The sequence below is a fragment of the Nonomuraea sp. NPDC050202 genome (genome assembly GCF_040656115.1).
GTDB lineage: Bacteria > Actinomycetota > Actinomycetes > Streptosporangiales > Streptosporangiaceae > Nonomuraea.
In genome coordinates, this window is record NZ_JBFALF010000050.1 from 1 (window position 1) to 56879 (window position 56879).

50 protein-coding genes and 1 pseudogene (1 of these 51 running past the window's edge) are annotated in these 56879 nt (G+C 71.9%); 18 read left to right on the top strand and 33 right to left on the bottom strand.

Annotated elements, in window-relative coordinates:
- Positions 1–557 precede the first annotated feature (557 nt).
- The 10 genes from AB0I79_RS56580 to AB0I79_RS56625 all read right to left on the bottom strand — a co-directional run bounded on the left by AB0I79_RS56580 (position 558) and on the right by AB0I79_RS56625 (position 13698).
- Complete coding sequence (locus tag AB0I79_RS56580) at positions 558–974, bottom strand: hypothetical protein (RefSeq protein WP_357893163.1); 417 nt, start codon at positions 972–974, stop codon at positions 558–560.
- 252 nt (positions 975–1226) lie between these two features.
- Complete coding sequence (locus AB0I79_RS56585) at positions 1227–4082, bottom strand: lantibiotic dehydratase (protein WP_357893165.1); 2856 nt, start codon at positions 4080–4082, stop codon at positions 1227–1229.
- A 104-nt stretch (positions 4083–4186) separates the two neighbouring features.
- Positions 4187–4384, bottom strand: coding sequence for a thiomuracin/GE37468 family thiazolyl RiPP peptide (locus AB0I79_RS56590; protein WP_357893167.1), 198 nt, complete (start codon positions 4382–4384; stop codon positions 4187–4189).
- Between the two features lie 51 nt (positions 4385–4435).
- Positions 4436–6208, bottom strand: a complete 1773-nt coding sequence (locus AB0I79_RS56595; protein WP_357893169.1) for an ABC transporter ATP-binding protein — start codon at positions 6206–6208, stop codon at positions 4436–4438.
- Positions 6209–6238: 30 nt separating this feature from the next.
- Entirely contained in the window at positions 6239–8176 is a 1938-nt protein-coding gene (locus AB0I79_RS56600; protein ID WP_357893171.1) for a TOMM precursor leader peptide-binding protein, read from the bottom strand.
- Between the two features lie 18 nt (positions 8177–8194).
- Positions 8195–10132: a hypothetical protein gene (locus AB0I79_RS56605; RefSeq protein WP_357893173.1), complete on the bottom strand. Its 1938-nt coding sequence runs from the start codon at positions 10130–10132 to the stop codon at positions 8195–8197.
- Positions 10129–11484, bottom strand: coding sequence for a SagB family peptide dehydrogenase (locus tag AB0I79_RS56610; protein WP_357893175.1), 1356 nt, complete (start codon positions 11482–11484; stop codon positions 10129–10131). Before AB0I79_RS56610 ends, AB0I79_RS56605 begins: the two co-directional genes overlap by 4 nt.
- Positions 11481–12575 (bottom strand): thiopeptide maturation pyridine synthase, encoded by a 1095-nt coding sequence (locus tag AB0I79_RS56615; protein WP_357893177.1) that lies wholly within the window; start codon positions 12573–12575, stop codon positions 11481–11483. The genes AB0I79_RS56610 and AB0I79_RS56615 overlap by 4 nt, the downstream gene beginning before the upstream one ends.
- The gene (locus tag AB0I79_RS56620) at positions 12572–13462 is read right to left on the bottom strand and encodes a lantibiotic dehydratase C-terminal domain-containing protein (protein ID WP_357893179.1); all 891 of its coding nucleotides are present in this window, start codon (positions 13460–13462) and stop codon (positions 12572–12574) included. The genes AB0I79_RS56615 and AB0I79_RS56620 overlap by 4 nt, the downstream gene beginning before the upstream one ends.
- Positions 13459–13698: a hypothetical protein gene (locus AB0I79_RS56625; RefSeq protein WP_357893181.1), complete on the bottom strand. Its 240-nt coding sequence runs from the start codon at positions 13696–13698 to the stop codon at positions 13459–13461. The genes AB0I79_RS56620 and AB0I79_RS56625 overlap by 4 nt, the downstream gene beginning before the upstream one ends.
- 192 nt (positions 13699–13890) lie before the next feature.
- Between AB0I79_RS56625 and AB0I79_RS56630 the strand changes: the two genes are divergently transcribed.
- On the top strand, positions 13891–15279 hold the full coding sequence (locus AB0I79_RS56630; RefSeq protein WP_357893183.1) for a serine hydrolase domain-containing protein: 1389 nt from the start codon (positions 13891–13893) through the stop codon (positions 15277–15279).
- 92 nt (positions 15280–15371) lie between these two features.
- On the opposite strand, the gene AB0I79_RS56635 is transcribed toward AB0I79_RS56630, so the two are convergent.
- Positions 15372–16844, bottom strand: coding sequence for an MFS transporter (locus AB0I79_RS56635; protein WP_357893185.1), 1473 nt, complete (start codon positions 16842–16844; stop codon positions 15372–15374).
- A gap of 103 nt (positions 16845–16947) precedes the next feature.
- On the opposite strand from AB0I79_RS56635, the gene AB0I79_RS56640 reads away from it, so the two are divergent.
- Positions 16948–17535, top strand: coding sequence for a helix-turn-helix domain-containing protein (locus tag AB0I79_RS56640; protein WP_357893187.1), 588 nt, complete (start codon positions 16948–16950; stop codon positions 17533–17535).
- Between the two features lie 244 nt (positions 17536–17779).
- On the opposite strand, the gene AB0I79_RS56645 is transcribed toward AB0I79_RS56640, so the two are convergent.
- Positions 17780–18748, bottom strand: a complete 969-nt coding sequence (locus tag AB0I79_RS56645) for a PrsW family glutamic-type intramembrane protease (RefSeq protein ID WP_357893189.1) — start codon at positions 18746–18748, stop codon at positions 17780–17782.
- Positions 18749–18868: 120 nt separating this feature from the next.
- Positions 18869–20236 (bottom strand): CHASE3 domain-containing protein, encoded by a 1368-nt coding sequence (locus tag AB0I79_RS56650; RefSeq protein WP_357893191.1) that lies wholly within the window; start codon positions 20234–20236, stop codon positions 18869–18871.
- 106 nt (positions 20237–20342) lie between these two features.
- Here AB0I79_RS56650 and AB0I79_RS56655 point away from each other — a divergent pair, with 106 nt between their 5' ends.
- Positions 20343–20996, top strand: coding sequence for a response regulator transcription factor (locus tag AB0I79_RS56655; RefSeq protein ID WP_357893193.1), 654 nt, complete (start codon positions 20343–20345; stop codon positions 20994–20996).
- Here the strand turns inward: AB0I79_RS56655 and AB0I79_RS56660 are convergent.
- The gene (locus tag AB0I79_RS56660; RefSeq protein WP_357893195.1) at positions 20974–21330 is read right to left on the bottom strand and encodes a response regulator transcription factor; all 357 of its coding nucleotides are present in this window, start codon (positions 21328–21330) and stop codon (positions 20974–20976) included. The two genes, AB0I79_RS56655 and AB0I79_RS56660, sit on opposite strands and share 23 nt — an antisense overlap.
- A 77-nt stretch (positions 21331–21407) precedes the next feature.
- Positions 21408–22058 (bottom strand): DUF1345 domain-containing protein, encoded by a 651-nt coding sequence (locus AB0I79_RS56665; RefSeq protein ID WP_357893197.1) that lies wholly within the window; start codon positions 22056–22058, stop codon positions 21408–21410.
- Between the two features lie 577 nt (positions 22059–22635).
- On the opposite strand from AB0I79_RS56665, the gene AB0I79_RS56670 reads away from it, so the two are divergent.
- Positions 22636–23448, top strand: coding sequence for an AfsR/SARP family transcriptional regulator (locus AB0I79_RS56670; protein WP_357893199.1), 813 nt, complete (start codon positions 22636–22638; stop codon positions 23446–23448).
- A 195-nt stretch (positions 23449–23643) separates the two neighbouring features.
- Here AB0I79_RS56670 and AB0I79_RS56675 read toward each other — a convergent pair whose 3' ends face one another.
- Positions 23644–24270 (bottom strand): TetR family transcriptional regulator, encoded by a 627-nt coding sequence (locus AB0I79_RS56675; RefSeq protein ID WP_357893201.1) that lies wholly within the window; start codon positions 24268–24270, stop codon positions 23644–23646.
- Positions 24271–24361: 91 nt separating this feature from the next.
- Between AB0I79_RS56675 and AB0I79_RS56680 the strand changes: the two genes are divergently transcribed.
- On the top strand, positions 24362–25783 hold the full coding sequence (locus tag AB0I79_RS56680; protein ID WP_357893203.1) for an MFS transporter: 1422 nt from the start codon (positions 24362–24364) through the stop codon (positions 25781–25783).
- A 29-nt stretch (positions 25784–25812) separates the two neighbouring features.
- On the top strand, positions 25813–26493 hold the full coding sequence (locus AB0I79_RS56685) for an SDR family NAD(P)-dependent oxidoreductase (protein ID WP_357893205.1): 681 nt from the start codon (positions 25813–25815) through the stop codon (positions 26491–26493).
- Positions 26494–26662: 169 nt separating this feature from the next.
- On the opposite strand, the gene AB0I79_RS56690 is transcribed toward AB0I79_RS56685, so the two are convergent.
- Both AB0I79_RS56690 and AB0I79_RS56695 read right to left on the bottom strand, forming a co-directional pair.
- On the bottom strand, positions 26663–27643 hold the full coding sequence (locus AB0I79_RS56690; protein WP_357893207.1) for an NAD-dependent epimerase/dehydratase family protein: 981 nt from the start codon (positions 27641–27643) through the stop codon (positions 26663–26665).
- Between the two features lie 198 nt (positions 27644–27841).
- Complete coding sequence (locus tag AB0I79_RS56695) at positions 27842–28411, bottom strand: TetR/AcrR family transcriptional regulator (protein WP_357893209.1); 570 nt, start codon at positions 28409–28411, stop codon at positions 27842–27844.
- A gap of 90 nt (positions 28412–28501) precedes the next feature.
- On the opposite strand from AB0I79_RS56695, the gene AB0I79_RS56700 reads away from it, so the two are divergent.
- Positions 28502–29935, top strand: coding sequence for an MFS transporter (locus AB0I79_RS56700; protein WP_357893211.1), 1434 nt, complete (start codon positions 28502–28504; stop codon positions 29933–29935).
- Positions 29936–29986: 51 nt separating this feature from the next.
- On the opposite strand, the gene AB0I79_RS56705 is transcribed toward AB0I79_RS56700, so the two are convergent.
- A complete protein-coding gene (locus tag AB0I79_RS56705) occupies positions 29987–30484 on the bottom strand; it encodes an SDR family NAD(P)-dependent oxidoreductase (protein ID WP_357893213.1) in 498 nt (165 codons plus the stop codon).
- Between the two features lie 14 nt (positions 30485–30498).
- Complete coding sequence (locus AB0I79_RS56710; RefSeq protein ID WP_357893215.1) at positions 30499–31347, bottom strand: protein kinase family protein; 849 nt, start codon at positions 31345–31347, stop codon at positions 30499–30501.
- 449 nt (positions 31348–31796) lie between these two features.
- Here AB0I79_RS56710 and AB0I79_RS56715 point away from each other — a divergent pair, with 449 nt between their 5' ends.
- Complete coding sequence (locus tag AB0I79_RS56715) at positions 31797–32582, top strand: hypothetical protein (RefSeq protein WP_357893217.1); 786 nt, start codon at positions 31797–31799, stop codon at positions 32580–32582.
- 162 nt (positions 32583–32744) lie between these two features.
- Positions 32745–33146 (top strand): hypothetical protein, encoded by a 402-nt coding sequence (locus AB0I79_RS56720; RefSeq protein WP_357893218.1) that lies wholly within the window; start codon positions 32745–32747, stop codon positions 33144–33146.
- Positions 33147–33238: 92 nt separating this feature from the next.
- Here AB0I79_RS56720 and AB0I79_RS56725 read toward each other — a convergent pair whose 3' ends face one another.
- From AB0I79_RS56725 to AB0I79_RS56760, 8 genes are all read right to left on the bottom strand, one after another.
- Entirely contained in the window at positions 33239–34018 is a 780-nt protein-coding gene (locus AB0I79_RS56725; protein ID WP_357893220.1) for a class I SAM-dependent methyltransferase, read from the bottom strand.
- On the bottom strand, positions 34008–35921 hold the full coding sequence (locus AB0I79_RS56730; RefSeq protein ID WP_357893222.1) for an ABC transporter ATP-binding protein: 1914 nt from the start codon (positions 35919–35921) through the stop codon (positions 34008–34010). The genes AB0I79_RS56725 and AB0I79_RS56730 overlap by 11 nt, the downstream gene beginning before the upstream one ends.
- A complete protein-coding gene (locus AB0I79_RS56735) occupies positions 35918–39166 on the bottom strand; it encodes a lantibiotic dehydratase (RefSeq protein WP_357893224.1) in 3249 nt (1082 codons plus the stop codon). The genes AB0I79_RS56730 and AB0I79_RS56735 overlap by 4 nt, the downstream gene beginning before the upstream one ends.
- An 80-nt stretch (positions 39167–39246) precedes the next feature.
- Entirely contained in the window at positions 39247–40629 is a 1383-nt protein-coding gene (locus AB0I79_RS56740; protein ID WP_357893226.1) for a lanthionine synthetase C family protein, read from the bottom strand.
- Positions 40622–41518, bottom strand: coding sequence for a hypothetical protein (locus AB0I79_RS56745; RefSeq protein WP_357893228.1), 897 nt, complete (start codon positions 41516–41518; stop codon positions 40622–40624). The genes AB0I79_RS56740 and AB0I79_RS56745 overlap by 8 nt, the downstream gene beginning before the upstream one ends.
- 156 nt (positions 41519–41674) lie before the next feature.
- On the bottom strand, positions 41675–41842 hold the full coding sequence (locus tag AB0I79_RS56750; protein WP_357893230.1) for a hypothetical protein: 168 nt from the start codon (positions 41840–41842) through the stop codon (positions 41675–41677).
- Positions 41843–41924: 82 nt separating this feature from the next.
- Positions 41925–43343, bottom strand: a complete 1419-nt coding sequence (locus tag AB0I79_RS56755) for a PqqD family protein (protein WP_357893232.1) — start codon at positions 43341–43343, stop codon at positions 41925–41927.
- Positions 43344–43672: 329 nt separating this feature from the next.
- On the bottom strand, positions 43673–44515 hold the full coding sequence (locus AB0I79_RS56760; protein ID WP_357893234.1) for a fused MFS/spermidine synthase: 843 nt from the start codon (positions 44513–44515) through the stop codon (positions 43673–43675).
- A 787-nt stretch (positions 44516–45302) separates the two neighbouring features.
- Between AB0I79_RS56760 and AB0I79_RS56765 the strand changes: the two genes are divergently transcribed.
- From AB0I79_RS56765 to AB0I79_RS56780, 4 genes are all read left to right on the top strand, one after another.
- Positions 45303–45827 (top strand): MauE/DoxX family redox-associated membrane protein, encoded by a 525-nt coding sequence (locus tag AB0I79_RS56765; RefSeq protein WP_357893236.1) that lies wholly within the window; start codon positions 45303–45305, stop codon positions 45825–45827.
- Between the two features lie 61 nt (positions 45828–45888).
- Positions 45889–46467: a TlpA disulfide reductase family protein gene (locus AB0I79_RS56770; RefSeq protein WP_357893238.1), complete on the top strand. Its 579-nt coding sequence runs from the start codon at positions 45889–45891 to the stop codon at positions 46465–46467.
- Complete coding sequence (locus AB0I79_RS56775) at positions 46467–48347, top strand: ABC transporter ATP-binding protein (protein ID WP_357893240.1); 1881 nt, start codon at positions 46467–46469, stop codon at positions 48345–48347. The genes AB0I79_RS56770 and AB0I79_RS56775 overlap by 1 nt, the downstream gene beginning before the upstream one ends.
- Entirely contained in the window at positions 48344–48832 is a 489-nt protein-coding gene (locus AB0I79_RS56780; protein WP_357893242.1) for a S26 family signal peptidase, read from the top strand. Before AB0I79_RS56775 ends, AB0I79_RS56780 begins: the two co-directional genes overlap by 4 nt.
- A gap of 141 nt (positions 48833–48973) precedes the next feature.
- Here AB0I79_RS56780 and AB0I79_RS56785 read toward each other — a convergent pair whose 3' ends face one another.
- Positions 48974–49669 (bottom strand): TetR/AcrR family transcriptional regulator, encoded by a 696-nt coding sequence (locus AB0I79_RS56785; RefSeq protein ID WP_357893244.1) that lies wholly within the window; start codon positions 49667–49669, stop codon positions 48974–48976.
- Between the two features lie 247 nt (positions 49670–49916).
- Here AB0I79_RS56785 and AB0I79_RS56790 point away from each other — a divergent pair, with 247 nt between their 5' ends.
- Positions 49917–50288, top strand: a complete 372-nt coding sequence (locus AB0I79_RS56790) for a beta/gamma crystallin domain-containing protein (protein WP_357893246.1) — start codon at positions 49917–49919, stop codon at positions 50286–50288.
- A gap of 278 nt (positions 50289–50566) precedes the next feature.
- Here the strand turns inward: AB0I79_RS56790 and AB0I79_RS56795 are convergent.
- Both AB0I79_RS56795 and wrbA read right to left on the bottom strand, forming a co-directional pair.
- Positions 50567–52077, bottom strand: a pseudogene (locus tag AB0I79_RS56795) (MFS transporter).
- Positions 52013–52693 carry an NAD(P)H:quinone oxidoreductase gene (gene wrbA, locus AB0I79_RS56800; RefSeq protein WP_357893248.1) on the bottom strand — a complete coding sequence of 227 codons (681 nt, stop codon included), beginning with the start codon at positions 52691–52693 and terminating at the stop codon, positions 52013–52015. The pseudogene AB0I79_RS56795 and the gene wrbA overlap by 65 nt, the downstream one beginning before the upstream one ends.
- A gap of 78 nt (positions 52694–52771) precedes the next feature.
- On the opposite strand from wrbA, the gene AB0I79_RS56805 reads away from it, so the two are divergent.
- Positions 52772–53236, top strand: a complete 465-nt coding sequence (locus tag AB0I79_RS56805) for a MarR family winged helix-turn-helix transcriptional regulator (RefSeq protein WP_357893250.1) — start codon at positions 52772–52774, stop codon at positions 53234–53236.
- A 348-nt stretch (positions 53237–53584) separates the two neighbouring features.
- Here AB0I79_RS56805 and AB0I79_RS56810 read toward each other — a convergent pair whose 3' ends face one another.
- Positions 53585–53962, bottom strand: a complete 378-nt coding sequence (locus AB0I79_RS56810; RefSeq protein ID WP_357893252.1) for a VOC family protein — start codon at positions 53960–53962, stop codon at positions 53585–53587.
- Here AB0I79_RS56810 and AB0I79_RS56815 point away from each other — a divergent pair.
- The 3 genes from AB0I79_RS56815 (at position 53961) to AB0I79_RS56825 (ending at position 56410) form a co-directional block, all read left to right on the top strand.
- Positions 53961–54152, top strand: a complete 192-nt coding sequence (locus AB0I79_RS56815; protein ID WP_357893254.1) for a hypothetical protein — start codon at positions 53961–53963, stop codon at positions 54150–54152. The genes AB0I79_RS56810 and AB0I79_RS56815 overlap by 2 nt on opposite strands.
- A gap of 172 nt (positions 54153–54324) precedes the next feature.
- Positions 54325–55890: a Gfo/Idh/MocA family oxidoreductase gene (locus AB0I79_RS56820; RefSeq protein ID WP_357893256.1), complete on the top strand. Its 1566-nt coding sequence runs from the start codon at positions 54325–54327 to the stop codon at positions 55888–55890.
- Positions 55891–56011: 121 nt separating this feature from the next.
- Positions 56012–56410: a hypothetical protein gene (locus tag AB0I79_RS56825; RefSeq protein ID WP_357893258.1), complete on the top strand. Its 399-nt coding sequence runs from the start codon at positions 56012–56014 to the stop codon at positions 56408–56410.
- Positions 56411–56645: 235 nt separating this feature from the next.
- Here AB0I79_RS56825 and AB0I79_RS56830 read toward each other — a convergent pair whose 3' ends face one another.
- On the bottom strand, positions 56646–56879 hold the 3' end of the coding sequence (locus AB0I79_RS56830; RefSeq protein WP_357893260.1) for an amidase. The gene runs 1215 nt beyond the window's last position; the window shows 234 of its 1449 coding nt (coding positions 1216–1449); the start codon falls outside the window, past its right edge — the gene reads right to left on this strand; it ends in the stop codon at positions 56646–56648.

Consider the following 56879-nt stretch of genomic DNA (forward strand, 5'->3'; position numbering starts at 1 on the left):
CCCGTCTACCAGGAGCTTCTTGCTGTCACCGGCCGAACCACGGCGTTGCGATCATCCTGTGACCAGGACCTCGCCGCGGAGCCTGGAAAAGGTTCCGTCATTAGAGTTGGCAGCCCTATGAGTGCGATGCACCAATAGTCATACAGGACGCTTGGCCTATGGTTTATTTCTGCTTTTGTGTGCCATGTTTGATCTCCTTTTGGGTTTGCCGGCTCGGCGGCGTTGTCGGCTCACAGCGATGCCTCCGAGGAAGCGGAGATTCTGCACTTCGGCACGAGGTGTCGGTACTGCGCCCTCAGGTCGCTCACCCCAGCCTCCAGGGATGTAATGAGCTGGCTCACCCTCTTGTCATGGGGTGATCGGGGCGAAAGTCCAGGTGCCGCTGGCGCGGGTGAGTCCGAGTGATGAGGCGGCGGAGGTTGAGGGCGGCGGCGCGGTGGTGAAGTCACGGCTGGCAGCGCATGCACGAACAGGCGCCCGCGCTCTGCCGTGAGACCGGCGACAAGCGCGGCAAGGCCGTGCTGATGCGCGGCCTCCTGGAGGTCACCACCTGGAACTCACCGCCGGGCCCCGGACCGGCGATGATCCGGATGCGGGCCGGCGCCTCGCAGCTCCTCGACCTGTTCACCACGCTGAACGACCCGGTCGGCATGGCCGACGCCCTGGCCACCCTGGCCTGGAGCCTGACGGCCGACGGGAACGGCGGCGAGCAGGCGCTCGCCCTGGCGGAGCAGGCTCTGCGGACGACCGCCGACGCGGGCTACCTCGGCGGCCAGGCGCGGGCCTACCACGTGATGGCGATCATCCACGGCGAGGACGACCCGCAAGCGGCGCACGAGGTCCTGGAGCAGGCGACGAAGGTCGCCGAGGCGCTGCTCTACCTGTCGAAGGTGTTCGCCATGGTCGGGGACGAACGCGCCAGGGCGACCGCCGAGCTGACGCTGGCCCACAGCGAGGCCGGCAACTTCGGCCACTACCTCGCCGACTCGCTCAGCGTGCTCGGGCAGCTGGACCTGGCCGAAGGCAACCTGCCCGCCGCCATCGCCACCCTCGAACCCTCGGTCCGGGTGTGGCGCACGCGGGGCTCGATCCCCTACCTGGCGCGGACGCTGCACGCCCTCCGCGACGCCGGCGGCCACCGCACGGCCACGACCGTCTGGGAAGAGGCCCGGGAGTTGTGCCGTGGGATCTCGCACGAACACGGCGTGCGAACGCTGGACGCCGGCTCACGCGTGCAGAGACGGAACCCACGGCTTCGAACCGGCGGTGACGTCCAGGACCAGCTCGGCCACCTGGTGATCGCCGCCCGGCGAGGCGAGCGGGTCGGGCAGTGCCTCCTCGAAGGTCACCAGCGCGGTGCCGGGCCGGCGCAGCGCCGCGACGAACCCCTGCACCAGCAACCAGCTGTCGAAATCGAGGTACATCGGCTTGTGCCACTTCTCGCGGGTCTGGGTCCACGGCGTCGCGGACCTGGCAAGGCGCTCGTCCACGGTCTCCGGGGCGGGGCGGGTGCGGAAGAAGCACCGGCGGGGGATCCTCTCGGCGTGCCGCCATTCCGCGAGCCGCAGGAGGAACCGGGCCTCCTTCTCCCCCGGCCGGGGCAGCGGGACGCCCTGCGCGGGAAACCTGGTCTGTGCCCGTCCCGCGACGAGCGAGCCGATGGTCAGGCGAGGCCAGTCGCAGCGCCGGTCAAGCGGGGCCGTACGGGAGGGGTGCGGTGGAGGGAGGACCGAGATGGGTGGCGTCTCGCCGGACAACACCGTCAGCAGGAGCGAGAACGGGGGCAGGAACTCCCGCGCGGCCGCGCCCGTGTGCACGACGCGCACCTCGCGCCCGTGCGTCGTTGCCAGCGCGAGGAGGCCGGTCTCCTCGTCGAGACGGACGACGAGGTCGTCGATCCGTAGCCGGGCGCCGTCCGCGCGGTCGGCCAGGCCCGGGGTGCCGCCGAGGTGGAAGGGGAGGCACCGCAGGTGGTCGTTGAGTGAGATGCCGAACCGGCTTGCGAACGCCGCGTAGATCGGGCCGGTTCCCTGGTCCGCCACCTCGGTGCCGCGCCGCCCGCCGGTCAGGTGGTCGAGGCGGGCGCGTACCGACCCGAATCCGGTGCCCATCGCGTTGAGCACCGCGCGGAAGCCGCCGGCGGTGGCGGCGGTGGCGGCGGTGGCGGCGGTGGCGGCGGTGGCGGCGGTGGCGGCGGTGGCGGCGGGCTGGACGAAGGCGCTGATGGACCGCACTTCGGGCACCCAGGGCGGATAGCTCGCGATGGCCGTGCGCAGGGCGCCGGGATACACGACCACCTCGCCGGCGGGCCCCTCGGCGACGGGTCCCTCGGTGGCAGGGCTCTCGGTGGCAGGGCTCTCGGTGGCAGGGCTCTCGGTGGCAGGGCTCTCGGTGGTGGGGCTCTCGGTGGTGGCGGGGAGCGGGTAGGGCGACAGTGCCGCGAGTGCGGAGGCCATCACGTCGCTCAGCCGGCTCACCGAGGCCAGCACGCTGTCCTCGGGATGTTGCGCCGCCGGTCCGAGAACGCTGCCTCGCAGCTCGGCGCCGACCTCGTCCGCGGCCGTCATGGCCTGCTGGTACTCGCGGTAGAACGCGATCGCGGAGACGGGGCCGCGCCGGCGCAGCCGCTCGCCGAAGAGCTCCGTCAGCGCCAGCCTGGCCGGCAGGTGAGGCGCGAAGGGCGCGATCCACCGGCGGATCAGGTCCAGGTCCTCGGCGACCGGCCGCCACGCGCGGGCCGAGCAGACGGCGGGCGGCTCCGGGCTGACCGCCGTTTCGCGCACGTTGACGGTCGTGAGCGAGGCGAACATCGCGTGGTGCGGGCCGCCCGGTACGGCGAACCCGGCCAGCTCGCGCAGCCTGCTCGCCACCGTCTCGCGGCGGGACCGGTAGGAGCCTGCGTCGTCGATCGCGGGACGCGCCGCCAGCGCGGCGGCCGCCCGCTCCAGTGCGTCCGGCAACGCGCCGGCCTCCCCCAGGTCCCGCAACCACGCCGCGGATCCGGCGAGGACCTCGTCGAGGTGCGGAACCGGCAGCCCGCTCACGATGAGCCCCGCGTCGAGCAGGTGATCGAGGAAGGCGTCGACCTCTCCGTCCAGGGAGGCATCGCCGCCGGTGAGGCGTTCGCGGAGTACGTGGCGGGGCAGTCCCCCCGGCTCCGCGCCGAGCTGATCGATCAGGGCGAGAACGGAGGGCCGCGCGGGGACGGCACAGTATCGTTCGCCACCCAGCAGCCCGAGAACCCCCAGCCCTCTGAGGTAGACGACCTGGTCCCCCAGGCGCTGTGCCGACGCGTTGAGCGCGAGCAGCGCCCGGCCGTGCCCGGCCTCGTGCTCCGCCACGAAGCCGGCGATGCTCTCGCGGACGTGGTAGTAGGAGAGCTCGAAGACGCCGGACCGATCCACCGGGCGTACCTCGACGGCGGGACCGCCGGCTCGCCACACCACGGGGCCGCTGGTGGTGAACGTGCTGAGCGGGCTGGTCTTGGTCGCGGCGCGGGCCAGGTAGCGCGCCACCGTCGTCAGGGTTCCCGCTCGGGGTTTCCTGGCCGGGTCGCTGATCCATTTCTCCAGCTCGGCCGCGAGTACGGGGCTCGTGCCGCCGAGCGCGATCCGGAACCCGGGGTCCGTCGCGGCCTTCAGCAGCGCGTTCAGGCCCGACTCCCGCGCGGCCGCGAGGACGTCCGGAAGGGAGTTCTCGGCGGTGGCGAGGGCGGCGGTCCCGTCCAGCCAGCCCGTGATCCTGCGCGTCACCTCCTCCGGTAGCCGCCCGGCGATCTCCGGCGTCCATTCCCCGGTGCCCGGCCGCCGCCCGGCGTGCAGGGCTCGGCGGAGGCCGATGACGCGGGGGCGTACGTCGTCGCGGGGCAGGTCGCCGATCACGGCGTGGAGGGCGTCGGCGATCGCGCGTCCCTCCGCGCGGAGCCCGTCGCGGCGGGACAGCACGTCGTCGATGGTCGCGGCGAGCCTCGGGGAACGGAGCCCGTCGAGGGCCGCGGGAGCCAGTCCGGCGACGCGGACCACCGCGTTTCCCGTGCCGCCCGGGATGGGGCCGATCCGGGCGGGCGCCTCCGCTGTGCTCACCGTTCTCCCTTCACGATCCGGATGGAGAGCCCGGTCCGGCGCGTGCGCCGGACCGGGCTGGGCCGGCCCTTCACAGGGCCGGCGTCATCGGCCGTCCGGCCGTGTTACCGCGGTTCCTTCGGCGACCCGCTGCAGCAGCTGCAGCCGACCAGCTGGCAGGAGCAGCTGCAGTTCCTGGAAGCGCCGTACTCCAGCATCCCGTGACCGCCGGTCAGCGACTCGAGCTCGAGGTCGCCGGTCTCCAGCTCGAAGACGTCGACCGGGAGGTCGGCGACCGAGAACTTCGACTTCGCAGGGCTCATCGCGTTCCTTTCTCTTCTTCACCCGGGTCCCCCAGCGGGAGCCGGACGTTCTCAGGCCTCACTCAGCTCATCCGCGTGCGCGGGAGTCAGCAGCTGGCTGGAGATGAGTTCGGCGTACAGTTCGTCGGTCCTCATGAGCTCGTCGTGCGTGCCGACGGCGCGGGCGGCTCCCTGGTCGAGGACGACGATGCGGTCCGCGTCCATGACCGTCGAGAGGCGGTGCGCCACGACGATGACGGTGACCGTCTGCGCGATGGTGCGGACGGTGTCACGGAAGGCCGCCTCGTTGACGGCGTCGAGGTGCGAGGTGGCCTCGTCCAGGAGGAGCAGGCGCGGGCGGCGGAGCAGGGCGCGGGCGATGGCGAGGCGCTGCCGTTCCCCGCCGGAGAGCGTGCCGCCGCGGTGCCCGACGGGTGTGTCGAGCCCGTCGGGGAGGCCTTCCACGAACTCGTCGAGCCGGGCCAGCCTGAGCACGTGGGCCAGCTCCGCGTCGGTGGCGCCGGGGACGGCGAAGGTCAGGTTGTCGCGGATGGTACCGGCGAGGACGGGGGCGTCCTGTTCGACATAGCCGATTCCCTGGCGGAGCCGCGCGACCGGCCAGTCGCGGACGTCGCGGTCGCCGACCAGGACGCGGCCGTCCTCGTGCTCGTAGAACCTCTCGATCAGGCCGAACACCGTGGACTTTCCCGCTCCCGAGGTTCCGGCCAGCGCGGTCACGGATCCCGCCGCGGCGGTGAAGGTGAGTCCCCGCAGGACCGGGCCGGCGTCGCCGTACCGGAAGTGGACGGAGTCGAAACGCACGCTCAGGGGTGAGTGCTCCGCCTGCGGCGCCGGGGGCTCGTACGGGGCCTCCGCGGGGTAGTCCAGCGCCTCGGCGATGCGGGCGACGCCGGCGGTGGCCGACTGGTAGGAGGCGAGCGCCTGGATCACGCTCTGCATCGGCCCGATCAGGTAGAACACGTAGAGCAGGAAGGCCACCAGCACACCGACGTCGATGGTCCCGGTCGCGACCCGCGCCCCGCCGGCCACCAGAACGGTCAGGAGCGCGAGCTGATAGGTCAGGCCGGTGACGTTCGCGGACACCACACCCCACAACGACGCCCGGGTCCTGGCCCGGCGTACGGCGTCCGCCGCGGCGTGGAGGCGGGCCTCCTCCGCCTGTTCCGCGCCGAACGCCCGGATGGTGCGCAGGGCGCCCAGAGCACGTTCCAGGTCGGCGGTCAGGGTGCCCACGGCCTCGGCCGTAGCCGTGCTCGCGCTCCGGATCCTGGGCGCGAGCAGGCGGAAGACCAGGAACGCGAGGACGACGACCGCCAGCGTCAGCCCCAGCAGAGCGGCGTCCAGGTATGCCATGAAGCCGATCACGGTGATGATCACGGGGACGTAGATGCCCAGCCCGACGAGCGCGTCGGTGGTGAGAATGTCCACGCTCGCCGCGTCGGCGGTCGCCCGGGCGAGCAGGTCGCCCGGGCGGAGCCGGTCGAAGAACGGAACGCTCAGGCGCACCAGGCGCGAGGCGAGCCGCCGGCGGACGTCCCTGGTCAGGATGACGCCCGTACGGTCGAGCAGGAACCAGCTACCCGCGTTGAGCAGCACGTTGGCCACGATGAGCGCCCCGATGAGCAGCATCGCCCCGCCCGGCCAGGTCCCCGCGGAGATCTGGCCGATGAGCCGCTGCGTGACCAGGGGCAGCACCAGGACGCTCGTCGCGGAGAGCAACGACAGCACCACTCCCCCGGCCAGCCTGGCACGGTACGGCCGCGCCCAGCGCAGGAAGATCCGCCACACGGACACCGGCCGGGCGGCCGCCGCCTGATGGGTCATGGGTCCTTCTCTCAGTAGGGGGGAACGGCCTCAGGGGAAGGGGTGCGGTTCGGTGTTGAGCTCGTCCTCGGTGAGGGAGCGCCGGGTGTACCCGAGCCGGCGGGGCGCCTCCAGCAGCCGGGGCAGCCCGCTCATCCGGCGGTGGCGGTGCCCGAAGGTCATCGGCAGCGTGCCGGGGATCAGTACCTTGACCGCGTGGAGGTCCATGGCGCGCAGTTCGTCCGGCGTCTGGTCGACGACCACGACGTCCAGCCCGGAGTCGGTGTACCGGCCGACGACCGCGCGCATCAGCTCCCCCAGGTCGCCGGCCGCGAACTCCTCCGTACGGGCGCCGACCTCGGAGGCGGGGCGGCCGGGCGTGCTCGCGGTGAGGAAGTTCAGCCGCTCCGCGGCGCGCGGGTCGGTGTAGAGGAGCGGATGGTCCTCCATGTCCGCGACGGCGGAGGAGTCCTCCGCCATGGCCGCCGCCCGGGCCCGCACCTCGGGGCTCGTGAAGGACTGGATGCCGTTGGTCAGCATGTCGCCCAGCTCGGCCACCGCGTTCATGACCGCCCGGCGCCCGGACAGGTGGGCGCCCGCGGTGCAGAACGCCGCGGGCAGGTCCGCGCCCGGGGCGGCCGTGGCCAGGGCCCACACCGCGGGGATGCCGTGTTCTGCCGTGATGTCGAAGAGACGGAGGTCGTAGCCTGTCTCCGCGCGCAGGGCCGCGAGGTGGAGGGCGTTGCGCTCGTCGAGGGTCGCCTGGTCGATCTCCGGTACGGGCAGCCGGGCGTACCACGTCAGCAGGAACCCGTCGCGTTCGGCGATCTCCAGCATGCCGTAGAGGACCGCCTCCTCCAGGCTGGAGCCGAGCGCGCACCCGTTGGAGATCTCGTAGACGAAGGGGCGGTTGTCCGGGTCGAGAGCGTGGGCGCCGTAGTAGGCGAGGGTCTCGGGCACCAGGATCGGCTCGCCGCGCAGGAACGACCAGCCCCACACCCAGCGGTAGGCGCGATCCGGGTCGAACGGGTCGAACCCGAAGCCGGGTTCGTCGTACGCCTCCGGCGGGTGCAGGCCGAGGGTGCGCGGATCCAGGGCCCGGCCGGCAAGGTCGTGGTACGACCCCACTTCCGGGCTGCGCAGCCGCCCCGGCGCCGCGGAGAACCGTTCCAGCGCCTCGAGCAGCGCGATCGTCCGGCTGACGCGGCGCTGGGGGGCCCGGCCGTAGCCGCCGGACCCTCTCCCCCACCGGTGCGACACCTCCGCCGAGCTGAGGATCGCCCCGCCGGAGGTGCGGTCGTGCAGCAGCCACACCACGCCGGTGCGCTCGTCGACATAGGTCTCGGTCAGCGCGTCCAGCTCCGCGGCGAGGTCGCGCCCGCGCGCCGCCCCTTCGGCATGGCTCGGCACCGGCCGGGGCGTCCCCAGTACGGCCGGGGGCTCGTCGATCACGCGCGGGGCGCAGACCTCGCAGAGGGGGTCCGGCAGAATCCGGTGGGGGGTGACCGACAGGTCGTGGAGATCCACGGTGAGCACGGTCGCGCGGGTCCGTGGCCGCTCGCCGCCGGCGAAGGAGCGGATGTCGTCGGCGATCAGGGCCGCCGCCAGGCGGACGGCGTCCGCGGTCAGCAGCGGCGAGGGCGCGGCGAGCTGCTCGGCGTGGCGTTCGCGGACGGCCTCGCCGCGTTCGTACCTCGGGGCGGCCCAGGTCTGCCGACGGACGGCGCACAGGGCACAGCCCGGCTCTCCCGGCGTCTCCCAGGGGCCGATGACGATCGTGTCCGGCTCGGCGCGGGCCGGGAGCACGGGGCCGGTGAGCCTGGCCCGCAGCTCGGCCGTGACGGCCTCGGACCAGCCGTCCGTGGCGGCGACGGTCGGCGCGGCGGGGAGGTGTTCCTCGGGGAGCGGGACGGGCCGTACTCCGAGCCGGTCCGCCACGGCATCGGCGATGCGCCCTGCCGCCAGCACGGTCACGGCGTGCTCGGACATCCTGCCTTCTTTCTGGGTTCAGGCCTGACAGAGGTCGTGAGAGTCGGCGATCGCCACCCTCAGGCTCAGCGGGGCGGTCGCCGCCACGGCTGGGTCGTGGTCGAGGGGCAGGACGACGGCGCGGCGGCCGGTGGCGGCCAGAGCCGCCGCCACCCCGTCCGGGTCGATGACGTGGCCCGGGTCGAGCCGCATCGTGGCCCGCGCGGGCTGCGCGGCCGCCCATGGGCGGGGCCGTCCCGCGTGAATCCGCCGCTGGACGCTGAAGAGCGTTTCGAGGAGTCCCTGCGTCCAGGCCGAGGACGCGGTTCCCGCGGTCCTGGCCACCTCCGTCCCGCCGCGGTGGAACGACAGGCTGGTGACCCCGAACCGGCCGCCGTGGTCGTGGACCTCGGGCAGCTCGCCGAGCTCGGCCAGCAGGGTGAAGCAGCGCCGTCCCACCGCGTCCAGCCCCGCCGGATCGGTCGTGACGGGGCGGCCCGCGGGGTCGTCGATGAGGTCGGCGTCACATGTCCAGTGGGTGCAGAGCCCTCTCGCCACGGCCTCCTCCCAGGTGGCGCCGAAGCCCTCTCCGGGGGCGGCCCGCTGCCCGGCCAGCCGCGGGAAGGCCCGTGCCGCGGCCAGCCGTACGGGTGCCGCCGCCGCCAGGTCGTAGGCGATGGCGAACCCGCCTGGGGCGCCGGCGGTCACGGCCGCGTACAGGGCCGCGGGCTCGGCGTCCTCGGCGGCCAGCGCGGTGCCGCCGGAGTCCACCAGGCGCCGCGGATCCACCGTCAGCGCGGCGTAGCGGGCCAGCGCCCGGCGGGCCGCCTCGATTCGGGTGCCGGCGTAGGCGAAACCCACCGCACGCACGGTCACGCCCGGCCCGGGTGCGAGCACGTCGCCGGCCTCGGCCTCGGACACGTGCAGCGGGCTCTGCGCGGCGGAGTCGTCGGGGAGGAACCGGAACGGGCCGAACAGCTCGTCGGCGGCCCGGACCGCCGCGTCGGAGAACTCCTGCGCGTCCTCGGCGGGCCGGGACCGCAGGTGGTCCACCCGGGTCAGCACCGCGTCCGGGGTGGGCGGCGCCGCCGGCAGCTCGTACGGGTGCGGCTGGCAGTGGTGCCTGGAGGTGATCAGGTCCGGCCCGAGCCGCGTCGGCCTGCTCGCGTGCCGCGGGTCCGCGGTGCCGGTGGCCCATCGGAACACCGCGCGTCCCACCTGCGCGGCGGCCACCTCCACGTGCACGCCGGTGATCGCCTCAGGGGCGCGTGGTGCTCTCCTCAGGCGTGCGCGCAGCGACTCCGGCCGTACCGTGACGAGGGCGTCGTCCTTGGCCGCCCGCACGGGGACGTACCAGATGTCCGTCCCGTCCCGCAGGATGTGGCCGACGGCGAGGCCGTCGCGTGCGGCCCGGTCCACGAACCGCGCCCTCTTGGCGGCGGGGCCGAGCGCCGAGGTCAGGAGGAGGACGTCCAGGCTCCACAGGTCCTCCTCGCCGAGCCCGTCCGCGTCGCACACCCGGACCCGCGCGGCTCCGGAGGCGCGCAGGGAGGCGGCGATCGCCTCCGGCAGCGGATCGGCCGCCAGGCCGTCGTTCGCGACGGCGACGCTGAGGTCACGGAACCGCGCGAACGCGGCCCGCGCCCCGTCGATGTGGGCCTCGATGAAGGCGACCTCCGCCGCGAAGCCGCCCGGTTGGTCGTCGCCGGCACCCTGCGCGGGCTCGGCGGCGATCTCGCGGACGACGCCGGCGTCGCGCAACTGGATCAGGATCGACCTGGCCAGGTCCGCGTGCGCGGGCGGCAGGCCCGCCGTGATCTCGGCGAGGCTCGACCGTCCGTCCAGGTGCGGGGCGAGGGCCTCGACCCATCGGGCGATGGACGTCCCGGTGAGGGTGAGCGGCCCGGCCGGGGTGATGAGGTGCACCCCGTTCCTGATCGGGGCCAGGTACGTGTGGTCGACCAGGCGCAGCTTCATGCGTCTCCTTCCGTCGGGTGCTCCGCGGCGACGGTGCCGAGCATGAACTCCCCGACCACGTCCTCGCTGAGGGGATCGGCTCCGGTGATGCGCTGGAAGGCGCGCGGCGCGCTGCTCCCCAGGGCGCAGCCGCCGAGCCCCATGGCGGTGGCGACGAGGTACATGGTCTGCATCAGGACGCCGAGGTTCTTGAGGATCAGCGCGTACGCCAAGCCCTCGTACACCCACATGAGCTGTTCGAAGCGCGCGGTCACCAGCACCAGCACCTGCGGCCGCGCCCCGGCGCCGGACATCGACCGCGCCGCGTCCAGCAGGATCCCTTCGGCGCCGGCCTGCCTGTCCACCCGCTCCAGGCGGTGGCCGTACCCGTCGTAGTGGTAGGTTCCGGGCGCCAGCCCGGCCACCTGGTGGGCCACCACGTACAGTTCGAGCTCGTGTACGCCGCCACCGCCCGGATAGGCACGGCGCGGCCGGTCGCCGTACGGAGTCGGGTGGTCGGAGGTTCTGGCGCAGCGGTGGAGGAACTCGGCGAGCTGCACGATCGTGATCGGCCTGTCCGCGTCGTGGTCACGTACGGACCTGCGCGCTTCCAGCACCTCGGTCAGGCTCGGGTCCGTGGCCAGGACACGTTCGCGGTCGGGGCGGGGCAGGTCCGTGGCGGGCCCGGCGGCCGGTGGCCGTGGGGCCGGCGCGGCCGTGTGCTCCCGGCCCCAGTACGTGGCGCCGAATCCGCCGGCCACCCCGCCCCCGCCGTCGATGCCCCGGCTGCTCCGGTGGAACGCCAGGTCGATCGCGGACCACTGCCGGACGCGGAACTCCTCGTCCTCGTCCCCGGTCACGGCCAGACCGGACCAGAGCAGGTCGCGCCTGAGCAGGAACGCCGCCTGCGCGCTGATGCCCGGGGGCGGCGCGGCTGAGCCGGGATCGGCGAGCGTGGCCAGCGCTTCCGGGGCGTGGACCGTGATGGAGGCCCAGGCGCGAGGCGACGTGGCACGCAGGCCGCCGCCGGGCGCCGCCGCGATGGTGGTGAAACGTGACAGCCGCGCGGTGGCGGGCGCGTCCGCGGGGGCGCCTGCCGGTGGACGGAGCCGGGGTTCCAGGGTGTGGACGGGTGTGTCCCCGTCGTGGACGGTGACCACGAGCCAGCCGTCCTCACGCAGCCGGGACAGGAGCGTACGGGCTTGCGGGGGGAACTGCTCGGCCCGGTGTTCCCCCGCGGCGAGCGCCCGCACGACGGCGAGGTCACCACCGTCGATCGGGGTCGTGTCGGGGTAACCCACCAGGTGGACACCGTTGCGCTCGCGGCCGATCGCAACCCCCGCGCGAAGCCTCAGGGTCTCGCCCGCGGTCACCCGGCACCTCCGCTCGCCGCGGCGAAGTCGCGCAGGACCTGGGTGGCCTGCCTGCCGGTACGCCGTTCCACCACCGCGGCGACCAGGTAGCAGAGGAAATAGCGCTGCAACGGGGTCAGCCCCAACCGGGTGAACTGCAGGTACATCAGATTCAGCACGAGCCGGAAGAGCGCGAACCAGGTGGACGGGAGCACCTCGCCGAACCACCGCTCGTTCTCGGCGAGGGCCCGGTGGAACGGGCTCAGCTCCCGGTAGGCGTCGCGCACCAGGGCCAGGTCGTCCCCGCCTTCTCCCAGCGGCAGCAGCCCGCGCCCGCGCAGGTCGAGCCCGCGTACCCGGCTCGCCAGCAGGGCGGCCACCAGGCTCTCGGTCGCGTCGTCCACGGCCCCTGAGCCCGGGTCGAGCAGGGCGTCCAGGCGGGCCCCGAGCACGCCGGCCCTGTCCTGGAAGTGCGCCTCCCACGCACGCCCCCGCGCGGCGCCGCCGGCCTGCTGGGCGAGGTAGGCGTCGGCGTGCGACCGGTAGCTGAGGTAGCCGGCCTCGATCCCGTCCGAGTGGAACTCGTCGGCCACGACGACCATGGCGTCGAACACCGCCGCGAGCACGCCCTGCCCCTGGATCGCCCTGCCGAGGACGGCGAAGGCGTGATCGTTGGCGGCGCACATGAAGTCCGCGTACAGCGCGGCCGCCTCGGGTGTGCCGTGCACCGCCACCCGGGCGTCGTACGCCTCCACGTGCCAGGAGTTGTCGTCGTACCAGGGGGTCAGCGGGCCGGGCTCCGCCTCGGCCTCGGCCAGCCGGCGGTGGAGCGGCAGGACCGCGTCCGGATCGGCCCCGGCGGCGGGCAGCCCCGCCAGGTACGGGCCGATCCGCGCCTCGACCGCCGGGAGCACGTCCGTTCTGAAGGCGCCGTCGGTGGCTTCGACGTGCAGCCGCACGTGCGGGCCCTGGCGCCAGTGCCGGGCGAACCAGCAGCGGTGGCCGCGGGCCGCCAGCTCGGTCATGACCGGGCGTACGGCCTCCACCAGCAGGCGGTCGGTCGCGTCGCCGTAGTGGTGGATGTGCACGCTGTGCCAGCCGGGCGTCGTCATGCGGCAGCCTCGTCCCTGGCGAGCTCGGCGAAGGCCCGATCGGCCAGATCGCGGAGCCAGGACTCTTCGGTCAGGCTCACGCCGAGGCGGTTGCAGGTCAGGTGGGCGCACCTGTCGAGGACCTCCCGCACGGCCCCGGGCTCCCCGAGCCTGACGGCCAGGGTGGTGGCGGAGGCCGCGAGGACGCCGGCGAAACCGGACGGTTCCTCCGGCGGGTCCGCGGCCAGCGCCCGCGTCCGTTCCGCGATGGCGAGCAGGGTGCGGCGGCGGCGCTCGTACCGGGCCTCGGCCTGCCCGCCGGGCGGCCATGAGGGCGTTCCCGGCTCCGGCCGCCCGGTGGAGCGCGCGGCGATCCACCGGTTCAGGGCGAGCGCGGCGAACGCCGCCGTGGTGCGCCGGTCGCGGGAGGGCCGCGTCGCCAGTAACCGCCGTACCGCTCCGCTGCATCGGACGAAGTGGTCCTCGGTGGCGTGCAGGCAGGCACCCGTGCCGTACGTGCCGGTCTCCGGCCGGTACGGGATGAACGCGAAGGAGTTGTTGGGCCGGAGATCGCGTTCGTACGACGGCAGCTCCTCCAGTGCCGCCATCGCGGGCGCGTAGAGGTCGTAGTCCGCCTGCGTTCCCCGGGTGGGCGAGGGGAGGCGGCTCAGGAAGTCCCCGGTGGCGCCGGACAGGACCCGCCGTACGTCGTCCGCGCGTCCCGGAGCGGGCAGGGCACGGATCCGCAGGTGCGGGCCCCCTTCCCAGTACCGCAGGAAGAACAGGCCCTCACCGGCGGCGGCATCATCGAGCCGGTCCTGCACCGTGGCCAGCAGGTCCGTGATGACGAGATCGAGGTCGCCGTCGTAGAAGACGTGGACGCTGATCCACGACCGCGTGCCGGTCACCCGCACACCACCCGCTCCCTGACTCGTCCCTGCCGCCGCGGCCGGCCGGCCCGGATGATCGAGGAACGTAGCGAGCGCTGGTATAACTCCAGAACACGCCCCGTATACGCGCCTGGTGAGCCGCCCTGCCGGCCGGCCGGGGGCACGTCCGCGGAGCCGTCCACGAGCTTCCGCTCGCGCAGGACGGCGCCCGCCGCGTGGACCACGACGGGGGCGGCGTCCGCGGTGACAGGCACCTCGGAGACCGTGTCCCGCTCGAAAAGACGGTTTCGTGCTGTGAGCTCGGGTTTCACATGGCGGTTTCCCGGAACAAACGCGGCGGTTTCTCGCAATGGTGCAGGAAAGAGGGCCTCAGTAGCTTTCGGCAGGTGCTCAAAACCGCCCTCGCTGCAATCTGTTTCGTCCTGGCTCCCGACGTTCCCGCGTCGATGCCCGCGTCGATCCCTGCGCCGATCCCTGCGCCGATCCCTGCGCCGATCCCTGCGTCGGTCGACGCCTACGTCGAGGAGTACCGCGCGGCCACGGGCCTGCCTGGCGTCACGGTGGCGATCACGAAACAGGGCAGAGTCATCCACACCGGCGGATACGGCAAGACCGCCACCGGCGAGCCCGTCACAGCCGACACTCCCATGGCGGTGGCCTCGGTCAGCAAGTCCTTCACCGCCTTGGCCGTCATGCAGCTGGCCGAGAGGGGCAAGGTCGCCCTCGATCAGCCGGTGCGCCGCTACCTGCCCGAGTTCACGCTGGCCGACCCCCGGGCCGCGAAGATCACCGTACGGCAGCTGCTCGACCAGACCTCCGGCATGGCCGACTCGGCCTTCCACGAGAAGAGCCTGACTCAGCCTCGAACGCTCCAAGGTGCCGTGGCCCGGCTCAGGACGGCCAGGCTCGCGGCGGATCCCGGGACCGCCTTCAGCTACCACAACACCAACTACCAAGTCGCCGCCCGGCTCGTCGAAGTGGTCAGCGGCCGGCCGTTCGCGGCCTACCTCGACGCAAACGTGTTCGAACCCCTCGGCATGCGCAACAGCACGACGATCGACACCGACCGCGACATGCCCGACAGCGCCCGCGGCCACCTGTACGTACTCGGCCAGGCCCTCGCCGTGCCGGAGCCCTCCGCGTTCGGTAACGGCTCCGGCGGGGTCATCAGCACCGCCAACGACCTGGCCAGGTGGCTGATCGCGCAGAACACCGGTCTCCAGGGTCTCCTGTCCCCGCGGAGCGTCGAGGAGATGCGCACCGCCTCCGAGCAGAACCAGGACTACGCCCTCGGCTGGATGATCGACAAGACCGAACGCGGCACCCTCGTGCTCGAGCACGGGGGCGACCTGTTCACCTCCACCGCCCACCAACTGCTGATGCCCGGCTCGGGATACGGCATCGCCGTCATGGCCAACACCGGCATGGCCTTCTCCGACGCGCACACCCTCATGACGGGCCTGGTCGCCATCATCGAGGGCGGCACTCCGCAGTCGCCCTCCGGGCAGCAATCGCTCCCCACCGACGCGCTCTTCGTACTGCTGACCCTGGTGACCATCGGGCTCGCGGTGCGGGGCACGGCGCGTGCCCGGCGATGGGCCGCACGCCGCACGGGATGGCAGCGATGGCGGCTGGCGCCGTACCTGCTCCCGATCGGGTTGTGCGCGACGATCGCCCCGATCCATCGCATACTGGCACGCGGCCGCGACGCCGGCTGGGTCCAACTGGCCTACCTCTACCCGACGTTCATGCTCTGGCTGGTGACGGCCGCGGCCGCGGGCCTCACGGTGGTCGCCGCGCGCCTCTGGGGCGCGGCGCGGCTACGACGGCGATGAAGCGTGCGCGGCGGGTGGCGAGAACCGGAGTGGCTTCGGAGCCTGTGGACCTCTGATCCGGGCGTGGCCATCCTTGCCGATGTGCGCCTGCGTCATCGGGTGAGCTCCTCCGCGGCTGGGGATTCGGCGGTGGGAGCCTGCCGGTTCTTCATGGTCAGAGCCAGGAGGATAGTGCAGGCGGTGAACGCCGCCGCGAGGGTGAAGGCCGCGGTGACTCCCTCGGTGAGGACCTGGTGGGCCGGTCCGCGCGCGACGCGGGTGGCGGCGCCGAACACCGTGACGAGGATGGCCAGCCCCAGCGCACCGCCGATCTGCTGCATGACGTTGAGCAGGCCGGAGGCGGCGCCGGCATCCTCGGGTCGGATCCCGGAGGACAACACGGTGGTGGCTCCCACCAGCAAGACGCCCATGCCGAGGCCGGCGATCATCATGGGGCCGAGCAGGGCCGTGGCGTAGTCGGCCTGGGGCGTCAGCCGCGTCATCCACAGCAGGGCCACGGTGATCGCTGCGGCGCCGACGGCGATCAGCGTCTTGGCGCCCAGGCGTGGCAGCAGCCGGGCCGCCGCGCCGGAAGAGACCAGGATCGCGAGGGCCAGCGGCACGAAGGCGAATCCCGCCTGCAGAGGGCTGTAGCCGCGGGCCTGCTGCAGGAACTGGGTGAGGAAGAAGAACATGCCGTTGCCCGCGGCCAGGACGAACAGCAGCACGAGGTAGCCGCCGGCGCGGTTGCGGTCGGCGAACAGCCGCAGCGGGACGATCGGCTGCCGGGCACGGGACTCGACGGCCACGAACAGTGCCAGCAGGACGGCGGCCGCGCTGAGCGCGCCGAGGGTGACCGCGTCGCCGAAGTCCTGCTCGGCGGCGCGGATGAAGCCGTAGACGAGCGCGGTCATGCCGAGCGTCGAGGTCAGCGAACCCGCCAGATCGAAGCGGCCCGGGTGGCGCTCGGTCTCGGTGATGAACAGCGGGGCCAGGATCAGCAGGACGAGGCCGATCGGCACGTTGATGAACAGCACCCACCGCCAGGAGATCCAGTCGGTGAGCATGCCGCCGGCGATGAGGCCGATCGCGGCGCCGGAGCCGGAGACTGCCGCGTAAGCCCCCAGCGCCCGCGCCCTGCGTGCGGGGTCCGGGAAGCCTACGGTGATGAGGGCGAGCACGGTCGGGGCGGCCATGGCGGCGCCGATTCCCTGACCTGCACGGGCCGCCAGCAGCATCTCGGCCGAGGTGGCCAGCCCTCCGGCCAGTGAAGCGGCCGTGAAGATGACGACCCCGCCGATGAGCGCCCGCCGCTGGCCGAGGATGTCGCCCGCGCGACCGCCGAGCAGCAGCAGACCGCCGAAGGCCAGCATGTAGGCATTGAGCACCCAGGACAGGCCGGCCGCGGAGAAGCCGAGGTCGTGCTGGATGTCGGGGAGGGCGATGTTCACCACGTTTGTGTCCAGGATGAACATCGTCTGGCAGATCAGCACGATGGTGAGCACCGGGCCGGGGTGGCGCTGGGGGCGGGAAGCGCCGGCGGGCCCGGATCCCGCTGTCGCCGTGTGCGTGCGCTGTTCGGTCATGGCACTCCTCAGGATGGAAGGCAGCAAAACGAGGAAGCTCCTCGGTTTCGGTGAGCTAAGATATGAGGAGGTTCCTCGTTTTGGCAAACGTGTGGAGGGTCCCATGGCGGATCGATCGACGCAGACCCGGCCCGCAGGGCGCAAGGATGCGCGACGCAACTACGAGCGTCTGCTGACGGCCGCCCGGACGGCTTTCACCGAGCACGGCGTCGGCGCCTCCTTGAACGACATCGCGCGCACCGCCGGCGTTGGCAACGTGACCCTCTACCGGCACTTCCCGACCCGCCAGGCACTGCTGGAGGCATTGCTGGGCGAGAGCCTGCGCGGCCTGCGCGCACGCTCGGACGAGCTGCTCGCCTCCCCGTCCCCGCACCAGGCCCTGACCACCTGGCTCACAGCCGCGGTCGAGCACGCCATGGCCTACCGCGGCCTGGTCGACGCCCTCGTCGACAGCCTCGCCGACCCCGCGTCCGAACTCCACGCCACCTGCCAAGCCGTCAAGGCCGCCGGGGCACAACTCCTGGCCAGAGCCCAGCACGCAGGAACGATCCGGCAGGATATTGACGCTTCCGCGCTCTTCTCCCTCATCGCTTCGGTCGCCTGGGCTGCGGAGCGGACCCCTGTACACCGTGACCAGCTTCTGGCCGTCATGCTCGACGGGCTCCGCCTCCGGGTGGATGAACCGGGCTGAACCGGAGGGCCACGGAGGCAAGCCGTGACGTCACCGCCGGACGGCCACGTCCACAGCGAGTGGTCCTGGGACGCGCCGCTCGGCGCGATGGCTGGTCGAGGACCCGGCGTCTGCCGTGGGCGGTCCGGCGAGCCTCACGGCCGGGCCCGAAGGCCTCCGCATAGGGTCGATCTCAGGTATCTCTTCGTCATGGCCCGGGCCCGATCGACCGGGCCCGGGCCGTCCGCGGCGGGGTGAACAACGGTCACCGCAGGCTGCCGGTCAGCGGGACGAACGCGGTCGCGCGTCCCCTGCCGAGCCGGACCCAGCGCACGAGGAGCAGGGCCATCCCGATCAGCCCGTCGACCGTCAGCAGCCCCCAGTTCAGCATCGTGAACAGGTGGACCTGGGTCTGGGTGACGCCGGGCAGTTGCCCGAGCCGGATGATCGCCACCCACTGGGCCGGGGTGCCGGTCACGAGCAGGGTCAGCCACACCGCGATGGTCTGCGCGGCGTCCCACAGGGCGTGCAGCAGGACCACGACGGCGTACCAGCCGAGGAGCGGGAGGTCCGGCCGGGGCCGGCCGCTGCGGCTGCGCGCCGCGGCCGCGAACAGCACGCCGCCGAGCAGCGCGGTCCACAACCCGTGCCCGACCGGGGCGAGCACCGCACGCAGGGCCTCGGTCTCGACGAGATTGAGCAGCGACAGGCCGCTGGAGGTGAACAGCGCGTTGAAGGCGTACCCGGCGCTCTCGAACGCGGCGAAGCCGAAGCCCACGGCCGCGCCGAGCACCATGCCGTCGCGCGGGGTGCAGAAGGGCAGCCGGCGGGCGAGCAGCCAGAGCGCGGCCAGCTTGACGCCTTCCTCGATCGCCCCGATCGCCAGGTAGCCCCAGCTCGACATGTTCGTCAGCAGCGCCGACTCCAGGATCGAGGCGCCCAGGACGCCGAGCACGCCGCCGTAGACGAACGCGGAGAAGATGCGCTGGGTGGTGATCACCGCGTCGGCGCGCCGGAACGCGAACGCGACGAACGTGACGGGGACCAGAAAACTGCCCACCAGGATGATCGTCGGCACCAGGTTGACGTTGCCGGTGACGAACGTGACCACCACGGTCGCCACCCACAGCGCCAGCCCTCCGAGGAGGATCCGGACCCAGCTCGGGCCGGAGCGCCGCACTCCGGGCTCGTTGACGAATGCGACATCAGGGAAAACTGCCGGGTGTGACTTCACCGCGGGCTCCTTCCGGGGAGTGCTCAAGGCTTCCCCTTCAGGATCCGCGGGCCCCGCCGCGGTGTCGTCCCGGCCAGCGGCCATCCCGGCTACCGGCTGGCTGGAATCCCGGGATCCCGGTCAGCCTCCGGTGACCGGCAGATCGGCGTGCAGGGTGGTGCCCCGGGCGGGCGGGCTGTCGACGGTGACCGTGCCGCCCAGCGCCTCGACGCGGTCGGCCAGCCCGAGCAGTCCCGAGCCCGTGCCGGACGTGGCGCCGCCGACGCCGTCGTCGCTCACCCGCAGCCGCAACGTCCCCTCCTCCAGGCACGCCCGCACGGTCACGACCGTGGCCTGGGCGTGTTTGGCGGTGTTGGTGAGCGCTTCGGAGACCACGTAGTAGGCGGCCACCTCGACGGGTTCCGGCAGCCGGCCCGGCACGTTCACGTCCAGTTCGACCGGCACCGGGCTGCGGCGCGCGAGGGTCTTCAACGCCGGGCCGAGCCCGGCCTCGCTCAGGATCGCCGGGTGGATGCCGCGGGAGATCTCGCGCAGCTCGTCCACGGCCTCACCGAGCCCGTCGGCGAGCCGGTCGAGGGGTTCGGCTAGGTCGGGGCGGTCCGGCGGCAGCGTCGCCTGGGTCGTGCGCACGTCCAGCACGAGCGAGACCAGCCGCTGCTGGATGCCGTCGTGCAGGTCGCGTTCGATGCGGCGGCGGGCCTGGTCGGCGGAGGTGACGATGCGCGAGCGGGAGGCGGCCAGCTCTTCCCGCTGCCCGTCCAGCGTGGCCGCCATCGTGTTGAAGCCGCGCTCCAGGACACGGATCTCGCCGATCCCGCGCTCGGGCACCCGGGCCCGCAGGTCGCCGCCGGCCAGCTGCCGCGTGGCCCCGGCGAGCCGCCGTACCGGGGTGACCACTGCGCGGGCCAGGTAGAGGGAGTAGGCGCCGATCAGGGCGACCGACGCGATCAGCCCGGCCACGCCGACGGTGATCGCGCGCAGGGCCGCCGTGTCGGACTGGCGCTGCTCGGTCCTGGCCGCGGAAAGGGCGCCCGCCACCAGCGCGTCGAACTCCCCGCGCATCGTGTCCACGCGGCGCTTGCCCTCCGCGGTCTCGGCCGCCCGCGCCACGGCCCGGTCAGTGCGCATGGCCCGCACCAGCGGGACGGAGTAGGCGTCGATGTACGACGTGCCCTCCGCCTCGATCCTCCGGGCGAGCACGTGCTGGGCGGGGTCGTCGGCCACCAGCCGCTCCAGTTCGCCCGCCTGCCCGGGGAAGGCCGCGACGGCCGCCTGCCACGGCTGCAGGAAGCTCTCCTGCCCGGTGAGGGCGAACCCGCGCTGGCTCGTCTCCATGTCGATGATCAGACGTTCCAGCCGGTTGGCCATCGTCAGGACCTGTGCGGAGCGCTGCTCGCGACGCCAGGCCTCACGCAGGTCGCCGATCGAGACCAGCAGGACCGCGAAGGCCGCGCCCACGATCAGCGCCAGCACGGCGCCGGCCGTCACGGTGCGGAGGGTGAGACCGCGGCCTGGATCGTTCCTGGTTGCGCCTGACCGGCCATCGTGCATGCCCGGAGTGTACCGATCGGGGACAAGGTCCCATAATGCCGACATGGCCGATACGCAGGTGGTTCTCGCTGACGACGACGTGCTGCTGCGCGAAGGGCTCGCCAGCCTCCTCGCGCGCTCCGGCCTGGACGTGGTCGGGCAGGCCGGCGACGCCGTCCAGCTGCTGGACCTGGTCCGCGAACGGCGGCCGGAGCTGGCCATCGTGGACATCCGGATGCCGCCCACCAACACGGTCGAGGGGCTGCGGGCCGCCGCGCAGATCCGCGAACGGCACCCCGAGGTGGGCATCCTGGTGCTGTCGGCCCACGCCGAGGCCGAGCACGCCATGCAGCTGCTGGCCAGCGGCGGCGGGATCGGCTACCTGCTCAAGAGCCGGGTGACCGACGTGGAGGACTTCGTCGACACGGCGCTGCGCATCGCCAGGGGCGGCTCGGTCGTCGACCCCGCACTGGTCCAGGAGCTGGTGTCGGCGCGGCGCCGCAACGACCCGCTGGACGCGCTCAGCACGCGCGAGCGCGAGGTGTTGTCGCTGATGGCCGAGGGCCGCTCGAACGCCGGCATCGCCCGCCGGTTGTGGGTGACCGAGGGCACGGTGGAGAAGCACGTGCGCAGCATTCTCACCAAGCTGGGCCTGTCCGAGGCCGACGACGACCACCGCCGGGTGCTGGCCGTGCTCACCTTCCTCGATGCCCGCTGAGCAGCTCGCGGATCGCGGGCCCCGACAGCCGCGCCTTCGGCAGGAACCCGACCGCCCGGCTCGCCTCCACGAGCTGGGCGAAGTCGTCGGCGTCCTGGGTCGAGATCATGATGACCGGGACGGCTTCCAGGCGGCCGGCCACGTCGAAGCCGCTCTCCTCGCCCAGCCCGACGTCGACCAGCGCGACGTCGGGCCGCAGCGCCGAGGCCAGCTCCAACGCCCGGCCTCCGGTCGCGGCCGTGCCGACGACCTGGACGCCCTGCAGCTCCAGCAGCCGGCTCGCGGCCTCCACGAACCGCCGGCTGTCATCGACGATCAGGCAGCGCAACTCCACCTCCCCAGGCTCCCACCCCGGCAGGGCGCGGGGCATTCCCGCTAGCTGGAACCCTCTCGTGCCTACCGCCGGCGCGCTCATCGGCCCAGGCCCGCGACGAGGTTGATGGTCAGGGCGACGATGACCGTCCCGAACAGGTACGACAGCAGGGCCTGGCGCAGCACCGTCGAGCGGAACGCGGAGGTGCGCAACTCGGTGTCGGAGACCTGGAACGTCATCCCGACGGTGAAGGCCAGATAGGCGAAGTCGGTGAAACGCGGCTGGGCCCCGCCGGGGTCGCCGGTGTGGAAGTCGATGCCCTCGCCGCCCGAGGAGTAGTACATCAGCGCGTACCGCAGCGTGAAGATCGTGTGCACGACCGCCCACGACGCCACGACGCTGGCGACGCCGAGCCCCACGACCAAGGATGCTCCGGTTCCGGCAGTCATGATCATGTAGCCCACCGCCGCCAGGCTGGCCACCGCCGCGACGACCACGGCCACGTCCGCGCCCGCGCGCGTGGGATCCTCCCGGTCCACGTCGGCGGCTGTCTGCGGGCCGTCGAGCCGGGCGATCCGCGCCCAGGTGACCGCCAGGAACACCACGGCCGCCGCGTCCCAGCCGATCAACGGCACGTACGGCAACGGCACCACCGCCGCAGCCATGGCCACGGCCAGGAGCCCGCCCGCGGCGGCGGTCAGCGCGGCCTGCCGTACCGAGGCTCCGAGCATCTCGGACACCCGCGTCATCAGGATCGCCTCCATCCTCTTTTCTCGTGCTCCCAGCCTCGCCGCGAACGGGCGGGCGGGCATCGCGGCCAGCGCCCGTCCGGGGGCGGGGGCAGCGGTAAGCCGCCACTACCTGCTGGCCGCCAGGGCTCCGGCGGCGCGTCTCGGCGGGCCGGCCCTGACGAGACCGCAGCCTCCCGGCGGGCGCGTCCTGACAAGATCGGCCTGTCCGGCCATGACGCCGATGTGAAGCCGATCGCCGTATCGCCTCTGCCATAGTCACCGCGACCACGGCCGGATCTTCCTCCGGCTCGCCGGGTCACCTCGCGCCTGCCCCGCGCTGCAGGCGCCGGCACCGGCTGGGGCGGCGCCGACATGCTCGACGCCAGCGGGACCATCATCAACCTCGCCGCCGCCCCCGCCGGCACCGAGATCCACCTCGCGACACTCGCCCCCTGACTCGGCCGCCCGTGACCTCGGGTCGCGCGAGGTCACGGGCTTGCCCGGGGTCGCTTCCTGGCGGCCACGGGCCGGCTCATGTCAAATGACCTGCCAATGACCTGGCTATGACCGAGGGGCCCCGGAGATAGTTCGGGGCATGGGAGCACATGCGCGCGATGGGGCGGACCTCCGCATCGCCGTCCTGGGGCCGATGGCGGTGTGGCGCGGTGACGCGCAGGTCGAGCTGGGGTCGAACCGGCTGCGTACGGTGCTGGCCGTGCTCGCCATGTCGGCGGGCGAGACCGTCTCCGTGGACCAGCTCGCCCTCGCGATGTGGGCCGACGACCTGCCGGCCAACCGGCGGCGCAGCGTGCAGACGTACATCGCCCGGCTGCGCCACGCGTTCGGACCGGCCTCGATCCGCACGTCGGCGGTGGGCTACCGGCTCGACGTGGCGCCGGACGCGGTGGACGCCCTGCGCTTCAGCCGGCTGCTGAGCGAGGCGGCGCTGTCGCGGGGCACCCCGGCCGAGCACGCTCTCCTGGATCAGGCGCTGGCCCTGTGGCGGGGCGGGCCGTTCGACGGCGTCGATTCCGAGCTGCTGTCCGGCCCTCGCGCCTCCCACCTGGTGGAGCTGCGCCTCGCCGCCGTGGAACGCTGGATCGACCTGGGCCTGGCCGAAGGACGGCACGCCGAGATGGTGGCCGAGATCCAGTTACTGGCGGCCAGCCATCCGCTGCGCGAGCCTCTGTGGGGCCGCCTGCTGCGCACGCTGGGCCGCTGCGGCAGACACGCCGAGGCACTGGCCATGTACGAGCGCCTCAGGCGCCGCATCGCCGAGGACCTGGGCGCCGGCCCCTCCTCGGAGCTGCAGCGCATTCACCTGAGCCTGCTGCAGGAACCGGGGGGAGCCTCCTGGCGCCATGAGGACGGAGCCGGCCTGGCCGGAAGGGCCGCCGGCACGGCTTAGCCTCCATGGACGATGAGCCCAGGCATCGACCGGACGACGCGGGCGAGCACCTCATCCGCGAGGCGCTCGGGGTGAGGGGTGGCGCCTGCGCGAGATCGGTACGAGTGCCGGGATCTCGCATGAGCAGGTACGCCCGATGCTCGCATGAGGGCCGTCCGGCCCGGGAGCATCCGGCGCCCTGAACGCGAGGGGTGGCTACTCGGCGGGCGGGGGTGTGCGCAACGGCCGCACCTGCCCGCCTTCGGGTGACTCGGGCCAGCCGGACTCGAGCAGGTCGAAGATGGCGTGCAGTGCCGCCAGGGGGTCGGGTTCCGTGCCCGCGAGCTCGGGGATCTCCAGGACGTAGCGGGCGAGAGCGCGGACGGTCATGTCGGAGGGGTCGCGGCCGCTCTCGGCGGCGATCGCCTCGGCCAAGGCTCCCTCGCTGGCGATCCAGAGCTTGCGTGAGTATTCCCGCAGGGCGGGCGTGCTGACGATCAGGTCGCGCTTGCGCCGTAGCTCGGGCGGGAGATCGTCGGTGAAGGGCCCCCGGGCTGCCATGCAGCGGCGCAGGGCTTCCATCACGGACTGGCCGGGGGGCCGGTCGCGGACCGCGGCGACCAGCCAGACGCGCCGTTCGGCGCCGTCGTCGAAGATCAGCGCTTCCTTGCCGTCCGGCACGTGCGCGAACAGGGTGGCGATGGAGACGTCCGCCTCCTCGGCGATCTGAGCGACGGTGACGCCGTCGTACCCGTGCTCGCTGAACAGTCGCAACGCGGTCTCCGACAACGCCTGGCGGGTCTGTGCCTTCTTGCGCTCGCGGCGCCCCATCGTCGTCCCCATGTCTCCATCGTAGCGGAACCTGAAACGCATCTGATTCTATAGTGGTTATAGTTTCAGAGTCACTTCAGGTTTTCTTGAACGGAGATGCGTCATGGCCACCCTCGCCAACGCCGGCCCACCGGCGACCGCGTCAACCCGGCGCATGTGGGCCATCCTGGGCTTGGTGCTGCTCGCCGATGCCCTCGACATGATCGACGCCACAGTCACGAACATCGCCGCGCCCACGATCACCGCCGAACTGCACGGCGGCGAGGACCTGATCAAGTGGCTCGGCTCGGCCTACATGCTCGCGATGGGCGTCCTGCTCGTGGTCGGCGGGCGGCTGGGCGACAAGTACGGCCAGCGCAGGCTGTTCCTCATCGGCATGAGCGGCTTCACGATCGCCTCCGCCGTGGCGGGGCTCTCGCCGCACCCCGCTCTGCTGATCCTCGCCCGCGCAGCCCAGGGCGCGTTCGGTGCGCTCCTGATCCCGCAAGGCATGGCGATCATGACGAAGACGTTCTCGCGCGACATGCTCACCAAGGCGTTCGCGCTGTTCGGGCCCCTGCTGGGAGCAGCCTCGGTCGGCGGCCCGATCCTGGCCGGGTTCGTCATCGACGCCGACATCGCCGGGCTGTCGTGGCGCCCGATCTTCCTCGTCAACCTGGTGCTCGGCGCGCTCGGGCTGCTCCTGGCCGTCCGGCTGCTGCCGCACGACGACGGCGACGCGTCCACCGGCGTGGACGGCGTGGGCTCAGGGCTGCTCGCCGCCACCATGTTCGGCCTGCTGTTCGGGCTGGTCGAGGGGTCGAGCAACGGCTGGACCGCTCTCCCCGTCCTCTCGATCGCCGCCGGCCTGGCGTTCCTCGCGGCCTTCGCCCGCCGCCAGAGCACCGCCGCCGACCCGCTGGTCAAGCCGTCCCTGCTGCGCAACCGCGGCTTCAGCTCCGGACTGCTCGTCGGTCTGATCGTCTTCGCCGCCACCACCGGGCTGGTCTACGTCCTGTCCCTGTTCATGCAGCAAGGGCTGCACGCCTCGGCGCGGGACACCTCCCTGGGCCTCCTGCCGATGACCGTCGGCATCATCGTGGCCTCCGGAGCCTGCATGGTGCTGATCAAGAAGCTCGGCCGCACCCTCGTGCTCCTCGGCCTGGCCGTCATCCTCGCCGGCTGCGGCTGGCTGCTCATCCTGGTCACGACCTCCGGCACGGGCCTGAGCCTGTGGGCCCTCGCACCGGCCGGCTTCCTCACCGGCCTGGGAATGGGCGCCTGCTACGGCACGATCTTCGACGTCGCCATCGGCGACATCGCCCCCGGCGAGGCTGGCAGCGCCAGCGGCTCCCTGTCGGCGATCCAGCAACTGGCGGCCGGCATCGGGTCGGCCGCCGTCACCTCGGTCTTCCTCCAGCAGGCCGGCTCCGGCTCCGGCCCGGCCCTGACGACCAGCCTCGCCGTCGTCGTAGCCCTCATCGCCCTCACCGTCCCGGCCGTTGCCCTGATGCCCAGACGGGCACCGGAAGAACCCCAGCACTGACCCCACCATCAACGCAAGGAGCTGAAACCATGCCCCCAGCCCCCTGGGACGTGCGCCGCCTGCCGCGCGCCGAAGGCAGGAACGTCCTCGTCACCGGCGGCAACGCGGGCATCGGATACTTCGTCGCCGAACAGCTCGCCGGCACCGGCGCCACCGTCGTCCTCGCCTGCCGTGACCCCGCCAAGGCCGAAGCCGCGCGGGCCTCGATCCGCGCCCGCGTCCCCGGCGCGAACGTCCGTCACCTGCGCCTGGATCTCGCCCACCTGCCCTCGGTCGAAGCCTCCGCCGGCGCCCTGGGGCTGGACAGGCTGGACGCGGTGGTCTGCAACGCCGGAGTGCTGCTCGACCGGCGCCTGAGCGCCGCCGGCAGCACGACCCTGAGCGTGGTCGTCCACCCCGGCGGCGCGCTCGACTCCCTCACCCCCTCACGCCCGCCGGTCCACCTCCGTACCACCGGCGAACGGCTGCGCGGCCTGCCGGCCGGCCTCCTCCTGCAAGGCAAGGAGGCCGCCGCCTGGCCCGCCGTCCGGGCCGTGCTCGACCCGTCCGTACGTGGCGGCCAGCTCTGGGGACCCCGGGTGTTCGGGATCCGCGGCCTGCCCGTTCTCGAACGCGTCCAAGGTCACCTGGCCGACACCGTACTCGCGGCCCGGCTGTGGACCGCCACCGCCGGACTGACCGGCCTCGATCCGAGCTCGAACCTCGGGTGAGCCAAGATCGACCTTGCCGGACGGGAGACCACGGTGAAGGACCGCGGCGTAATCGTGGCGATGCCGCAGGGGCAGAGCCGGCCGCCTCACCCGACGGGCAGGGAGGACACCGTGTCCGTCGCGGGTGAAGCCGGGCTCGGCGGGCAGAGGGCCGGCATCGTGCCGTCGGTCAGACGGCGTGGGCCAGGGCCGCGTCGTCGGCGGCGGCCTCCTCCTGGCTCCACGGCTGCGGAGCGGGATGGGCCAGGTGCCACTGGACGGACTCCGTCACTCGCACCGCCGGGTCGCCGGCGGTCCAGCCGAGCAGGGCGGTGGCCCGGGCGGAGGAGACCAGGACGTGCTGGGCGGGGGCGCCGGTGAGCGCGAGGGCCGGAGGCAGGACCTGGTCGGGGACGCGTACCAGCTCGGCCGGCGAGCCGGCCGCCCGCAGGATCTGGCGGAACCAGCCGCCGAGGGTGGCGGTACGGGATTCGCCGATGGTCAGCGCCTGGCCGTCGGCCGTGCGGCGGTCGAGGGCGGCCAGCACAGCGGAGGCGAGGTCGTCGACGTGCAGGCGGGTCCACAGCAGGTTGGCCGCGCCGACGGGGATGCGGGTGCGGCCGGCGCGGACCCTGCGCAGGATGACGTCCTCACGGCGCTGCCCGTCGTACGGGCCGTAGATCATGGGCAGGCGCAGCACCACCGCGCCGCGCGGTAGCCAGCGCTCCTCGACGTCGAGCTTGTCGTAGTCGGCCGGGACGCCCGGCAGGTTCGCGTCCCGGTAGGGGTAGCGGTCGCGGCGCAGCTCGGAGTCCTCGTCCAGCGGCATGGGCGACAGCTCACGGCCGGTGTTGAGCCCGGTGAACGCCTGGTAGACATCCACACTGGACAGCACCACCGCAGGCACCTCGGGCAGCACGGGCAGGACCGCGTCCACGTCGCCGGCCGTCAGCGCGTAGGCGTCGACGACCGCCTCGGGCGCGAAGTCCTTCACCCGGCGGGCGTGGTCGGCCAGCGAGCGCCGGTCGGTGTGCAGGAAGCGCACCCCGGGCGGCAGGTCGGCCTGGGTGCCTCCCCGATGCACCACCATGACCTCGTCGCCGCGCCGCGCCAGCCGATGCGCGATGCGCCGTCCTGTGAACCCGGTTCCTCCAAGGATCAAGACACGCATGCCGTAGATCATCCCTTCGCTGTCGTTTCCATCATGTGACTTGAGGGCTCGCCGGTGCCGGCGCGTGCGAATGGGCGGACCTGGCTGGTGACCAGCGACCCGGGACCACTGCGGTGGATCTTCTCCGGTTGATCTTGTTGCGGGCAATCGCTTCCAGCGGCCCGAAAATCGTGACACCTCGGGTCGCGCCGGGCCGGATCAGGCGAGCAACCGGTCGACCAACCCGTCGAGGTAGTCAGGGGTGAGCGGGCCCGCGCCGAACAGGACGCGCATGTAGATCGGCGCCAGGAGATGGTCCAGCACCTCCAGTACGCCAGGCGGGTCCTCGCCGCGGTCGCGGGCGCGGTCGAGCATGGCCTGCAACTGCCTGGTGCGGTCGGCCAGGAGCTCGTCGCGCGCCTGAAGGCCCTGCTGACCCTCGCCTGACAGCGCGATGGTCAGCCGCACCAGCGCCAGGCCGTCGGGTCCGGTGACCTCGCGGGCCACGTTGGCGGCGTGGGTCCGCAGGTCGCCGGCCAGGCTGCCGGTGTCAGGCATCGGCGACTGCGCGTTGAGCCGGGTCAGCAGCACATCGCTGAGCAGGGCTTGGAGGTTGCCCCACCGGCGGTAGAGGCTGGTGTCGGCCACGCCCGCGCGGGCCGCGATGTCGCCGACGGTGAAGTTTCCGTAGCCGCGCTCCCTGACCAGCTCGGTAACGGCCTGGTGCACTGCCGCGCGGACCCGGGCGCTGCGCCCGCCGGGCCGCCTGGCCCGCCCCTGCTCATCCATACCCCCCACCTTAACGCAGTCGAGACTTGCGTTAGAGCCCACAAGGGCCTAGGTTAACGCAGTCACAAACTGCTTTTAGGAGGGAAGTGCGTGAAAGCGTTGCTCACCCTGACCTGCGCAGGTCAGTTCATGGTGCTGCTCGACAACACGATCGTCGGCGCCGCCCTGCCCGACATGCAGCAGCGGCTCCACACCGGGCTGACCGGCCTGCAGTGGATCGTCGACGCCTACGTGCTGCTGGTGGCCATGCTGCTGCTGTCGGGCGGCGTCTTCGCCGACCGGTTCGGCCGCAGGCGGGTGTTCCTGGCCGGGGTGGTGGTGTTCACGGCCGCGTCGGTGGTGTGTTCGCTCGCGCCCTCGATCGGCTGGCTGATCGCCGGACGGGTGCTGCAGGGCGTCGGGGCCGCGGCACTCAGCCCCGCCTCGCTGGCGCTGCTCGCCGCCGCGTATCCCGCCCCGAGGGAGCGCGTCAGAGCGATCGGGTTGTGGGCCGGGTTCAGCGGCATCGGCCTGGCCGCCGGACCGCTGGCGGGCGGGATCCTGGTGGAGGCCTTCGGCTGGCCCGCCATCTTCCTGGTCAACGTGCCCATCGGGGCGGTCCTGCTGCTGGCCGGGCTGCGCGTGCTGGGAGAGTCCCGCAACCCCAGCGCGCCGCCGATCGACGTCCCCGGCACGGTCCTGTCCGTCGCGGGCGTGGGCGCTGTCACCTACGGCCTGATCGAGGGCGGTTCCCGAGGCTGGACCTCGCCGGTGATCCTGGGCAGCTTCGCCGCCGGGCTGGCGCTCCTGGCCGCGTTCGTCGTGGTCGAGGGACGTGTGTCGACGCCGATGCTGCCGCTGCGGCTGTTCCGTCAGCGGCTGTTCACGGTGTCCAACACGGCGATGGTCGTGGTCGGGTTCGCGCTGATGGGGTCGTCGTTCTTCTTCTCCCAGTTCTTCGTCTACGTCCAGGGCGCTTCGATCCTGGTCGCCGGGCTGCAGACCCTGCCCACCTCGCTGGCCATGGTGATCGTCAGCCCGTACGCGGGCCGGTTCGCCGCCAGGTACGGCTTCCGCGTCGTCGTCAGCATCGGCCTGGCGCTGGCCGGGCTGGGGCTGCTGGCGCTGGGCTTCGTCCACGCCGACACCGGCTACGGGAACGTGTGGTGGCGGCTGGCGGTCGTCGGCATCGGGTTCGCTCTCACCATGTCGCCGCTGACCGGGGCCGCCATCCAGGCGGTCAGCCCGCAGGAGGGCGGCCTCGCCTCGGGCGTCAGCAGCACCACCCGGCAGATCGGCGCGGTGCTCGGCGTGGCGCTGCTCGGGGCGATCGTCCACACGCGGGAGTCCGGCGGCGCCTCCTTCGAGTCCGGCCTCAACAGCGCCTTCCTCGCGGCGGGTGCCGTGACGCTGGCCTGCGCCGTATTCACCGGCCTGTGGCTGACCGCGGCCCGCACGCCGACGGGCGTCGCGGCCGGACAGTCAGGAGGCCAAGCAGTCAGTGAGCCGCCGCTGACAGCTCCTCCCAGCCGGCCCACCTCTTGAGCCGCTCGGCGTAGGCCTGCTGGGCCATCAGCAGCCCGTCGGTGCCGAAGATCACCCGCAGCGGCGGGTGGTCGGAGTCTGCCACCTCGAGCAGCGCCCGGCCCCGGCGGCGCCGTCGGTGGCGTAGAAGCCGGGCTCGACCACCGTCACCTTGATGCCGAAGCCGGCGACCTCCTGCGCGAGGGAGTCGCTCAGTCCCTCCAGCGCGAACGTGGAGGCGTGACACCCGCCGCCAAGCGGCCAAGCGACCTGACCGCCGGTGGAGGAGATCTGGATGATGTGTCCGCTGCCCTGCTCGCGCATCGTCACCGCGTGCGACAAAGTGCCCCTGCCCCACCACGAGGATGGCCCGTGCATCGCGGGCGGGCCATCGCGGTTCGTCTCGGTAACCGCACCAAGCAGGTCGGCCTCGACCAGGTCACTCCGCGCGCCCGCACTTTCGCCGAGGCCATTCACGACTGCTTCGGTCACCAGCCGCTGGAGATTCGATTCGAGGGCCCGCCGGCGCCCGGCACCCGCCAGCCCGGCTTCTGTGTGCGCCTCGCTCAAGCAGCGGCTGATATTCAATCGAGCGGCAGGGCGTGCTGCCCGGCAACCTGGCGGATCTCCTCCAGCGGGTACGGCGTCTTCCTGCTCTCACTCTGCAGCTCGTGGTAGAAGTCGTTCAGCACGGTGGCCAGCGGGCTGTGCCGCGACAGCAGGGTCGCGACCCCGCCGGGCACGCCGGCTGGCCGCTCCCCCGCCGCCCATTGCCGGACCAGTTTGCGACGCCCCTGCCAGTCGGCGCCGTGGAAGGTACCGGCCAGCCAGTTCACCAGGAACGTCAGCGTGTAGGTGCGGTCGAAGGTGAGGTGCCGGCGATGGAAGGCCTGTTCCTCCGCTGACAGGTCGAACCGGGTCGACACGGCCTGCCCGAAGTCGGTCAGGTAGAGACGGCGCCCGTCGGTGAGGATGTTCTCGAAATGCGCGTCGAAGTGCAGGAGGCCGCCCGCGTTCATGAAGGACACGGCCTCACGCAGCCCCTGGTCCGCCAGGGCGCAGGCTCGGCGCCAGTGATACAGCAGCGGGAAGCCGGGGAACCGGCCGGTCAGCACCCATTCGGTGGTCATCGTGTGCGCGGCCAGCTCGCGCCAGGCGCCGAAGCCGGGCGAGCCGATGCCGTACTGGCAGAAGGGCGGCAGCCCGAACAGGTTGGCCGTCGAGTGCGGGTGGCGCAGTTCGGGCTCGGTGAGGGGCACGCGTTTGACGAAGACCGAGGTGGCGCCGACCTCGAGCCGCGCGGACGCCCCGCCGATGCCGGTGCCGAGGGGCACGGCCTCGCGCTCCAGCAGCTCCGCCAGTTGCCGGTCGTCATAGCGGGCCAGGGCCGTGGAAACGTCACGGTGGGTGGTCAACCGCGTCTCCGTCATCATGATCACCTTACCGGCCGATGACGCTATCCCTTGCCTGGCGGCCACCTTGCCGCACCGCTTGCGGAGTTCGGCGAGGTGCTCGCTGATCTCTTGGCCGGCCACGTCCAGCCGGTGCCGCGGGAACGCAAGACAAAGCCCGCCACGGCGGCGCCCACCAGCGCTGGACCCGCACCTGACGACATCGGCGGTGTGGGCTGCGAAGCCAGGACGCCCGTCGCCCTCCGAGAGGGCGACAGGCGGGGCGCCAGGAGAAGCCGTTCCAGACGACGGTGCTCGCGGTGGTGCCGCCGGGATCGCCGGCCGTCAGGACGACCCCCGGCTGAAAGTTTCCCCCGCCACAGGCCCTCCACCAGCGCCGTTGCCGGCGGCTGTGGCCACGCGCCGTCCCCTGGACGCAGGATGGCGTACCTTACTCCCGCTCACCCACATCCGCGTCAAAGGGAGTCGTCGTGCGTACCTGGCTGGCCCGCGCCGTTGTGTCCTTCCTGATGGTGCCGCTGACGGCCGCTCCGGCGGCCTCCTCCGCCTCGGCCCGGACGGACGCGCGTACGTGCGCGAAGGCGGACCTGCTGTTCTGCGAGGACTTCCAGGCCATGCCCGTCGGTGGCGCCGCCAGCCTCCGCTGGGGAGTCGACACCAAGCACGGCACGCTCACCGTCGAGCGCGGGCGGCGGGGGCAGAAGGTGCTGCGTGTGCACACCGAAGGCAACGGCCGCGCGTTCCTGAAGGTGGACGACTTCGCCGCGCCGGGCAACAGCTTCTACGGGCGCGTACGGGTGCGGGTCGGCGCGTTCCCGACCGCGCCTGCCTGGGCGCACTACACGCTGGTCGAGGCCACCGGCGACGGCCCCGAGATCGTCCGCCCGCTCGGCGGCCAGTACGCCCCGCCGCCCCACGGGGGAGCCGCGTACTGGGGAGTCGGCGCGGACGGCGGCCCCACGGGGGACTGGACGAACTGGCGACCCACCGCGCCCTCCGTCGCCGGGAGCTGGACCTGCGTGGAGTGGCACATGGACGCCGGCGACAACCGCGTCTCGTTGTGGTTCGACGGGGTGGCCAGGCCGGAGCTCACCGTGTCCACCCGCGAACACGGCGGCAACCCGGTGGACTTCGTCTTCCCGCGGTTCGACACGATCAAGCTGGGCTGGCAGCTCTACCAGGCGAACCCGTCCCCCGCCGGCTTCGACGTGTGGATGGACGACATCGCGCTGAGCAGCCGGCGAGTGGGCTGCTGACCGGAAGCGGAGCGGACGGCGGCGCAAGCCCGGGGCTCCACCCTGCCGGTGATCTTCAGCTGGGGCAGCGGCCGGGCCGGCGCGTCATGCCGCGTGCGAGCGGTCTCGCTCAGCTCGCCGAACCCGTACGACTGCCAGTAGCCGAGGGTGGTCCGGTAGCTGGTGTGCGAGCATTGCGGCGTTCCGCTGTGGTTGAGTAGTCGGATGATCGCATCAGGCAGAGGGACGCGCTCGCTGGCGGCGGTCGCCGCCACCGTGCTGCTGGCCGCCTGTTCCTCTGAGGAGTCGCACACGCTCACCTTCGATGTCACGGGCGAAGGAAGTTTCGCCATCACGTACGTCATCAACGGCCGTTCCACGACCGAGCCCCAGGTGAGCCCTCCCTGGCGGAAGGACATCACCCTCGCTGAACAGGGCGAGGACACCTGGAGCCTTTCCATACGGCGTCTGGGCGCCGGCTCGGTGAGCGCCGTTGCCTACGTCGACGGCCGGCTCATCACGCGCACCGCAGGTTCAGGATCAAGCGGCGGCGGCACCAGTAGCCTCAGCGGCTCCGTCGGCTGAACAAGCCTCCCCAACCCACTGGACGCCGACGGGCCGGGCTCAGCGCGCCGAGGAGCGGCGCCGCCGTAGCCGCGGCCTGGCGAAGGAGCACGTCACCTCTTTCTCGCCACGATCCTCGGCCACCCGATCGTGCGGCCGGCGTCCACGGCGAGCCTGCGGGCCCACTCGGCGCAGGCGGGGCGCGCCTGCGGTGCGGCGGCCAAGGCGGCCAGCTCCTGCCAGCGCAGGCAGTGCTTCCACCCGTCGGGCACCAGATCGGCGTGTTCCACAGTCATGGGACCTGAGCGCTCCAGATGGTCGCGCCACCAGCCCGGGCTGTGGAATGCCTTGTGGTCCCAGGTCCACATGTCGGCCAGGTGCCCGGGCGGCCCGCCGTCCAGTTCCTCGGTCACCCCCAGCACCACGATGCCCAGCACGCCGCCGGGGGCGAGGAACTGCTGCAGGTAGCCGAGATAGAGGTCGTCGGTGCCGAAGTACTGGTAGGCGTCCAGGCTGATGATCACGTCGAAGTACTCGCGGGCGAACCTCAGATCGTGCGCCTCGACGCGGACCGGCATGACCTGCGACTCCACGCCGGCCTCGACGATCAGCGGCCATGTCTCGGGACGCAGCCACATGTCGGCGGCCACGACGTCGACCCCGAACTCCCTGGCCAGGAAGATCGAGCTGATCGCCCAGCCGCAGCCCAGGTCCAGCACGCGCATGCCGGGCGCCAGGTCCAGCAGGTCGGTCAGCGACTCGGCCAGCCACAAAGGGTTGGGGCCGTCGGCGTATCGGCCCTGCCAGACCGGGTCGTACGACGCCGAGCGCGGGAATTGGGGATGGATCAGTTTTTCGGCGGCCAGTTCCGGGTCCGCGTCGTCAGTCAGCAAGTCGCGTGCTCCGATCCTGTTCGGGGGATGCCGGGACCGTGCGGTCCCGCTGTCGCGGCGGTGCCGCGCCGGTCTGGTGGACCCGGTGGGCCGCCCGCCAAGGACCTGCGCCACCGGGTTCGTCCAGGTAGCCGGCCGCCTGCAGCCGGAAGAGCCGCGCGTAGACGCCGCCGGCCGTCATCAGCTCGTCGTGGTCGCCCTCTTCCACGATGCGTCCCCGGTCGATGACGGCGATGCGGTCGGCGACGGCCCGTACGGTGGAGAAGCGGTGCGCGATCAGCAGCGTGGTGGAGCGGCCGGCGAGGTCGGCCAGTCGTGCGAAGATCTCGGTCTCGGCCTCGGCGTCGATCGCCGCGGTCGGCTCGTCCAGGACGTTGATCGCAGCCGCCCGGAAGAGGGTGCGGGCGAGCGCCACCTTCTGCCACTGTCCGCCGGACAGCTCCCGCCCGCCTTCGAACCAGCGCCCCAGGACGTTGTCGAGCCCTTCGGGGAGCCGGTCGAGGAAGGGCGTGGCGCCCGCCTGTTCGGCCGCCTGCCTGACGCGGGGACGGTCCGACATGCTCTCCGTCCGGCCGTAACCGATGTTGTCGCGGGCCGGGGCCTCGTACCTGACGAAGTCCTGGAACATCACGCCGATGTGGCGGCGCAGGTCGTCGGGGTCGTACGCGGTGATCGGCACGTCGTCGATCAGGATGACGCCCTCGGCCGGCTCGTAGAACCGGGCCAGCAGCTTGACGATGGTGCTCTTGCCGGCGCCGTTGCCGCCGACCAGCGCCACGCACCGGCCGGCCGGCAGGAAGAGGTTGAGCCGGTCCAGCACCGGCGTGCCGGTTCCCGGATAGGCGAACGACACGTCGCGGAACTCGATCCCCTTGCGCACCAGGCCGGGGAAAGCCGTCACGGCGGGCCGCGGCGCCGCCACCCGGATGTCCAGGAACTCGAACAGGTTCGCCAGATGCAGGCTGTCGTCGTAGAGCTTCGCCAGGCCCTGGAACAGGCTCCGGATCGAGGTCTGGATGAGGATCACCGAGGTGACGTACGCCGCGAGTTGCCCCGCCTGGCCGCTGCGCATCGTGTCCCGTACGACGAGCAGCACGGCGATCCCCACGGCGACGGCTCCGGCCAGCGCGAGCAGGGCGCACACCACCGCGTGGCGCCGTTCGAGCCGCCGTTCGACGTCGTAGAAGCCGCCCACGACGGCGGCGTGGCGCCGCCGGAACAGCGGGCCGAGCCCGAGCAGGCGGACCTCCGCATAGGACTGGTTGTGGGTCAGGAGATACTCCAGGTACGTCAGCCGGCGCTGGTCGGCGGAGCGCGCGTACTCCATCTTCCAGATCGCCTTGTGGTGGACGATCTGCGCGACCGCCAGGGGCACCGGTGAGACGGCCATGAGCGCGGCGGCCGGCGGGGACCAGGACAGCAGCAGTGCCATCACCGAGCCGAGCGTGACCGTGGCCGACACCGTGGCCAGCAGACCGGCGAAGAACTGGTACGGGCGGCCGCTCGCCCCGGCCCTGGCGCGGGCCAGCGAGTCGTAGACCTCGGCGTCCTCGAAGTGCCGCAGCTCCAGCGTCAGCGCCTTGGCCAGGATCCGCTCGGTGACGGTGATGTCCAGCCGGAGGTGCAGCAGCGCCTCGACGTAGCGCTGCCCGACCGCGAACAGCAGCGTCGACGTCGAGGCGGCCGCGAGCCCGAGCACGGCGAGGGTTACGTCGTCGGCCCACCTCGGGGAGCCGCCGCGAGCCCCCTCCACCAGCACCTGCAGAGACCAGCTCAGAATCGCCAGGCCGGCAGCCGGCAGCAGCGCGCTCGCCGCCGCGAGCAGCACGGCCGCCGTCATCCTGACCGGAGCCACCGCGGCCAGCAGGCGCACCATGCGCACCAGGACCTGCCCGCGGCTCACCGGCGCCTCTCGGCTGCCGCGCCGGTCAGGTCGGCGGCGGGGCGGTTGCGGATGGCGCGCCGGCTGAGCGACCACAGCGCCCGGCACAGCCGCTCGCGGTCGCGGTCGATCCCGGCGAGCCGGATCGACTGCATGTGCGCCAGGCTCTCGACGACGTTCCGCTCGGTGCCGGTCAGCAGCCGGAGGGAGGCGAGCTCGCGGATCCGCCGGCTCGCGTCGGCGAGCGGCTGCCGCTGCCGGGCGAACACGGGCCGCAGCACGGCCTGGTACTCCGCCGCGCGCGGGTCGGGACGGCGCTCTCCGGGGGTGAGGACCTCGCAGAGCAGCGGCCGGAGCTCGCGGAAGCGCTTGCGGGCCGCGTCGGTCACGTGCGCCGCGCCGTCATGCGGGTGCGGGCCGGCGCCCCAGGCCTCGTACAGCTCGTGCAGCGCGGCCACCTGCACCACGTCGGGGTCGAGCCGGCCGCGCCCGGTGTGCAGGAGGCGCACCAGGTCGGCCGCGACCTCGCTGCCGGCCCAGAACGCGGTCTCCACCGTGTCGATCGCGTGCCCGCCGCCGTACCGCTCCACCTCGCGGTCGTAGCTGCAGAACGCGAGATCCGTGGCCTGTCCGTCGCGGACGAGGCCGCGGGCCCAGGCCGCGCACCGGGACATGACCTCGGCGGCCAGGTCCTGGGCGGACGCGTGGAACCGCAGGCGCAGGTGCGGCAGGGGGTCGGCGTACCGGATGAAGAACCAGCGATCGGTCAGGCGGTCGAGTTCGGCCAGCAGCATCCGCAGCGGCCAGGCGATGATCCCGTCGTGCTGGTCCGGCGCCGCGTACAGCTTCAGGTGGACCCATTCGTCGCCGGGCAGCCAGCGGCGCGTGACGGCGGGAGACGCGGCCGCGCGGGGGACGCTCGGCTCCGGCATCCGCGTGCGGTCACGCAGCACCAGCGGCACGACGAGCTCGGCGTGGTAGGGGCGCCCCGCCCGGTCGCGCAGCCACAGGTCGCCGGGCCCGGGAATCGCTTCGAGCAGGCGGATCGGCTCGCCGGGCTCGCCCGGCCGGGTCACCTGGCGGTGCAGTTCGTCCACCCACAGCGGGTGATCCAGGTCGAGCAGCAGCCGGTTGTCGCGATGGGTCAGGTAGACGTGGCGGGGGACCTGCCACCTGCGCCGCCACCTCTGGCAGGCGTGGAAGAAGTCGTCCGGATCCTCGACGGCCGGGAAGGTGGCGCCGGTGACCGTCCACTGGGCTGGATGCACCACCACGTTGCCCCGGGTCAGCCGCGGCAGGAAGGGCGCGCCTGCCGCGGCGCCCCAGTCGAACATGCACGCCGGAGTGTATCCGTCCTCGGAGAACTCCAGCAGGGCCCGGCAGACGTTCGGCGCCTGGGCGACGTTCACCGCGTGGGTCTGGCTGACCGACAGGGGACGGCCCAGCGAGACGGACCTCAGGTAGAAGTGGTTCCCGGTGGCGCCGAGCACGATGTCGGCCAGGGGGATCCGCCGCACCGGCGGCCCGGTCGGCTCGGCGTTCACGCACACTTCGTAGTCGCGCGTGGGGTGATGGCCGGCCAGGTTGCCGCTGCGGTTGTTCCTGATCCCGTAGGTGAGCTCGGCGAACACCGTGTCAGGGCGCAGCGTTTCCTCCAGCCGCTGCTGGGCGCGGATCCGTGCCACGGCGGCCTCGTCGAACAGGTCGAAGAACCGCCCGAAGGCCTGCCAGCCCCCGTAGTTCCCGATGGTGTTGAGCACCAGCCGCCACCGGCCGTCGCGGATCGCCTCGGGCGAGCCGGCGGCGAGCTCGAAGAAGACGTCCTGAGAGGTACGCGGGCGGCTGTGCGCGTCGTCCGGACGCCAGACGGTGAGCCGGTCGAGCAGCTCGTCACCGAGCTCGACCGCGAGCAGGCCGTCGCGGGAGGCGCGGACCGCCGTCTCCACCAGGGCGCGGTCGCGCTCGGGATGCCTGGGCTCCGGCTGCCGCGGCCACAGGCGCCCGAGGGCCGGCCGGCGGTACCTGCCGGGCGGGCCGAGGCCGGTCTCCGGGTTGAGCACGTCCAGCAGCGGCAGCTCCACGTCGGCGCCGTAGTGCTCCAGGAAGACGTGGTGGTAGTCGACGATGTGCGGCCGCCGCTGCCAGGCGCAGCCGAGCCTGATGAGCAGCTCGGCCGCCTCGGCCGCCGCCGCGCCGATCTCCGCCGGCAGCGTCGCGGGCTCCAGCGCGAGCGCCGTGTCGAGCTGGAACGTCGGGCCGGTGAAGCCCGGCGTCATCGCGCGCTGGCACGCTTCCAGCCGGGCCACGTCCGCCGGGCCGGTCCGGCCGGCGCGCCGGTCCACCTCGTCGGCGAGCTGCCGCATGCGGGTGAGGCCGTCGACGACGTCGTTGTGCACGCCCTGGTCGATCAGGCGCTTGACCAGGTGGACCTCGGGCAGCGGCTCGGTCGGCGCGGGCAGCAGGTCGGGCAGGAGGATGCCCAGGTCCCAGAGCTGGTCGAGCAGGCGGCCGATCTTCTCGGGGGGTGTGGCCGGAAACCGGCGGGCCAGCCCGACCGCCAGCTCGCCGAAGGTCCGCACGTGCTCCGCCAGCTCCAGCGCCACGGCGAGGGGGCGGCCGACCGCCAGTTCGATCCGCCGGTGCCCGGTCCGGTCCGGCTCGTCGAGCCTGTACAGGACGATCCGCGTGCCGAAGCGGTGCAGCAGCGCGTTCACCCGTACGCCGAGCCTGTCGCGGACGGCCCGGTCGCGCCCGAGCCGGTCGATCACGCGGGCCAGCCAGACGTTGTCGGCCCGGGTCCGGGTCGCCCGCACCGGGTCGGCGGCCAGCGTCGCGATCTCGCCGGTTCCGGTGGCGCTGTGGAACGTGCCGGTGGCGACCCCGGCGAACAGCCCCATGGGGGTGGGCCGGGTGGACATCCTGGTCAGGTACCGGAGCAGGGCGGCGTGCCGGCGGTTCGCGGTCTTGCCGCCGCCGTCGAGCGCGGACAGCGTGGACACCGCAGCGGCCAGATCCGGGCTCGCCGCCTGGAGCGCCTGGCCGACGCGGGGCGAGGCGGCGAGTTCGCGAAGGGTCCGCCGGCCCTGGTCGCGCGCCTCCGCCAGCGCGGCTCTCCCGGCGGCAGCGGCATCCGGAGGTGGCACCGGCGCGCTCCGGCTCAGGCCGGCGTACGTGTCGGCGGGCAGCACAGGAGCGCGGAGCATGAACAGCTCCGATGCCGTGTACAGGCTCGTGCGCTCCGCCTGCCCGCTGTCGGGGTGTGCCATGCGGCTCGTTCTCCTTGCTCTCGCGTTGCCTCCGCGGCGCCCGTCGGACACCGTGCTCGCTCGCCGTTCCGGGGCCCGGGTCAGCCGGCCAGCAGGGCGTGGGCCCAGCGGGGTGGCACCCGCTCGGCGACGGACAGCAGCGCCAGCGCGACGCCCGCTGCGCCGTCCAGGAGTCCGGGGTGGTCGATCCAGGCGCCGTCGGGGCTGGCGGCGAGCACCGAGCCCGGCTCGCCGGCCACCTGCGGCTTGTAGTCCCGCACGATCAGGGGGTGGCTCGGGTCGCAGCCGCCGAGCAGCCGGTCGACCAGGCGCTCCAGCGCCGCCCTGGCCGCCGCGCTGCGGGTCCGCGTGGCGAACTTCCTGCAGATCAGCAGCACTCCCGCGAGACCGTGGCACAGCCCTGGACCGGTCCTGCGCGGCCGTGCCTCCATCTGGAGCAGGGCGGTCTCGAAGCCCTCGATCGCGGCGGCCCGTACGGATTCGTCGCCGAGCGCCTCGGCAGCGTCGAGCAGCGCCGAGGTGATGCCGGGGGCGCCGTAGCAGTACGCGGGATCGGCCGGCTGTCGCAGGCTGGGCGCGATCTCACCCGACGCGTCGAACGGCATGACCCGCGACCAGGTGCGGCCGTGCTCGCCCGGCCAGGAGGCCGCGACGAGCTGGTCGGCGAGGGCGCGGATCGCCTCGCGCAGCCCGGGGGCCCGGTGGCCGGCGAGCCAGGCCCGGCTGAGCGCCGCCAGCGGCCCCGGAACGCCGTGGGCCAGGCCGAGGTCCACGTAGCCGTGGGGATGCAGCTCCCGTTCCCCTTCCCGTCCGTAGTTCTCCGGCGCGATCCGCCAGGGCCTCCACCGGGAGGTGCTGAGCGCCCCGCCGTCGGGGCCGTCGGTGGCGCAGCGGGCGACGAGGCGCTCGACGCCGCGCGCGGTGATCCGCTGTACGGCGGTGCCCGCGGGCCGGCGGCAGGCGTAGCCGAGGATCCCGGCCAGCCCGCTGATCACGTCGTAGTCGTGCACGATCAGGGCGCGGCCGGCGGAGGGGCCGAACCGGGCGAGCTGTTCGGCCAGCCGGGTGTCCAGGCCGCGCAGCGTCCGGACGTACCGGTCGTCCTCGTCGCATCCGGCCACGGCGAACGCGATGCCGGTGGTCCCGAGCGACAGCCCGGGGCGCCGCAGCGGGCGCTCGCGGGTGCTCGCGGCGGCCAGCTTGAGCCACTGGTGGGCCTGCGCCCACCAGTGGCCGGCGGAGTCCGGGCAGGCGCGGGCGGCGTGCGCGAAGGCGAGCGCGCTGCCGGCGGCGCCCGCGTACAGCGCCGCACCGGGCTCCCACACGGGGCGGCCGACCATCGCCGAGGCCGCCTGCCCCGCCTCGACGACCAGTTCCCTGTCGCAGAGGCGGTGCAGGATCTCCACCGCGACCTTGCGGGCCCTCGACGCCGTCGCGGAGGGCAGCAGATCGGTGTCAGTCATAGTGGAAGATCTCCAGGAGGTGGCCGAACCGGGCGGCGAAGAGCCGGTGGTGCTCCGCGGTGAACACCTCCCGCCAGGCGCCGATCTGGCCTCGGTGGAAGCTGTAAGCGTTGCGGTTGAACACCTTCTGGGCGACGACCTCGGGATCCATGTCGGTCCCGACGTGCTCGGCGACCCGCCGCACCGCGGCGAGCTGTCGTTCCGCGCTGCCGCCGCCCTGCTCGCCGATCAGCTCCTCGAACGACACGGCGCACACGTGCGGATGGTGGAACAGGCTGATGGCGGCGTCGAAGTCGGGCAGCAGCGGGATGGCCGGGTCGCGGAGGAGGTAGGTGATCCGGTCGGACATGGTCGGCATGCTCCGCAGGATGGGGCGGAACACGGCGGCCTCGGGCTGGCGGCCGAGCGCGTGGCCGCCCTCGCCGGACAGGAACGTCGCCATCGAGACGAGCGTGTCACGCGGGTCGCGGTAGCCCAGGACGATGCGCGGCCCTGACGGGCCCTCCCACTCCCTGAAGAACACGGGATCCACCCGCCAGATGTCGAGCGCGTGGAACGTCCAGCAGATGCCGGGCGGAGTGGTGGCGAAGGGCCGCCCCCAGGCCTCCGGGTGCATCGGCACGGGCTGGTCCAGCTCGGGGTAGGCCAGTTTGGTGTGGCACACGTTGCCCGCGGCGAGCTTGGCCCGCCACAGTTCGGCGACCTGGAACCACAGGAGGTTGGTGGCCTGGACGAACCCCTCGCGGTCCGCGCGGTGGTCGAGCCTGGCCACTTCGTCGGGATGCATGTACTGGCCGGCCAGCTCGATCCGCTGGCGCAGGCTCAACGCCACCACGGCCTCTCGCGGCGGGACCGCCTCACCGTCGGTGTGGTAGCCGAGCAGGATCATCAACTCCTGCAGAAGATGTGTTCCGCTCTTTCTCGGGGAGACCGCTATGACCCGCCCTGCGGGCATGGAGACACCTCTCATTCGCTGGTCGTCGGCCGGGGCCGTCCCGTCGCGACCGGCTGGGCGCTGGGTCGCGACGGGCGGGTCACCTGGTGCTCAGCAGCACCTGTTGGGCCATGAGGTGATCGAGACGCACGGCGCGCAGGAGTGCCAATGGGTGTGCCGTCCGACGGGCTGGGTTCCCTCGGGCAGGATGGAGATCTGGAGATCCAGATCGAACTCGTCGAGGTCGTCGATCGTGGGTTCGGTCTGCGTGACGGTCACAGCGGTCACCTTTCTTCTGTGTCGTGCCCGGCAGGGCGTGATGGTGTGAAGAGGGAAGCTTGCGGTGCCGGGTGCGCCGCCCTCAGGACGTCGCCGGCAGCGCCTCGTGGCGGGTGACGACCATGCCGTCGCCGACGAGGGCGTGGAGGGCCGCGTCGACCTGGCGGAGCGCCTCGGCGGGCGGGACGACGTCGGCGACCGACTCGGCGTACTCCTTCCTGATCGCCGCGCCGTCCCGGCCGTCGCAGAGGCTGTACACGAGCCAGGCGGAGGGGTTGAGCCAGCGCACCCGGGGCGGATCGGCGAGCGCGACGACGAGCCGTCGCTGCTCCGGCAGCGGCACGGCGGCGATCGGGGCGACGGCCTGGAACGTCGTGCCCGCCTGGCCGCCGGGAGCGGCCGGCGCGAGCAGGTCGAGAGCCCTGACCAGCCATGCGGTGAGCTCGTGGCCGTAGGCGGTGAAGAGTTCCGATCGCTGCGCGAGTTGCTCGGCGAGGTAGCGGGCGCGCAGTTCGGGCGTCGAGTAGCGCGCGCCGCCGAAGGTCGCGCGGCTGAGGGCGGCGTCCGCCGGCGGCTCCCCGAACCGTCGCCGGACCTCGGCGCCGGCCGAGCGGGCCAGGCCGTGGAAGACGGCGAGATGGACGTACACGTGCAGGGCGAACAGCACCCGCATCAGCGACCACGCCTCCCGCCGCCACGGGATCGGTACGACGTCCGATGTCGTGTCGACGTGGTCCAGGACCACCGCACCGCACCGGATGATCTCGAAGAGGGTGAGGTGGAGGCCCTCGTGCAGCAGCGCCCCCGCCGCGTCCCAGACGTTGCGGAGCTTCTCCGGCGCGATGAAGACGGTGGACGGGAAGCGGTCCCCGCCGGACACGGAGTGCAGCGGCCCGTCCGTCCCCTCGTCCCGCGCGAGCCCCACCATGCCGACGTTTCCCAGGACGCCCGGTCCGACGGCCGGCATCAGCGCCGTGAGCAGGTCCGCCGCCTCTTCGATCACCGTGAGTTCGGCGGCGGAGGGCTTGATCGGCACGGCCGCCGACCGGTCGGGGAACTGCTCGTCGAGCAGGAACCACAGGCGTTCGGCGACAGGATCACCCCTGCGCCGGCTCGCCTCGGTCCACACCCAGGCAGAGCCGGTCGAGCGCCAGGCGTAGCCGCCGGCTCCGGCGGCCGCCCGGCTCACCGCGTAGCCGCCGTCCGCCGGCAGCAGGCCGGGCAGGAGCGGGCCGGCGTCCGACTGCGCGGTCAGGGCCTGCAGGTCGCTCTCGAACGCGTTCCGCAGCACCGGATCGCGGCTCATCACCCGCAGGTCCGCGTCGGACGAGGCCGCGCACCGCCGCACCGCCTCGGACGTCTGCGGCCTCAGCTCGGCCAGCAGGGTGAGGCCGACTCGCAGCCGCCCGAGGACGCGCCGCTCGATGGCGGCGGAGTCGCCGTATTCCGCGTCCGTGCCGAGCAGCCGCTCCACCTCCTGCCAGATGTCGCGCCGCGTCATGCGGAACTACCTTCCTCTCCGATGCTCTTGGGACCGTCCGGGGAGGTGGCCGGGTGCCGGCGGCACCCGGCCACCGGATCACGCGCTGGGACGGTGCGGACCACGGTCACGCGGGTACCAGCCACGCTCGGCCGGGTTGTCCGAGGTCACGTTCGGCGCCTCGAGCGACTTGCTGGAACGGATGAGTTCGCGAGGGTCGGGCAGTGATGTCATGATCACCAATTTCCTTTCTGATCGTCGATGTTGCGCAGGCTAACCACCGGTTGCTTCAGATCGGCTTCACGCGTTGTGAGCGCAGGTCGCGGCCGGCTCCGTCATCGCAGTCAGGCTCAAGGAGGTACCGCTGGTGGCGAATCGACTGCGTCCGCGTCCGCCACCGGCTTGGCGTCGCCGACGAAGCGATCCAGCTCGCCACCACTGAGCAGTCGCACGGGAGCGGGCGCACGCTCCGCCCACTCGGCCGGCGTCCACGCCGGCAGGCTGCCGTTCGCGCCCGCGAGCACGAGATTTCCGATCCGGCCGCCGTGCAGCACATCGGGCTCACAGAACAGGCACACATCGCCGAACACCGCACGTAAGGTCGCAACCTGACGACGCGCGAATGCGAAAGGTACCGAATCCAGAATGTTCAGCGCGTAATACCCGCCCTGCTTCAGTGCCCCTGCCACCGCGGTGGCGAACTCCAGACTCGTGAGCCGCGCGGGTACCCCGGTCCGGATCAGCACGTCCGTGACGATGAGATCGTAGGTCCGCGGACGCGCGAACCGCATGGCGTCCCGCGCGTCCGCGATGCGGATCTCCATCGCGGCATCAGACGGCAACGGCAGCACTCTCCTGACCGTCTCCATCAGCGCGGCGTCCCGATCGACGACCAGTTGAGCCGACCCCCGCCGGGTGGCGGCCACGTACCGCGGGAGCGTGAGGCCTCCGCCACCCAGGTGCAGCGCCTTGATCGGCGCACCAGGGTCCGCGACACGGTCTGCGATCGACGCGAGCCACCGCACATACTTGAGTTTCAGATGGCGTGGGTCGGCGAGGTCCACATAGGACTGCGGGAAATAGTCGAACAACAGCACCCAGAATCCGGGGCGACGGGGATCCGGCGTCAGGTCGACCGTGCCGAAATCAGTCGATACGCTCACCGCGTCTTTGGGCCGTTCATAGACGGTCATAGCGCAACGGACCTTTCTGGCGACCTGACGGCAATGCACGCGCGCCCGTTCATGAACCGGCCGGCGGGTTATTCTTACTACGCCTGAGCTTAGGTCGGCATGAGTGATGGTTCCAGGCCAGCGGCAGGCCATTTGCCGGACATTTCAAGCGCCGGACATCCGTCCCCGCATCTCAGAATCTCGCGCGAGGTTGCCACCCCGGCCACGCGAATGTCCCCTGAACTGCTCGACCACTTGCGGCACACCGCCTCACCGGCATCAGCTAATGACACAGGTGCCCGGCAAATGTCCGGTAGATGCCCTCCTCGCGCCCTTTGAACTCGCGGTCCTCGCGTCAATACTTTCGAAGGAGAGCATCCGAGGAAAACGAACACTGAGAGGTGGCACGGCATGAGAACTGCTTTCGCGTCCATGGGCGACAGGCTTCTCACGCTCCTCGCACCCAAGGCGGTTGCCAATGCGGGAGGCTGCGAGTACGAAAGATATTGCAGCTCCCCGCAATGCAGGCTGGGGGGCGCAATCTACCCACGCACGCTGTACACGCTCTACAGCAACTGCGACAGAGTGACCACGGGCTGTTGTACTGCCTAGAGCTCCATCACGCTGCAATCCTTGAAATTCTGCTTGGTCCCACACCCGCCGCGGGTGCAGGCCGCTTTCGAGCCCGGCACCGGAGCACGATTCTCGGGACCAAGCAGAATTCAAGGAGCAATCGTCCCCTGAGGGGGCCGGCCGATCACCATGAGCACCACCTGACTTTGACCCTCGCCGGAAGGGAGTCGGAATAGTGATTGCTTACGTCGGCTTCGGTTGCCGGGTGCTGCTTGCGGTGGTGTTCTTCGCCGCGGCGGTGAGCAAGGTGCGGGGGCGGCGGGATCGAGCCGCATTCCAGGCGTCGCTGGGGGCGTTCGGCGTGAAACCGCGCTGGAGACCCGCTGTCGCCGCGGCGGTGATCACGTGCGAGCTGGCCACAGCGGTGCTGCTGGTGGCCGATGTCACCGCGCTCGCGGGTTCGGCTGCCGGGGCGGCGCTGTTGATCGTCTTCACGATGGCCATCAGTTCAGTTCTGCGGCGGGGTACGTCGGTGAGCTGCCGGTGTTTCGGCGCGTCGACGCAGCCGCTGGGCAGGCGGCACCTGGTGCGTAACGCGATCTTGTTGTTGATCGCGGCGCTGGGTGTCACGGGGACCACGCCGGCCACAGCCCTGGGGTGGAACCCGGCAGCTTTGATGGTGTCCGGGTTCGTGGCGGTGATCCTGGCCGCTCTGGTCATCTCCTATGACGATCTTGTGTCGGCGGTCCTTCCCCGTTGAAGGCGTTGCCGCCGGAGCGCCGAACTTCTGAGCACGTGGTCTTCCGAAGGAGGAGGGGTCGATGGATGCGGTGTTGATCGCGGCGGTTGTCGTGGTCGGCGTGCTGGGCGGGCTCAACCTGTTGTTGATGCTGGCTGTTCTACGGCGGTTGCGGGAGTACGACGACACCTGGGCACGCGCGGGTATGGACAACCTCGCCGGGCGCAGACTCCTCCCCGAGCCGGGTACGCGGATCGCCGATTTCACCGCGAAGACGCTGGACGGCGCCGAGATCACCTTGCGCGATCCAGCCGGGGTGAGTGGGGTGGAAGGTCCGCTGCTGGTCGGGTTCTTCTCCACCGGATGCCCGGCCTGCCATGAAGAGCTTCCCCGTTTCGTCGAGTACGCCGCCACCGTGCCGGGCGGGCGGGAACAGAACCTGGTGGTGGTCTCCGGACCGGCCGACGAGGTCGCGGACGTCGTCGAGGCCGTCTCACCGATGGCCCGCGTGGTGGTCGAGCCGGAGGAGGGTCCGCTGACGACCGCGTTCAGCGTGCGGCGCTGGCCCTTGTTCGTCTTGCTCGGACAGGACGGCACAGTCCAGACCGGCGCCGGCGGCGTTGCCGCTCTGGCGCGCTCGCAGCAGGCCGTCTCGGTGTGATGCGCGCAGTTGATCAGGCCATGGGTGATGTGGCCGGGTACGCGGCGGGCGAGTCGAGCTGGCGGGAACGATGTGTGATCGCGCTTGGACTGGCCTGGCGGGCCCGGCCCGCACTGCTTGCCGCGCAGCTGGCCGGGGCACTGGTCATGGGCGCCACGCCCGTCGCGGTCGCGTGGCTGACCAAACAGATACTGGATGAGCTGCTGGGGCGACAGCGGCCCATCGGCTGGCTGCTCGGGCAGAGCGCGCTACTGGCCGGGCTTGGACTGATCGCGGCGGCCTTGCCGCATCTCTTCCACTACGTCGATGCCGAAATGGGCCGCTCCGTCCGGCTGCACAGCCGAGACCGGCTGTACGCGGCGTTGTCCCGCCTGGCCGGGCTGTCCAGGTTCGAGAACCCGGTCTTTCACGACCGGATCCGGCTGGCTCAGCAAGCCGGTGAGATGTCACCCCAAACGATCCTGGACGCCTCCCTGGGCGGCGTGCGCACCGCGGTCACCATGCTGGGGTTCACCGGCTCGCTGCTGGCGGTCAGTCCTGTCATGGCCGCGGTGGTGCTGGCCTCGGCCATCCCGGTGATCGCCGCCGAGTTGAGCTTGAGCGCCAGGCGGAGCCGGATGATGTGGACCATCAGCCCGCACGAGCGGCGGCAGGTGTTCTACTCCCAGCTGATGATCGACCGCACCGCCGCCAAGGAGATCCGGCTGTTCGGCCTGGCGGACTTCATCCGCTCGCGGATGCTGGGCGAGCTGCGCCAGGTCAACGCCGCACAGCGACGGCTGGACCGGCGGGTGTTCCACACCCAGTTCGCGCTGGCCGCGCTGACCGCTGCCGTCTCCGGCGCCGGCCTGGTCTGGGGCATCCTGCAGGCCCGCGCCGGTCTGCTGACCCCAGGCGATGTGATCGTTTTCATCGCGGCCGTCGCCGGGGTGCAGACCGGGTTGTCCGGGCTGGTCGCCCAGCTGGCCGGCGGGCATCAGGCGCTGCTGCAGTTCGGCCACTACCTCGCCATCCTCAACGCCGAGCCGGACCTGACCACACCGGCCCACCCTGTGCCCGCGCCGCCGTTACGGGGCACGATCGAGCTGCGCGACGTGTGGTTCCGTTACGACCCGGACAAACCCTGGGTGCTGCGCGGGGTCGACCTGCAGATCCCGGCCGGCTCGCTGCTGGCCCTGGTCGGCGTGAACGGCGCCGGCAAGAGCACCCTGGTCAAACTCCTGTGCCGGTTGTACGAGCCGACCCGGGGCTCGATCAGCTGGGACGGCATCGACATCCGCCACATCCCCGTCGCCGACCTGCGCGAACGCATCGGCACGGTCTTCCAGGACCACATGAACTACGACTTCACGGCTGCGGACAACATCGGCATCGGCGACCTGCCCGCCCTGCACGACCGGGACAAGATCCGCGCCGCCGCGGCATCCGCCGAAGTGGACGCCACCATCGCCGCCCTCCCCCATGGCTACGACACCCTGTTGAGCCGGATGTTCTTCATGAGCTCCGACTCCGACGGCTCCACCACGGGAATGACCTTGTCCGGCGGCCAGTGGCAGCGGATCGCCCTGGCCCGCGGCCTGATGCGCGGCCGCCGCGACCTGCTCATCCTGGACGAACCCAGCTCCGGCCTGGACGCCGAAGCCGAACACACCATCCACCGGCGGCTGGTCGAACACCGCCACGGCACCACCAGCGTGATCATCTCCCACCGGCTCAACGGGGTGCGGATGGCCGACCGCATCGCCATCCTCGACGACGGCCGCATCACCGAACAAGGCACCCACGACGAGCTGATGGCGTACGACGGCACCTACGCCCGGCTCTTCCGCATGCAGGCGTCGGGCTACGACACCGGCCACGAGCCGCACCCGATCCCGTGATCGCCCTGACCTCCGCGCTGGCGGTGACCGCAGTGTTCCTGGTGGCGACCGTCCTCGTACGGCGGCACCTCGTGGTCGTCACCGTGTCCGGGACCAGCATGACGCCCACCCTTCACCCCGGCGAGAAGCTCCTCGTACGCCGGTGCGGCATCACCGCGTTGCAGGTCGGTGACATCGTGGTGCTGGAACCACCACGCGTCCCCGTCTCCCCCGAGGTCACGGTCCTCGCCCCGCTGCCGACGCGAACGCAATGGCAGGTCAAACGAGTCGCGGCACTCCCCGGCGACCCGATCCCCCCACCGGCGCAGGAGGCGGCAGGCACCCTGCGGGCCGTCCCCGGCGGCACGTTGATCGTCCTCGGCGACAACAACGCGAGCAACGACTCTCGTTTGAACGGCCCCTACCCCGCCGACCGAATCCTCGGCATCGCCCTCAGAAGGCTGCCAGGAGCCACCTTCCCGGGGCACGACTCGCCGCCCCTCTGAACCGCGGTTACTTGGCAGAACCGCGCCGTGGGCAGCCTACTTCGAAGGACGTAGCCCGCTTGGACGCGCGCTGCCGGACAAGACCCACGACCTGAGCGCCGCCCGCATCTGGGGCGTCCTGCCGAGCGGTCTCCGTCTTGGTCAACCGTCGATGATCCGATCGAGCCAGTCACCCAGCAGCTGGCTCTCGGAAGGGCTGAGGACCGTCAGGTCCGCGAGGGCGGCCTTCAGGGTGATGGCGCCGGCCACGACGTCGTCCCCGCTTCGCGCGGAGGCGGCCGGGGCGGGATCGGTGATCGCTTGGATGACCGCTTCGCGGACGATCCGGGCGGCGTCCATGTCACGCTCCGCTTCTGGTGTGGCGATCAAGGCCAGCGTGGTGCCACGGCCGGCCGCGTGGATCACGCGCGCCGCCCGCTCCTCCGGCACGCGGAGCCGGCCGGCCAGGGCGACACGGTGCACCAGCCCGGCGAGGATCTCCGCGGCCTGCTTCGCCCCGTCGGGCTCGGCGCCCGGCCGTGGGCTCCCGTAGATCAGCGAGTACAGCGCGGGCTCGGCGAGGCCGAACCCGATGTGCAGGTCCCAGCCGCGCCGCAGGTCCTCCACCGGGTCGCCGCTGGGCGTCATGCCCTGCTTCTCGGCGAGGTAGGACATGAGCCCGCGACTGGCCACGGCGTCCAGCAGACCCTGCTTGTCACCGAACAGCCGGTACAGGATCGGCGCCTGGACCCCGGCGGCATTGCAAACCGCCCTGGTCGAGACCGCGTCCCTTCCCTCACGCGCCAGCAGGTCCGCCGCGACGTCAAGGATCACTTCCCGCTTGTTCATGCTGCACATGCATCGATGCTAACGGTCGTCCGCCACAACCGATAACTATTCCGCCAACACCCTATTGTTATCGCCGCAAAACGATGCTAAGTGAACGAGACGTTCATGCCGATCGTCTCGCGGCCCTTTTCTGCCAGTTCCACGCTTTTCTCGGCGACCACGGGGAGTCGATCTCGGACCCGGCCTCGCGACATTTACCCCGAACTCATCAATGCAAATGCTTCCACTGCCCCATCCACAACAAAGGAGAATCTCCATGAAACGAATCGCCAAACGGGCGGTCCTGGCCGCCTTGGCGTCAATCGCGGTGGCGGTCCCCCTTACCGTCGCCACCTCGACGCCCGCGTACGCGATCAATGAAGTCCCGTGCGCCGGCCGGGACGACCTCGTGCGCGCCACGATCCACCAGACCAACCACCGGTCAAGCGACTACTGTTACGCCAACGCCGGAGAGGATCGCTACGTCCTGAAGCAGTGGTGGGTCACCCGGATCTGGACTGGCAACAACCGCGTCCAGTGGTACGGGGACGGAAGGTGGCAGCCTGCTCAGCCGATCCCGAAGTACACCGTGTTCACCTGGCCCAACCACCCCGGCGGGGTCCAGATAGAAGGGATCAGGATCCTCTGAACCACCGGAGAAATCGGGGGCGGCGGTCCTGCCCGGCCGCCGTCCCCAGCCGGCAGGGCCACTTGCCCCAGCTCCCGGGAACCGATGAACCGCAGCACCGCCGGGTCACGTCCACGGACGTGGTGCATGAATCGACCTTCGCGTGATCCTGTTACCGCGCCGACCAGCTGGATGATCGAGGCCCGGTCAGGGCAGACGCCGACCAGAAGCGCGCGCATCGCCGTGTACAGGCACTGCGCCCTGAGTGTGGCGCACGAATCCCGCGGCGTCGCCGGCGGTCAGCCGCGCCGGTGCCGAGGCAGCAGCATGCTGACCACGGCGATGGCCAGGCCGAGCCCGGCCGCGATGAGGAAGACCAGGTCGTATCCGGCGGCGAGGGCGGCGACCGGGGAGCCTTCGCCGGCCTGCGACGCCGCTCTGGCGCTGGCGGCCGTCGCGAGCACCGCCAGGCCGATCGACCCGCCCACCTGGCCGGCGGCTTGGGCCAGGCCGCCGATGATCCCCGCATCGCTCTCGGGAGCGTCGGCGGTCGCCGCGGCCATGAGGGTGGGGAAGGTCAGCCCGATGCCGACCGCGATGAGCAGGGTAGGCCCGAGCACGCCGGTGACATAGCCGCTGTCAGCATGAGCCAGGGAGAGCCAGCCGAATCCGGCCAGGAAGCAGGCGCTGCCGGACAGCAACAGAGGACGCACGCCGGTGCGCGGCAGCAGGGCGGCGGCCCATCGCGCGATCATCATGAACATCACCGCTGCGGGTGTCTGCCCGAGCCCGGCTTGAAGCGCGCTGCAGCCGAGGACGTTCTGCAGGAAGAGCGAGGTGAAGTACCACATCGCGATGGTGATTCCGCCGAACATCAGCAGCATGCCGTTGCCGACCGCCACCCCCCGGATCTTGAACAGCCGCAGGGGCACCATCGGCTGGGCGGCGAAGCGCGCCTCCACCGCGGTGAAGACGACGAGCAGGAGCAGGCCCGCCACGACCGGCCCGAGGACCAGCCCCGACGACCAGCCGTGATCGGCACTCTGCATGACCCCGTAGATCAGCGCGGCCAGCCCCGCCGTCCCCGTGACCGCGCCCGTGAGGTCGAGCGACTCTCGCCCGCTCCTTCGCGTGCCGGCCAGCGACATCATGGCCGCGACGATCAGCACCGCGCCGATGGGCACGTTGATGAGGAAGACCCACCGCCACGACAGGCCAGTGGTGATGGCGCCGCCCGCGACCGCGCCGACCAGCCCGCCCACACCGCCCGCGGCGGACCATGCGCCGAACGCCTTGGCACGCGCGTTCGGATCGGTGAAGGAGGTGTTGATCACGGCCAGCGTCGCCGGGGCCATCATGGCGGCTCCGATGCCCTGCGCGAGGCGAGCCGCCACCAGGATCTCCGGAGCGGTTGCCAGGCCGCCGACCAGACTCGAGGCGGAGAACAGGAACATCCCGGCAGCATCCGGCGCGGGCCGTACAGATCGGCGGCGCGGCCACCCAGCAGCATCAAGCCGGCGAAGGCGAGCAGGTAGCCGTTCACCACCCAGGCCAGGCCGGTGGGTGTGAAGCCGAGGTCCTCGCGCACCGAGGGCAGGGCCACGTTCACGATGGACGAATCCAGGATCACCATGAACTGGCAGGCACACGCCAACGCCAGGACCAACCAGGCGGGCCCGGTGTGCGGCCCGGCCCGCCGCGTCGCGATGTCGGTTGTCATGACTTCCTCCCTGCCAACCAGCCGCTCACGCGGTCCGGGAGGCTGACACGGCCAGGGTTTCGCGGGCGTTCCCGTCGTCGTCGGCGGCATCGGTGACGGGCCCGCTTCCCAGCAGCCGGATCGTGATCCGGGCCAACCGCTGCCCCTGGTACCTGGCCGCTCGGAGCACCGCGGTGTCCGGGCCGTCTCCGGTCGGGCCGGTCACATGCGACGTGCCATAGGGGTTGCCACCAGCGGCGTACACGGCCGGATCGGTGAACCCGGGCGGCACGATCAGGGCGCCCCAGTGGTAGAAGACGTTGCCCAGCGACAAGATCGTGGCCTCGCTGCCGCCGTGCCGGTTGAACGCCGAGGTGAAGGCCGTGACCGGCTTGTCGGCCAATCCGCCTTCGTGCCACAACCCGCCGGCCTGGTCGATGAACTGCTTGAGCTGCGCGGCGGGAGCGCCGAACCGCGTCGGCGTCCCGAATGCGAACGCATCGGCCCACGCCAGGTCGTCGATCGAGGCCTCAGGGATCGACCCCGCGGCATCGGCGTGCTGCCGCCACAGCGGGTTCTGGTCAATCGCACTGTCGGGCGCCAGCTCGGCGACCCGCCGCAGCCGTACCTCGGCCCCGGCCGAGGCGGCACCCTCGGCGACGGCCTGCGCGAGCGCGTGCACTGTGCCTGTCGCGCTGTAGTAGATGACGGCGACCTTCACGGTCATGCCCGGCTCCTCGATGTCGAGTAAGATTGGTTATGCGCATAATAGTTATGTGCATAACTAACGTGTCAAGGAGAGCCCATGGACTTCGAGCACGCCGACGCCCTCAACCAGGCCATCCGCCTGTTGAGCCTGCGCCACCGGGCCAGGGCCGCATCGCTGCTGGCGCCGCTCGGCCTGCACCCCGGCCAAGAGGCGCTCCTGCTCGAGCTCGCCCGGAACGGCCCGATGATCCAGGCCCAGCTCAGCGAGGCGCTCGGTTGCGAGCCGCCCAGCGTCACGCTCATGACCCGCAAGCTCGAAGCCGGCGGCCACATCCGCCGCGCACCCGCCCCCTCCGACAAGCGCGCGAGCATCGTCGAACTCACCGACAGCGGCAGAGCTCTGGCCGAGCAGGTCAAGCAGCTTTGGTGCGCTCTGGCGGAGGAGACCGTCGAGGGCCTGCCCGCCGAAACGGTGGCCGAACTGCCCGGCATCCTCAAAACCTTGACCGACAACGTGGACACCAGACGCCCCCGCCACCCAGGCGGCGCTGGGACGGTCTAGTGCGCCCTCCCTGGGATGAATGGGCCTGAAAAGGGCTGGAGTGCGGTGGTCGTGGCCTCGTGGTCCGCCCGCCTGGCCGTGTTCCGTTGGATCACCCGTTACAACACGGTCCGGCGGTGCACTCCCGCCTCGGCCAGCTCAGCCCGATCGACCACGAGACGACGACAGATAGCCTGAAGGCTGCCGCCTGAAATCGGTGTTCACGTTCATGGGGAAGCCCCGCCGTCGTCGAGAATGCCGTCCGACTCGTCCGGCCGGCTGACATCCTCCACCAGGGCGCCCCGCGAGAAGCTCGACCTGCTCCGCGTCATCGGCAGGCAGAGCTTCCAGCGCAGCCGGTGACCTCCCTCAAGGGCTGAGCCGCCGGCGCAGCAGGCAGAACTCGTTGCCCTCCGGGTCAGCCAGCACGTGCCAGGACTCCTCGCCCGTCTGGCCCACGTCGGCGCGCCTGGCCCCGATGGACAGCAGCCGCTCCAGCTCGGCGTCCTGGTCGCGGTCGGTCGCGTTCACGTCGAAGTGCAGCGGCAGCCTCCCGGCCCTCGGCTCGTCGGACGAGTTGAAGACGAGCGTCGGCTGCAGCCCGCCGAACCCCTCCTTCTCGGGGCCGATCTCGACGGTGCCCTCGTCCCTGTCGAGCACGGCGAAGCCGAGCACCTCACACCAGAACGCGGCGAGACGCTCGGGGTCCCTGCTGTTGATCACCAATTCGCTGATGCGGCATGCCATGCCGCTTCCTGTGCCCGCCCCGCCCCGCGCCATGCGCGCGATGTCAGGGGCGCCCGTCCGGCTCCGACCTTCTCGTGACGGCGCCGGACGGCGGCTGCACGATGGGACGGGCAACTGGACGGGCAACTGGACGGGCAACGCCTCACCGGTCGACCAGGACATGCGGCGGCAGGTGGACGCGGCGGTCTGAGCCGTCGTCATCGGCCGGCACACGTTCGGCCTCGGCCCGCGCCCGTGGGGCGGCACGCGCTCCCGTGCCGCGGCGCCTCTCTTGCCCTCGGGCAGCGGACGATCGATACTGCCCACTACCGGGGGGAAAGCGCCATGCACCATCACCGTCCACCGAGCAGGGAGTGATCGTTGTGGCCCCTCTGCACCGCTACGTCCCCTCACGCCGCGACCTGCTGAAGTCCGGCATCTCGCTCGGCGCCGCCACGGGTGTCGCCGGCGCCGGCGCCGCCGACGCCTCGACCGCCTGGGAACCGCCGCGCGCCCAGGGCGAGCGCAGCATGGTGAACGTGCCGTTCGAGGGTTTCGAGAAGGTCCGGGTCGGGCTCATCGGCCTCGGCAACCGGGGTGGGAGCCAGGACGTGCGCTGGGGCGCCGTCTCCACGGTCACCGCCGTGTGCGACATCCGTCCGGAACGGGTCAGCCGCACCATCGCCCGCATCATGCAGCAGGGCTTCCAGGACGTCGAGCCGGTCGGTTACTCCGCGGGCGAGCAGGACTTCCTCAAGCTCGTCCAGCGCGACGACATCGACCTGATCTACATCGCCACCCCGTGGGAATGGCACTACCCGCAGGCCAGGGCGGCCATGGAGCACGGCAAGCACGTCGCGGTCGAGCTGCCGATCTCCCCGCACCTGGACGAGATCTGGAGCCTGGTGCGCACGTCCGAGCGGACCCGTAAGCACTGCATGCTCCTGGAGAACGTCAACTACTTCCGTCCCGAGCTGCAGATGTTCAACATGGTCCAGGCGGGGCTCTTCGGCGATCTGCAGCACGGCTCCGGCGGCTACATCCACGACCTGCGCTGGCCGTACCTGTTCGGCGGCGCCTACCACCCCGAGTACTGGCGGCGGCGCTGGCAGACCCGGATGAACGCCCTGCACTACCCGATGCACGGCCTGGGGCCCGTCTCGGCCGCCATGGGCATCAACCGCGGGGACCGCTTCGACGAGCTGGTCGCCGTGGCCTCCCTGCCCAAGGCGCTGGCCCTGTTCCGCGAGGAGGACCCGCGGGTGGCCCCGGACCATTCGTCCTGGCAGGACAGGCCGTACATCTCGGGCGACCGGCACACCTGCTTCGTCACCACCGTCCACGGCCGGTTCATCCGGGTCGAGCACGACGTGAACTCTCCCCACCCGTACACCAGGGAGACCACGCTCACCGGCACGCGGGGGTCGATCGAGCTCGACAACGCCCGGGTCTACCTCGAATCGCTCGGCCACAACGACCACACGTGGCGGACCGGCAGCGCCTACACCGCCATCCGCCAGCAGTACGACCACTGGTTATGGCCGCTGCTGGAAAGGCTGGCCGACCAGTACGGCGGGCACGGCGGCGGCGACTTCGTCTCCATCTTCCGCCTCGTCCAGTTGATGCGGCTCGGCATGACGCCCGACATCGACGTCTACGACTCGGCGGCGTGGTGCTCGGTGATCCCGCTCAGCCACGAGTCGCTGAGGTCCGGCCGCCTGCGCCCGGTCAAGGTGCCCGACTTCACCCGCGGCCACTGGAAGGAGGCCCGCCCCACCTTCGACCGCCCGCAACCGGAGGACCCGCAGCTCAGGGCCGGTGCAACCGCCGGCCGCCGCGCCACCGGGATCATCGAGCCGGGCAGCAGCGAAGCGAACGGGGACGCCGACCCCGCACCGGGTGCCCGCAGCGGCCAGGAAGGCGGCCGACCGGCCCCGGACGGCCAGTGACCGCCGGTGCGGGAACGGGCGCGGCGCTACCCTCACTCTCGTGGCGGCGGACCGCGTCACCTGAGGGCCGCCTCGAACCGCCCGGCCACCGTCCACCTGATGTACGTCAGCCCCGGCCACCGTGACGATGATCCAGACGAATCCGGCCGGGATGACCGCCAGCAGCGGCGGCACCCGCCGCCCGCGCAGCCTCGGCGGCCGGCGTGGGGAACGCCTCACCCCACCGCTGCGTCAGCCCCAGGGTGAACACGCCGCCGGACGCCCCGAACGTCGCCAGGTACGCTCTCTCCCGCAACTGCAATCCAGCAAGCTCGTACGGGTGGCCGCGGACGGCACCCACGAAACCCTGCTGGACGCCCAGGACGGCATGCAGGGGACCACAGCCGTCGCCGTCCGAGGACATCGGGCCTATGTGACCAACGGCGCCAACCTGGTCGGGAACGACTCGAACCTGCTGCTAGCGAAGCTCCAGCGACGCGCTCACCTGGTTCAGCCAGTTCCTCACCATGGCCGGCGTTGACGGCCTGGCCCAGGCCGATCGGCCGTCCCCGACAAGGCGGCCAGCACGGGGACAGCCAGGGGTTCCGGTAGCGATCGCCGGGTGTCCACTCACGTTGCGGTTCCTCTGCGGAAGCTTCTTCAGGCACTGTCCATGCAGGCAGTGCTGCCCGGTGTGTTCCCAGGTCAGAGATGGGCTCGTTGGATCCTCGTCGATCGTCCGGTCCGGCATCGATTCATCCGGGAATCGTGCACCGCTACACGGCCTGGCCTCCTGCCCACACCGTGGGGGTTCGGCCCGACCACGGGCTTGCCTGTTCGAGTTGCCCGGCGAGGCGGAAGAGGCGTCCTTCGTGCCCGTAACCGGCGGCGAACTGCATCCCGATGGGGAGGCCCGTCCCGGCGTCGGCCGTCATGGGCACGGACATGGCGGGCGTGCCCGCCACGTTGAACGCCGCGGTGAACGGCGAGAGGTCGAAGAGGCGGCGGAG

Bases quoted from the DNA above. Each gene is read 5' to 3' on its own strand.
- AB0I79_RS56590 (WP_357893167.1), bottom strand. From the start codon at position 4,384: ATGAGCCCTGCGAAGTCGAAGTTCTCGGTCGCCGACCTCCCGGTCGAC.
- AB0I79_RS56595 (WP_357893169.1), bottom strand. From the start codon at position 6,208: ATGACCCATCAGGCGGCGGCCGCCCGGCCGGTGTCCGTGTGGCGGATC.
- AB0I79_RS56600 (WP_357893171.1), bottom strand. From the start codon at position 8,176: ATGTCCGAGCACGCCGTGACCGTGCTGGCGGCAGGGCGCATCGCCGAT.
- AB0I79_RS56605 (WP_357893173.1), bottom strand. From the start codon at position 10,132: ATGAAGCTGCGCCTGGTCGACCACACGTACCTGGCCCCGATCAGGAAC.
- AB0I79_RS56615 (WP_357893177.1), bottom strand. From the start codon at position 12,575: ATGACGACGCCCGGCTGGCACAGCGTGCACATCCACCACTACGGCGAC.
- AB0I79_RS56630 (WP_357893183.1), top strand. From the start codon at position 13,891: ATGCCCGCGTCGATCCCTGCGCCGATCCCTGCGCCGATCCCTGCGCCG.
- AB0I79_RS56635 (WP_357893185.1), bottom strand. From the start codon at position 16,844: ATGACCGAACAGCGCACGCACACGGCGACAGCGGGATCCGGGCCCGCC.
- AB0I79_RS56640 (WP_357893187.1), top strand. From the start codon at position 16,948: ATGGCGGATCGATCGACGCAGACCCGGCCCGCAGGGCGCAAGGATGCG.
- AB0I79_RS56655 (WP_357893193.1), top strand. From the start codon at position 20,343: ATGGCCGATACGCAGGTGGTTCTCGCTGACGACGACGTGCTGCTGCGC.
- AB0I79_RS56665 (WP_357893197.1), bottom strand. From the start codon at position 22,058: ATGACGCGGGTGTCCGAGATGCTCGGAGCCTCGGTACGGCAGGCCGCG.
- AB0I79_RS56670 (WP_357893199.1), top strand. From the start codon at position 22,636: ATGGGAGCACATGCGCGCGATGGGGCGGACCTCCGCATCGCCGTCCTG.
- AB0I79_RS56675 (WP_357893201.1), bottom strand. From the start codon at position 24,270: ATGGGGACGACGATGGGGCGCCGCGAGCGCAAGAAGGCACAGACCCGC.
- AB0I79_RS56680 (WP_357893203.1), top strand. From the start codon at position 24,362: ATGGCCACCCTCGCCAACGCCGGCCCACCGGCGACCGCGTCAACCCGG.
- AB0I79_RS56685 (WP_357893205.1), top strand. From the start codon at position 25,813: ATGCCCCCAGCCCCCTGGGACGTGCGCCGCCTGCCGCGCGCCGAAGGC.
- AB0I79_RS56690 (WP_357893207.1), bottom strand. From the start codon at position 27,643: ATGCGTGTCTTGATCCTTGGAGGAACCGGGTTCACAGGACGGCGCATC.
- AB0I79_RS56695 (WP_357893209.1), bottom strand. From the start codon at position 28,411: ATGGATGAGCAGGGGCGGGCCAGGCGGCCCGGCGGGCGCAGCGCCCGG.
- AB0I79_RS56710 (WP_357893215.1), bottom strand. From the start codon at position 31,347: ATGATGACGGAGACGCGGTTGACCACCCACCGTGACGTTTCCACGGCC.
- AB0I79_RS56735 (WP_357893224.1), bottom strand. From the start codon at position 39,166: ATGGCACACCCCGACAGCGGGCAGGCGGAGCGCACGAGCCTGTACACG.
- AB0I79_RS56740 (WP_357893226.1), bottom strand. From the start codon at position 40,629: ATGACTGACACCGATCTGCTGCCCTCCGCGACGGCGTCGAGGGCCCGC.
- AB0I79_RS56745 (WP_357893228.1), bottom strand. From the start codon at position 41,518: ATGATCCTGCTCGGCTACCACACCGACGGTGAGGCGGTCCCGCCGCGA.
- AB0I79_RS56755 (WP_357893232.1), bottom strand. From the start codon at position 43,343: ATGACGCGGCGCGACATCTGGCAGGAGGTGGAGCGGCTGCTCGGCACG.
- AB0I79_RS56760 (WP_357893234.1), bottom strand. From the start codon at position 44,515: ATGACCGTCTATGAACGGCCCAAAGACGCGGTGAGCGTATCGACTGAT.
- AB0I79_RS56770 (WP_357893238.1), top strand. From the start codon at position 45,889: ATGGATGCGGTGTTGATCGCGGCGGTTGTCGTGGTCGGCGTGCTGGGC.
- AB0I79_RS56775 (WP_357893240.1), top strand. From the start codon at position 46,467: ATGCGCGCAGTTGATCAGGCCATGGGTGATGTGGCCGGGTACGCGGCG.
- AB0I79_RS56785 (WP_357893244.1), bottom strand. From the start codon at position 49,669: ATGTGCAGCATGAACAAGCGGGAAGTGATCCTTGACGTCGCGGCGGAC.
- AB0I79_RS56790 (WP_357893246.1), top strand. From the start codon at position 49,917: ATGAAACGAATCGCCAAACGGGCGGTCCTGGCCGCCTTGGCGTCAATC.
- wrbA (WP_357893248.1), bottom strand. From the start codon at position 52,693: ATGACCGTGAAGGTCGCCGTCATCTACTACAGCGCGACAGGCACAGTG.
- AB0I79_RS56805 (WP_357893250.1), top strand. From the start codon at position 52,772: ATGGACTTCGAGCACGCCGACGCCCTCAACCAGGCCATCCGCCTGTTG.
- AB0I79_RS56815 (WP_357893254.1), top strand. From the start codon at position 53,961: ATGCCGCTTCCTGTGCCCGCCCCGCCCCGCGCCATGCGCGCGATGTCA.
- AB0I79_RS56810 (WP_357893252.1), bottom strand. From the start codon at position 53,962: ATGGCATGCCGCATCAGCGAATTGGTGATCAACAGCAGGGACCCCGAG.